Origin of the sequence: Streptomyces sp. DH37 (genome assembly GCF_029813835.1) — a bacterium.
GTDB lineage: Bacteria > Actinomycetota > Actinomycetes > Streptomycetales > Streptomycetaceae > Streptomyces.
The window spans coordinates 1-55,531 of the sequence record NZ_JARVKV010000026.1; the positions used below are offsets into that span (position 1 = coordinate 1).

The following is a 55,531-nucleotide window of genomic DNA, read 5'->3' on the forward strand; positions in this document are numbered from 1 at the left end:
GTCCTCCCGGGGGCCGGGAGGACCGGCACGGCGCGCTGTCCCTCGTCGTTCCTCGTCGCCCCCCGTCCCGCCGCTCAGGCCTCCCGCGCCAGGCGGTCCCCGAAGCACTCCAGCGCGCGGGACCAGTTGCCCGCGTACTCGGTGACCAGGGCCACGAACTCGGCCGCCTCCGCCTCGCCGTCGACCAGGCTCGTCATACCGGTCTCGTCGTCGCTGACCTGCTGCGCGTGGACCGTCTCCGCCTTGATGTGGGCGTCGATCCAGGCGAACTGGTCCTTCTCGGTGAAGACCGGCTCGCCGCCGGCCAGCACCTTGGCGTACATCCGCCGGAAGCCCACCGCGATGTCCAGGGCGATGGTCTCCACGACCCGCAGCTGCACCGCCGCGCCCAGCGGCGAGGCCGCCAGCCGGTCCATGTTCTCCAGCAGCGCCCGTACGGGGGCGGGGAGTTCGGCGGCCGCCCGCCGGTCCTCCTCGGACACGTGCGGCAGCAGCGGGGCGATGACGGTGTCCTCCCACCACACGTAGTGGATGCCCGCGGGCCCGCGCGGCGCCACCGAACGGAACTCCGGGGCCGCGTTGTCCAGGTCGTCGCCGATGACCTGGTACACCGTCTGGAAGGCGCCCAGGACCTCGCGGGAGGGGGAGTGGTCGCCCGCGAACGAGCGGGCCATCACCCCCAGCCCGGCCAGGGTGGTGAACATGAAGCCCTTGGTCATCGCCCGCCACCACTCGGCGACGGCGAGCCCGGCCTGCGGGCTGACGGTCTCCACGCTCCGCGCGGTGCCGAAGAAGCTGTTGTCGGCACGCCGCAGGCGCGCCTTGTCGATCTCCTCCTCGACCCGCTCGTCGAGCGCGTTCCGGTCGGCGAGCGAGAACTCCGGGGCAACGGTCACGATCACTCCAGGGGTGTCCGGCGGGTGTACGGGAAGGTGGTGCCCGGAACGTGCGGCGGGGGCCGCACCGGGACGGGAACGGGGTCGGGGGAAGCGGGGGCGGGCCTAGACGCCCAGCCGCTCCTTCACCTCGGCGAAGAACGGCACGTACCGGTAGTCCCGGGCCACCGGGTCGTAGTCGGTGTACCGGTTGGTGAACTCCAGCAGCCGCCTGCGGACGGCCTCGACCGGCTCCCGGTGGATCCGGGCCTCGATGCGCTGGATCTCGCCGAGGAACTCGGCCAGGACGGTGGAGACGGCCGGACCGAGCTCGATGACGCCGTCCCTGACGCGGATGCCGCCGTGCCCGTTCAGGTAGCCGAAGAGCAGTTGGGAGGCCACCGCGTCGTAGTTGGGACGCGGGATGCCCTCCACGGCGTAGCGCAGCAGTCTCTCCGCCAGGATGTACTCGTAGGCGGTGTGCGCCTCCTCGCGCGGCAGCGCGCGGTCGTTCAGCAGGGCGAGCATGGCGGAGACGTCCACGCGCAGCTCCTCCAGCCCCGCCAGCGGCTTGTACTTCTTGGCCGGGAGGAACTCGGGGATCGGCATGTCGCCCTGCCGGTGGTGGTACTCGTGCAGCCGCACCCACCAGGACGAGGCCTGCCGTATCCGCTCGTCCGGCGCGTCCTGGATGCGCGGGAAGCTGTCCTCGGCCATCACCGCGCCGATCATCCTCCGCGTGATGCGGTTGTGCCGTTCGACGAACTTGTCGATGAAGTAGAAGATCAGGTCGTCCGGCCGCTGGAGGCCGTCGATGTGGTTCTCCGGGAAGAGCGCCACCACCACGCGCGAGGTGAACCCCTGCGACCGTCCGGTGATGACGACCGGGGCCGTCGGACTGGCGTAGCGTTCGGCCAGGTGCGGATCGGCGGGCAGCTCCTCGTAGGTGAGGTAGTCCAGCGACAGCTTCGGGAAGTACGACGCGTCGAAGAGCGAGAAGACGTGGTTGTCGCGACGGCTGTTGATGTGGCCCTTGACGGCGTCCAGCCGGTCGCCGGGGGCGAAGGAGCCGATGTCCTCCAGGAAGGCCCGCACCGCGGGCCTGCGGGACAGTTCGGGGGACGTCTCGATCCGTTCGGCCAGGATCTTCAGGGTGTCCCTCTCGCGGAACGAGGAGCGGTCCGTCAGGCCCCGGCGTATCTCGTCCACTTCCGAGAACACCGCCTCCATCCCGTCGTCCGCGGTGTCCTCGCCGCTCCTGTCGTGCCTGCTGTTCCTGTCGTGCCTGTCGTGCCTGTCGTGCCTGCTGTTCCTGTCGTGCCTGTCGTGCCTGTCGTTCTTGCCGTTCCTGCCGTTGTCCTGCCTCACACAGCCTCCCGGGCGCCGACGGTCGGGCCGGCACGAGTCGCTGATCGAACTTCCGCGGCGGACCGGTGCGCTCCGGCCGCGGGCATGGTCGGGCCGGCCGGACGGTCGGGTGACGACGCCGGTCGACGCGCGGTGAACCACGGGCGCGGGTGCCCGCCGGTTCCTCTTCTCGCAGGTGTTCAGATGTTCCTGTCGCGTGCTCGGTGCGGTACCCGAGCAGGGCGGGCCCACGGCGGTCACGGGGGGGAGCCCGTGACCCCGCAGGAGCGTAACCACGATCAACGCGGCCTGGCCAGACGTTCGATCACGCGAGTATCGGCGTTCTCCCGCAGGAGGAGCGGCCACGGCGGGCATCCGTGACATCGCCTCAGGATCTCTGCCGGACAGGGCGGAACGGGGCACCACCGGCGCCGGATGAACCGGCCGCGCGGTGGGAAGCAACACACGGTGACCGTCTCAGGGGGAGGGAGAGGACCGATGGGAAAGGTGCCGGTGCCGGCCGTGTCGCTCGCCGTGGCGGGCCCGGCGGTGGCCGTCGCGGGAGCCGTCCGCGCCGGAGGCCGCGAGACGCGCGCCGGTCGGGCCCGGCTCGCCGAACGGGAGCGCTTGCGGGCGGGCCGGTCCACGGACGCGGGCCCGGCGGTGGACGGCCGCGCGTTCCGGGAGCACGTCGCCGGGCCGTGCCGCCGGGCCGGCGGCACCCGGCCGGCCTCGTTCCCCGCCCCGGACATCGCCCGGTCGGGCACCCCGCGCGGACTTCCCCGGAAGAGGTGAGAGGGCATGGACGTCCCGTCGCGGACCGCCCGTGAGCTGTGGACCCTGCTCGAGCCGGTCCACGCGGTGACCTACTTCGCGCCCGAGGCCCGGGCCGCCTTCGAGGACGCGGGGCTGCGCGGCTTCTGGCGCGGCTACTTCGCCGGACGCGCCGCGCCGCTGGGAGAGACCGGGCCGGAGCCGGTCACGGCCGCGTTCTTCGGCTTCGCCCCGGCCATGGTCGCCCGGGCGCTGCCCGGCGTCTGGACGGTGGCGGCGCCCGGACGCGCCCTGGAGGCACGGCGGGCCGGCGCCGGCGCGGCGCTGCGGCGCCTGCTGTCCGGGCGCGAGCACGAGGTGGAGGAGGCCGCCGGTCTCCTGCTGCCCGTGGTCCGGGAGCTGGACTGCGCCGGACGGGTGCTGGCCGCCGCCAACCGGGCGCTCGCCGTCCCGTCGCACCCCGTCGACCGCCTGTGGCACGCGGCGACCGTGCTGCGCGAGCACCGCGGTGACGGCCATGTCGCGGCCCTGGTCGCCGCCGGGTTCGACGGCTGCGAGATCCTCGTCCTGCGGTCGGGCATCGACCTGCCCCGCGCCGAGCTCCAGCCCCACCGGGGCTGGAGCGACGACGCGTGGCGGGCCGCCCGGCGCCGGCTGGCCGACCGCGGTCTGCTGGGTCCCGACGGCAGGGCGACCCCGGAGGGGCGGCGGGTCCACCGCGCCGTCGAGGAGGCGACCGACCGCGCCGCCGCGCGCCCCTGGCAGGGGCTGGACGCCGCCACCGTGGAACGGCTGCGGCGGCTGCTCGCCCCGTCGGCCCGCGCGAGCGCGGCGGCGCTGCGGTTCCCCAACCCGATGGGGCTCCCGGCTCCGGCGGGGGAGGCCTGACGGGCGCCGCCGGAACCGGCGCCGCGGCGAAGCGGTGTACCGAAACGGTGCGCCGAAGCGGTCAGAAGGCGTAGCGCACGCGCAGCCAGGGCGCGTGCGCGGCGATCAGCTCGCGCAGGCGCTCCACGGCCGCCCCCTTGGCGCCGGCCCGGTAGCGGACGTTCCGGCCGCCGTTCTCCGAGTGCTTGGCCTCCTGGAGCTCCGGCCGCCACAGCGCCTCCTCGGCGCGCGGGTGCCAGCCCAGGTTCACCTCGTGCAGGTCCCGGTTGTGGGTGAGCATGATCACCTCGGCCGCGGCCTGCGCCTTCACCGCCGGGGGCAGGACGTCGTCGAGCTCCCGCAGCAGCCCGGTCCACGCCGCCTCCCAGCCCGGGCGTACGACGACCGGCGAGAGGTTGAAGTGCACCTCGTACCCCGCTTCCAGGAAGTCGCCCGCGGCGGCGATCCGCTCGGCGACCGGGCTGGTGCGGATGTCCAGCAGCCGCGAGTCGCCGGTCGGCATCAGGGAGAAGCGGATCCTGGTGCGGCCGCGCGGGTCGTACGCGAGCAGGTCGGGGTTGACGAACTTGGTCGCGAAGGAGGCCTTCGCCGTCGGCCACCGCCGGAAGGCGGCGACCAGGTCGGCGGTGCTGTCGCAGATCAGCGCGTCCACCGAGCAGTCGCCGTTCTCACCGATGTCGTACACCCATGCGTCGGGGTCGCACTGGTTGGGGGCGGGCTTGGGGCCCTGGGCCGCGAGGTGCCGGCCGAGACGGTCGATGATCCGGTCGGTGTTGGTGAAGACCGTGATCGGGTTGGCGTAACCCTTGCGGCGGGGCACGTAGCAGTAGGCGCAGGCCATGGCGCAGCCGTTGGAGGGGCCCGGAGCGATCCAGTCGGCCGAGCGGCCGTTGGGTCGGACGGTGAAGGTCTTGCGCACCCCCAGAACCAGGGTCTCGGTCTTCACCCGCACCCAGCGGGCCGCGTTGCCCTCGTCGCCGTGCAGCCCGGGGATCCGCCAGTGCGAGGGCACCTCGACGACACGGGCGCGGGGGAAGCGCGCGATGATCTCCCGCCCGCGGGCCGACGCGGCGGCCTCCGGCTCGGCGTGGATCTCCCGCACGTCGAGCATGCGGACGGCCGCGGGGGAGCCCCGGAACGCGGCGGCGGGCGCCGGGGCTCCCCCGCGGCCGTCCGCTCGCGGCGGCAGCAGGTCGTCCAGGGGGAACAGTCCGTCCGGCTGGTCGGGGTGGTGCTGCACGGGAGGGCTCCGGACGGTTCGTGGGGACGGATGGCGCACTACCGATCCTAGGAGGGGGCACTGACAACGGGCCGCCGTCGCGTAACCGCGGCGTCACCCGGAGTGCCGGTGCGGGCGGACTCGCTCCCCGGCGGTGCCGTCCACGGCCCGCGGGGGGTGCGGTACGCCGGGGCCGCTGGAGCTGCCGGGGCCGTCGGGGTCGGCAGGGCCGCCGGACGCGCCCGTCCGGCGGGCGGACGGGACCGGAACCAGGGCCGGAACCAGGGCCGGGACCGGGAGGCGCCGGCGCCGGCCGTCCGTGCCGCCTCCCCTCCGAAGAGGCCCGCGCCGAGCGGCTCGCCCCCACCCCGCCCCGGGCGCCGGCGAACCACCGCGGAGGCACGAACTCCCGTACCGCGCAGCGCACTTGAGGCGAGTGACCACCCCGGATCCGAGATCGTTAAACACCGGACGATCAAGAACATCCGATGGGATGAGAAGCGCCGGGCGGCCGTGGTCTCCGCCCCGGACTCCGCCTAGCGTGCTGATCGATCGCGGAGGACGCCGCAGGCCCCGACGCCCGGGAGCCGGGTCCTCGTCCCGCGCCGCACCGTCGCGCACACCACCCGAAGGAGACACGGCCGATGTCGGTAGAAGCAGCCAGCGAAGCGCGGCAGGACCAGCGCCTCAGCCTCGGCACCGCCGCCGCGCGGAACCTCGCCACCACCACCAAGTCCGTCCCCCAGATGCAGGGGATCAGCTCCCGCTGGCTCCTCAAGGTGCTCCCCTGGGTCCAGACCGAGGGCGGTGTCTACCGTGTCAACCGCCGTCTGACCTACACCGTCGGCGACGGCCGCGTCGAGTTCGTGAAGACCGGTTCGCGGGTCCAGGTGATCCCGCGCGAGCTGGGCGAACTCGCGGTGCTGCGCGGCTTCGAGGACGTGGGCGTGCTGACGGCCCTGGCCAACCGCTTCGTCCAGCGCGACTTCGAGGCCGGCGAGGTGCTCGCCGAGGAGGGCGGTCCGGCCGACCACATCTACCTGATCGCGCACGGCAAGGTGCAGAAGACCGGCAGCGGCCCGTACGGCGAGCCCACCCGCCTGGGCGTGCTCGGCGACGGCGACCGGTTCGGCGAGCAGAGCCTGCTCGACGGCGAGGCGACCTGGGAGTACACCGCCAAGGCCGTCACCGCCGGCACCCTCCTCGCCCTCCAGCGGCGGGAGTTCACCTCCGTCATGGAGAGCTCGCCCGCCCTGCGGTCCCACGTCGCGGAGTTCGCCGCCCTTCCCCGGCAGCGGCAGAACGAGCGGGGCGAGGCCGAGATCGCCGTGTCGTCCGGCCACACCGGTGAGCCCGAACTGCCCGGCACGTTCGTGGACTACGAACTCCGTCCGCGCGAGTACGAACTCAGCGTCGCCCAGACCGTGCTGCGGGTCCACACCCGTGTGGCGGACCTCTACAACAAGCCGATGAACCAGACCGAGCAGCAGTTGCGGCTCACCGTCGAGGCGCTGCGGGAGCGGCAGGAGCACGAGCTGATCAACAACCGCGAGTTCGGCCTCCTGCACAACGCCGAGTACAGCCAGCGGATCCAGACCCACTCCGGACCGCCGACCCCGGACGACCTGGACGAGCTGCTCAGCCGCCGCCGCGGCTCGAAGTTCCTCCTGGCCCACCCGCGCACCATCGCCGCCATCGGCCGCGAGATGAACGCCCGCGGCCTCTACCCCGACCACGTGGACCTGATGGGCACCCACGTCCCGGCCTGGCGCGGCGTGCCCATCCTGCCGTGCAACAAGATCCCCGTCACCAGGGAGCGCACCAGCTCCGTCATCGTCATGCGCACGGGGGAGGACGACCAGGGCGTCATCGGCCTGCACCAGGCGGGGATCCCCGACGAGTACGAGCCCGGCCTGTCGGTGAGGTTCATGGGCATCGACGAGAAGGCGATCATCTCCTACCTCGTCACGACCTACTACTCGGCCGCGGTCCTGGTGCCCGACGCGCTCGGCGTCCTGGAGAACGTCGAGATCGCCCGCGAAGGGGAGTGACGGCGGATCCCGGGACGACACGAGGAGAGGTGAGGCGCGCATGTCGCGACCCTTCGAACTGCCGGACTTCTACGAGCCGTACCCGGCGCGGCTGAACCCCCGTCTGGAGTCGGCCCGGGCCCACTCCAAGGAGTGGGCCCGGCGGATGGGGATGATCGAGGGTTCGGGGATCTGGGACGAGGACGACTACGACTCCCACGACTACGCCCTGCTGTGCGCCTACACCCACCCGGACGCGTCCGCCGGACGGCTGGCCACGGTGACCGACTGGTACGTCTGGGTGTTCTTCTTCGACGACCACTTCCTGGAGAGCTTCAAGCGCGGCCGGGACACCGCGGGCGCCGGTGAGTACCTGGAGCGGCTGCGCGCCTTCATGCCGGTGGGCCCGGCCGGCGCGGCCCGGGACGCGGACGCCCCCGCGGTACCGGAGAACGCGGTGGAGCGGGGGCTGGCCGACCTGTGGGCCCGTACGGTGCCGGCCATGTCGGACGGCTGGTGCCGCCGGTTCGCCGAGGCCACCCGGCACCTGCTCGAGGAGAGCATGTGGGAGCTGGCCAACATCAGCGAGGGCCGGATCGCCAACCCCCTGGAGTACATCGAGATGCGGCGCAAGGTCGGCGGCGCCCCCTGGTCGGCGGGTCTGGTGGAGTTCGCCGCGGGCGCCGAGGTCCCCGGGGCGATCGCGTCGAGCCGTCCGATGCGGGTGCTGAGGGACGCCTTCTCCGACGCCGTGCACCTGCGCAACGACCTCTTCTCCTACCAGCGGGAGGTCGAGGACGAGGGCGAACTCTCCAACGGGGTCCTGGTCTTCGAGACGTTCCTCGGCTGCGGCACCCAGCAGGCCGCCGACGCCGTCAACGACCTGATCACCTCCCGGCTCCACCAGTTCGAGCACACCGCCCTCACCGAACTGCCGCCGCTGTTCGCCGAACACGGCCTGGACCCGAAGTCCTGCGCGGACGTGCTCGCGTACGTCAAGGGCCTCCAGGACTGGCAGTCGGGCGGCCACGAGTGGCACCTGCGCTCCAGCCGCTACATGAACGACGGTCCGGCCGGTGGGTCCGGCGCCCCGCTGCCGGGCGGGGCGGGCCTCCCGGACGGACCCACCGGCCTGGGCACCTCCGCGGCACGCATCGCCGCCTCGCTGGCGGCCACCCTGCCGGCCCGGCTCGGAAGACACGCCCACCCCCCGCACGAGAGGGTCGGGCCGGTGCGGCTCCCGGAGCTGCGCATGCCGTACTCCACCCGGCTCAGCCCCCATCTGGACGCCTCCCGCGAGAACATCGTGGAGTGGGCGCACCGGATGGGGATGCTGGACGCCGTGCCCGGCGTCCCCTGCTCCGGCATCTGGGACGAGCACAAGCTGAGGGCCTTCGACCTCGCCCTCTGCTCGGCCGGCATCCACCCCGACGCCTCACCCGCGCAACTGGACCTGACCACGGGCTGGCTCACCTGGGGCACGTACGGGGACGACTACTACCCGGTCGTCTTCGGACGCACCGGCGACCTGGCGGGCGCCAGGGCGTGCACCGCGCGTCTGTCGGCCTTCATGCCGGTGGACCGCGGTGCCGCACCGCCACCGCTGAACGCGCTGGAGCGGGGGCTGGCCGACCTGTGGGCCCGTACGACGGGCCCGATGGCCGTGGACGCGCGGCGTGCCTTCCGCGGCACCATCGAGGAGATGACCGGCAGTTGGCTGTGGGAGCTCGCCAACCAGGCGGCACGCCGCGTCCCCGACCCGGTCGACTACGTGGAGATGCGCCGGAAGACCTTCGGGGCGGAGTTCACGATGAGCCTCTCCCGGCTGTCCCACGGCAGGACGGTGCCGCCCGAGGTCTACCGGGCCCGCCCGGTCCGGGCGATGGAGCACGCGGCGGGGGACTACGCGGGCCTGCTCAACGACCTGTTCTCGTACCGGAAGGAGATCAAGTTCGAGGGCGAGATCCACAACTGCGTGCTCGTCGTGCGGAACTTCTTCGGCTGCGGCACTCCGGAGGCCCTGGAGATCGTCGGGGACCTGGCCGACTCCCGGATGCGCGAGTTCGAACGCGTCGTCTCCACCGAGCTCCCCCGGATGTTCGAGGACTTCGCCCTCGACGCGGAGGCCCGCGCCACGCTCACCGGCTACGCACGGGAACTCCAGCACTGGATGGCCGGAATCCTCATCTGGCACCAGGGGTGCCGCCGCTACACGGAGGCCGAGCTGCGCCGCCCCGTGGGCGTGTCGTCGCGCGTCCCCCACGGCCCCACCGGTCCGGGCACCGCCGCCGCCCGCGTCGCGGCGCTGCTCGGGGGGTCGCACCGGACGGAGTTCCCGCCGGTGCGGTGGGACGGCCAGGCATGGAATCGGGCCGGTGAAGCATCCGTGTGACATGGAGTGCGTGATCTACCGGGAAAAGGCCGGAACAGCCCGCCGGGTCGGCTGCGGGCAGCCCGACGAGGCGGGGCGGACGGTGCTCAAGCACCTGCGCGAACTGGGGGAGGGGGAGTTCGGCTGGATACGTCTGGACTCCCCCTCCGAGCGCGACGTGGCCGAGCTGACGGGCGAGCTGGGGGTGCACCCGCTGGCGGTGGAGGACGCGGCCCACGCCCACCAGCGTCCCAAGCGGGAGTGGTACGGCGACGTGCTGGCGGTCGCGCTGAGGACGCTGTGGTACGTCGAGGGGGAGTCGGAGGTGGAGACGGGGCAGATGATGGTCTTCCTCGGCCCCCGCTTCGTGATGACCGTCCGGCACGGAGCGGCCGATCCCGCAGCCGAGGCCGCCCGCCGGCTCGCCGCGGATCCCACGACACTGCGCTTCGGCCCCGTCTCGGTCCTGCACGCCGTCCTGGACGTGGTGGTGGACGCCTACACCGACGCCGCGGACAAGGTGCGCACCGACCTCATCGAGCTGGAGCGGTGCGTCTTCTCCTCCTCCCGCGACGACCTCACCGAGGAGATCTACTCGCTCAAGCGGGAGGTCCTGGAGTTCCGCGACGCCGTCCAGCCCCTGGTCCCGGTGGTGCAGGAGTTCGTCTCCGGACCGCGGGAGCGGTGGCCGCGGGAAGCACTGCCGTACTTCCGCGACGTGGCCGACCACCTGCACCACACCGACACCGAGGTCCGTTCCCTGGACGAGCTGCTCAACTCCGCGCTCGACGCCCACCTGGCCCGGGTGGGCACCTGGCAGAACGACGACATGCGCCGCATCTCCGCGTGGGCCGCGATCCTCGCCATCCCCACCATGGTCGCCGGTCTGTACGGCATGAACTTCGAGCACATGCCCGAACTGCGCTGGGCCTACGGCTATCCGCTGGCCGTGGGCGCGATGGGCGTCGCCGCGGGGCTTCTGTACCGGGCCTTCCGCCGCAACGGATGGCTGTGACGGCGGATGACGGACGGCGGACGGCGTATCGCCCGAATACCCCGGGGAGGGCTTCGAAGGGTTTCCGCCCGCTGTGGGAGGCAACGCGGAGCAGAGACAAGCCCTTCCCTTTCAAAGGAGCCCCCGTGGCTGTCACCGCCTTCGTCATCCCTCCCCTGCTGCTGTGCATCATGCTCGCCCTCGGGCGGTACGAGGAACGCATGCTGGGCGAGGCCGGCCCGGAGTCCGGAGCCGGGACCGAGCCGTCCGGCCGCACGTCGGGCGGGCGCCATCTGCGGGCCGTGCCGGACCTTCCGCCGCACGCGCCGTCGGAGTCCACCGCGCCGCACGACGCCGAGCGCGCCGCGTGAGATCCCGGTGCCGCGACACCGGGACCCCACCGGGCCCCGCCGCCCGTCCCGGTACGAGACGGCCGGCGCACCCGCCAGGCGATCCGTGCCGGAACAAGGCCGCCGCTTCACCCGAAGCGGCGGCCTTGTTCCGTTCCGCGGCCCGCTCGGCGGTTCCGTACCGCATCCGCCGCCCTCGCTCCGGAGACGATCCGCCCCCCGGGATCCCCGTTTCCCCCGCGGGGAGGCGGTTATCCGCTGGTCATGGCACGGACAACAAAAACGGCACACCCGGAGCACCGGGAAGAAACAGACCGCCGCACCGGCGCGGGACCGGGCCCGGAGGTGGACCGCAGGGCTCCGGACGAGCCGACGGACATGCCGAGGAAAGCCTGGTGGGCCGTGCTGAAGCGCACGGCAGGGGAGTTCAGGGACGACGAACTCGCCGACCGGGCCGCGGCCCTGACCTACTACGGGGTCCTCTCGCTGTTCCCGGGACTGCTGGTGCTGGTCTCGCTGCTGGGCGTCGCGGGGGAGTCGGCGACCCGGCAGGTGATGGACAACCTCCAGAACCTCGCCCCCGGCCCCGCGCGCGAGATCATCACCAACGCCGTGCGGCAGTTGGAGGGCAACGGAGGCACCGGTTCGGTGCTGGCGGTCGTCGGTCTGCTGGCGGCCGTGTGGTCGGCGTCCGGCTACGTGGCGGCCTTCATCCGCACCTCCAACGCCGTCTACGACATGCCCGAGGGACGGCCGGTGTGGAAGGTCATGCCGCTGCGGCTGGGCCTGACGGTGGTGCTGATGGTCATGGCCTGCGCGAGTGCGCTGATCGTGGTGTTCACCGGCGGGATCGCCCGGCACGCCGGCGCGGCCCTGGGCATCGGGGACGCCGCGCTGACGGTGTGGTCGATCGCCAAGTGGCCGGTGCTCGTCCTGCTGGTCACGCTCATGATCGCGCTCCTGTACTGGGCCGCGCCGAACGCGCGCGGCCGGGGCTTCCGCTGGGTGACCCCGGGCAGCTTCCTGGCCCTGGTCCTGTGGATGCTGGCCTCCGCGGGCTTCGCGCTGTACGTGGCCAACTTCGGTTCCTACAACAAGACCTACGGCACCCTCGCCGGCGTGATCGTCTTCCTGGTGTGGCTGTGGATCTCCAACCTGGCGATCCTGCTGGGCCTCGAGTTCGACGCCGAGATGACCCGCGAACGCGCCATCGTCGGCGGCCACCCGGAGGACGACGAGCCGTACGTCGAGCCCCGCGACACCCGCAAGTGGACCGACGAGGAGCGCCGGGAGGCCGACCTGCCGGTCGGCAACGCCCGTGAGGACGCCCGTGACGACACCTGATCCGCGCCGTCCGGCCCGCCACCGGACTCGATGGCATGAGCACCGTGACGCCGGGTAGTCGGGCCGCTGGACAAGAGGACCGAACCGACGACGCCGGGGCCGACGCGGCCCCGGGCGAGGGGAAGACGGAGCGATGAGCAGCGAGTCCCAGCACAACGGCCGGACCCTCAGCCCCGACGAGCTCCGCGAGCGGGTCGAGGGCACCCGCGAGCAGCTCGGCCAGAGCGTGGAGGAACTGGCGGGCAGGGTGGACGCGAAGGCCAGGATGAGGGAGAGGACCACCGCGATCACCGCCCGTACGCGGGAGAAGGCGGCCCGGGTGGCGCGGTTGGCCCAGGACAGGACGCCCGAGCCGGTGCGGAGGAAGGCGGTCTCGGCCGGCACCCGGATCGGGCAGGGCGCCGCCGCCGTCGCGGGCACGGTCCGGAGCAGGACACCGGCGCCGGTGAGCGAGAAGGCCGGGCAGGCGGCCCGGGCCGCCCGCAGCCGCCCCGGTCTGCTCGCGGTCGTGGCGGCCCTGCTCGTCGTCTGGGCCGGGACGCGCCGGAGCGGGAAGCGCCGGTGAGACACGCGGGGTTCTGAGCCCGGGGAGGCGGCGTCCGGTCCGGGTACGGGGCCACGAGCCCGTACCCGGACCGGACGGACGCGGCACCCCGCACGGGACCGCGAGGCGGAAGGGCAGAGGGAGAAGAGGAAGAGGAGGAGCGGAAGGTGAAGGGCCTTCAGGGGTTCCGCAGTTTCATCCTGCGCGGCAACGTCGTGGACCTGGCCGTCGGCATCGTGATCGGTGCGGCCTTCACCGCCGTCGTCAACGGCTTCGTGAAGGCCTTCCTGACCCCCGTGGTGGGCCTGGCGACCGGTGCGGCGGGCGACTTCAGCCGCAGGACCTTCACCGTGGGGGAGACGGTCTTCCCCTACGGAGGCTTCGTCAACGCCGCGATCAGCTTCCTGCTGGTCGCCTCCGCGCTGTACTTCCTGGTCGTCCTCCCCGTCAACAAGCTCCATGAACGCTTCGCCCCCCACCACGACGTCCAGGCGGACAAGCGCGACTGCCCCGAGTGCCTCAGTCCCGTACCGGCCAAGGCCCGCCGCTGCGCCCACTGCGCCAGCGAGCTGACGCCGATGCCCGGTCCGTCCGGTGCCGAGCGGACCGCTCCCGAGCCGCGGAAGCCGGCCTGACGACCGGCTGTGCGCCGTCCGCGCGCCGCCGCCGGGAAAGACGGGGAAGGCGGGGAAGGAAAGCGGACATGTGCGGGCGCATAGGGTGATTCGTCCCGGGCACGCGATGTGTCATGGGAACGCTGAACCGATGGGAACGCAAGGTCGAGCGCTGGGAGCGCTCGCTGCTGGCGCGGGTCTTCCGCAAGGAGCCGGTCGAACTCCTCGACGCCCTGCGGCGCGAGTGCGACGACCACGCCGTGGTGTGCAGCCACAGCCGTGTGGTGGTCCCCAACGCCTACGAGGTCGAGCTCCCCGGCGCGGTCCACGGCAAACTGACGCGGCGCTGCGGCCAGATAGGCCAGGTGCTGGCGGACAGTCTGGCGCGGCACGGCGAGAACGAGGGGTACGAGTGGGCCGGTCCCCTCACCGTCCGCGTCACCGTCTCCGACGACGTGCCCAACGGCCGCTACCGCGTGACCAGCAGCCCCACGCCCAACGTCCGCGCCGACGCGTTCGCCGGCCACGGGGACCCGATCTCCGCCCCGGTGCGCTGACCGCGCGCCCGGCGCGCCGGAAAGATGTGGGGCCTTCCGGGTGCGCGAGGGGATGAGCCCCCGACCGCACCGTATGCGGTATCCCCGTCCGTGGTGGCCGCCACGGGACGAGGCGGCCGTCCCCGAGGCGGTGCCCGAACCCGCCCACCGCCGGACCGTACGCCTTGCGCGGGCCGGCGCCCGCTTCGCCGGCGTTCCGCGCCGCGCCGCCGCGGTCGGCGCCCGCGCCGACTTGCGGACCGGCGCTCCCTCCTGACGCGCGCTCCACCCGGCGGGGGCGGCGAGCGGTACGGCGACCGCCCGGCCCCCTCCTGCCGCTCCCCTCCGCGCCGAAGCACCCCGGCCCCGCCGTCCCGTCCTCCCGTTCCCGCGGAGCCCGTCGCGCCCCGGCCGTCGCGCTTCCCCCGCCGGGACCCCGCACCCGCCCGGCCGCCCCCTCCCCCGGCGGCGCGGACGGAGGAGAGGGCGGCCCGCCCCCGGACGCGTCCCGGGAGACGCGGGCCGCGGAATTAAAATCCGCACCCTTATCCGACCCGTCCGGAATTTCGCCCGATGTGATATCGCCCGTCAATAGCGGAAGCCGAGCGGATGGCGCCCGCTGACCATTTCCCGGCACATGAAACATCTGATCTTGCGGGAGTGACATACATCACACCGGCTTGCCAGGGGTGGAAATGAGCGCGAGCCGTACACCAAACTCTTTTCCCGGGACGAGGTAATGACCACAGGGCACGTGCTCGTCTCCCGACGGGGTTTCTCTTTGCGAAGCGTTTACAGGGTGTAAATTCCGCTTGAATGTCGGATGTGGCTCGAACCCCTGACCAGGGTTCGGAGGTCATGCGCCTTCCAGTTTCAGTGAGCGCCTTTGTGGCGTTTTCATGTGACGCGCGTAGCGTCCGGGGGTGCCGATCTTTCCTGAGTCGACATCCGGCCATTCAGGGATCCGGGCACCCTCCGGCAATCCCATGTGCCGGCTCTCCTGGCGGGGTTCGGCCAGGTGAGGCCTGATCCTTGTCTCGTTCCGGAACGCGTCATCCCAGGAAATACGAGAAGAGAAGGAAGAAGGGCCCATGGAACAGAAGATCGCCGAATTCATGGACGAGCAGGACTTCGGCTCGCTGGAGCAGGGCTACCAGGACGACGCCCCGCTGCAGGTCCTGGCCACCCCCGCGGCCGTCGCCACCTGCTGGTACGTCGGCGGTGCCGTGGCGGGCGCCGGAGCCGTGGTGGGCGCGTACGTCACCGGCCGCGTCGTCGGCTGACCTCTCGAACCAGGTCGATACCAGAAGGAGAAAAGCAATGAGCAGGATTGTCGACAGCGTCGCCGCGATCACGCCCGAGAAGCTGACGGACGAGACCGACGGCGAGTTCGGCGCGATGATGCCGGTCCAGGCCACTCCGGGCCTGGTCGCCTTCGGCGTGAGCTTCGCCGGCGGTGCCGCCGCCGCGTGGGTCACCGTCCAGGCGTACGAGGCCGGCCGTACCGCCGGCTGACCCGCCCTGCTGACCAGGCGTCAGTGGTCGAGAAGCCCTGAGGGCTTCTGAGAGAGCCTTCCGGGAGCCCCTCCGGAGGGCGTCGGAGAGCTGTCGGGCCGCGGCGCAATCGCGGCCCGGCAGCCCTTCCAACCCTACCCCTCAGCCGGGTCGATACGGAGAAGAACCTCGGTATGAAGCTGGTCAAGAAGCTTTCCTCTTCGCTATTCTCCCCCATTCCCGTTTCGCGGGACCGCGCGATAGGAATATCCGAGCGTCTCGCCGCTCTTTCCAGTATTTCCTCCTCCCTGGAGTACCTCCACCAGCACCGGAACCTGGGTCCGGGTGGTCTCAACGACTGGGAGATCATGAGGCAGACCCCGGAGAGCAGGATCCCCGCCGTCCAGAAGCTCACCGACGCCGTCAGCGGCAGACGGACCACGCTGGCCCTGCACGCCACGCGCGTCGCCTGCGGCCTGGGGATGCTGCTGCCGGGCAACAGCAGATGGCGGGCCGCCGGAAGCCTCTACCTCGGCGCCACCACCACACTCCTGCAGGCCCGCCACCGCTACGGCAGCGACGGCTCGGACCAGGTCGCCACGCAGGTGCAGGCGGTCACCGGCCTCGCCCGGCTGTCGAACAGCCCGCAGGTCAAGGACGCCCTGATGTGGTACCTGGCCATCCAGGCGAACATGTCCTACGCGGCGTCCGGCTGGGTCAAGATGGCGGGGACGAAGTGGCGCGACGGCTCGGCCCTGCCCGGCGTGATGCGGACCCGGACCTACGGATTCGAGCACGCCTACCGGCTGACGCAGCGCTACCCCCGCGCCAGCAGGGCCGCGCAGCACGCGGTGCTGGCGATGGAGTGCCTCTTCCCCGTCGTCTACCTGGCCGGCGGGCGCCTCACCCGGCCGATGCTCGGCGCCGCCGGCGGCTTCCACGTCGTCAACGCCTTCGTCATGGGCCTGGGCCGCTTCATGACCGCCTTCCCCGCGATGCACCCCATGGTCGCCTACACGGCCGCGCCGCGCACCCTCCCCGCGGTCGCGGGACGGGACGACCGGATGGTCAGGACCGCGCTGGCGCTGCTGGCCGGCGGTGTCACCGGCGCGGCCGTGCTGGCGACGCAGCGGCGCGCGCGGGTCATGGCCGGATGGCCGATGTCCCGCACCGTCACCACGCGGTGCGGCAACGTGCTGGAGTACGACGTCGGCGGCAAGGACCTCGCCGACCGCCCGGTCCTCGTCTTCAACCACGGCCTCGCCTCGACGTCCGAGCACTTCGCGTGGATCGTCGAGCGGCTGGCGTTCGACCTGGGCCAGCCCGTGGTGACCTACGCACGGGCCGGATACGGGCCCAGCAGGCGGGTGAGGAACGCCCCGTACACCCTGCGGGAGTCCGTGGACGACCTGGAGGACCTGATCCGCCAGGCCCTGCCCGACGGCCGCAGGGTGGTGCTCGTGGGGCACTCGCTGGGGGCGGAGCTGAACCGGCGGACGGTGGAGCGGCTGGGCGACCGGGTGGCGGGCGTCGTCTACCTCGACCCCACGCACCCCGGGCAGCTCGTACGGTCCAGCAGGCAGCGGAAGGGCAGCGAGCTGTTCACCGAGTCCCTCAAGGACATGGCGCGCTGGACGAGGCTGGGCACGGGCGCGCTGATGTCGCGGCCGCGGTGGGTGCAGGACCTGCCCTACCCCTACCGGGAGAAGGTGTTCGCCCTCTACACCGACTCGCGGCTGTGGACGGCGGCGGCGCGGGAGTGGGAGGCGGTCCACGGGGAGTTCCGCGACTTCGACGCCGACCTGGAGCCGGTGCCCGCGCCCGGCCTGGTCGTCGCCGCGCAGGTGACCGTGGACATCGACCCCGACCAGTTGCTGATGTACCACGACATCGCCCGGGCCCACCGGGAGGCCGGCCGGCACGGCGAGGTCACCGTCGTGGAGCGTGCGGGACACGACACGATCCTGAGCGACGCGCGCCACGCGCGCACCGCCGCGGACCTGATCGCCGCCTTCGTGGAGCGGCACTGCGCGCCGCGGACCGGGCCGGCCGCCGCGGTGCCGGCCGCAGACCCTCTGGAGAAGGGGAGTGAGGAGAAGTGAACGCCACCGCCTTCCTCAGGGACGCGTTCACCGGTCCCGGGGCCCTGACGCGCCTCGCGGGCGCGGCCCTGCTGGTGACGACGCTGGCCGCGCAGCACCCGAATCCGGCGTTCGAGCGCGCGCGGGAGAAGGACCTGTTCTCCTTCGTGCCGAACTGGAAGTTCTTCGCGCCCAATCCCGCGACGCACGACTACCACTACCTCTACCGCACCCTCGACGAAAAGCGCGAGACGTCCTCCTGGATCGAGCTCGACCTGATCCAGAAGCGCAGGATGACCCAGGCGTTCTGGTTCTCGTCCCGCCGGACGGAAAAGGCCGTGTTCGACATCTGCAGCGCCATCATAAAGAGCATCGCCAAAGGCGAGGACCCGACCGGTTCGCCGCCCTACCGGGTTCTCTCCGAATTCATCAGGCGGCAGATCAGGGACACCCGGAACGTCTCCGACGTACGCGGATTCCAGTTCGCCGTGGTCCGTGCCACCGGCCATGACGAAAGCGAGGATCCGGAGGTCCTCTACGTCTCCACCTACCAGCCGATGAGACCCGCGTCCCCGGCCTTTCTCCGGGCCGCCTGAGACCGACAGCTCCCGCAGCGGGACTCCATCCACAGAGGAACGGACAACGATGACGATCGCGGATATCGGCTACGGCAGGCAGTTCGACGGCTGGTACGACCGTATCTTCCAGAACGACGCCGCCACCCAGGACACCGTCGAGGCGCTCACCGGCTTCCACCCGGATCCGTCCCGGGGCACGCTGGAGTTCGGCGTCGGGACCGGCCGGATCGCGTTGCCGCTGTCGCGCCGCGTCGGTCCGGTCACCGGTGTGGACTCCTCCCCGGAGATGCTCGCCGCCCTGGAGAAGAAGGCCGACCAGGGCGAGGTGACCGCCGAACAGGGGGACATCCGGACCTATCGGAGCGACCGGCGGTACGGCCTGGTCTACTGCGTCTGCTCCACGCTCGCGCTGGTCCTCGACCCCGGGGAGCAGCGCGAGGTCGTCGCCCGCGCGGCCGAACACCTGCTGCCCGGGGGCCGTCTGCTGATCGAGACGCACAACCGCCCGGGCATCGTCGCCCAGCACGAGGGACTGAGGCGCACCACGGTGTTCGCGCCCTATCCGGAACCGAACACCGGTGTGCAGATGCACGCCCAGCTCCTGGCGGACGACCGGATCTGGCACGTGTCGACCGTGTGGTTCGAGGCGGACGGGACCCACCGCATCGGTACGGAGACCGTGCGCCTGCTCACGCCCGAGGAGGTGGACGGCTACGCGCGGGAGGCCGGACTGGTCCCCGAGGGCCACTACGCCGACTGGCGGCGGAGCGACTACGTTCCGGCCGCGGGCCTGTTCGTCGCGTCCTACACCAAGCCCGCATGAGCCTCCGGGAGATAGCACGCCGCCACCGGGCCCTGCTGGCCGCCGGCATCGCCATGGGCCTGGTCGGCGCGGCGGCCACGCTCGCCCAGCCCTGGATGCTGGGCCGTCTGATCGAGGCCGTGTCCCAGGACCGGTCGATCCTCTGGCCCGTCACGCTGACCGCGCTGTTCTTCGTCGCGGACGCGGCCCTGAGCGCCGGACACGCCTACGCCATCGGCCGGGCCGGCGAGAACATCGTGTTCGACGCCCGGCGCGTCCTGGGCGGCCGCCTGCTCCGGAGCCGGATCCCGCACTTCTCGCGCCTGGAGCACGGGGACGTCTTCGCGCGCACCGTGTCCGACACGTCCATCGCCTGCCTGGTCATCGCACAGGCGCTGGCGCAGGTGGTCACCTCCGTCTTCATGGTCCTCGGCGGCGTCGTGCTGATGGCCGGGCTCGACTGGAAGCTGCTGCTCACCACGGTCGGCTGCCTCGGCCTGTCCAGTTGCTGCGCCCTGCTGCTGGCCCGCCGGGTGCGCGTCGCCGCCCTGCAGAACCGCGAGGACGTCGGCGCGTTCGGCTCCGGTCTGCAACGGGTGCTCGGCGCCATCACCACGGTCAAGGCGTCGCGGGCCGAGGAGCGGGAGGCCGAGGAGCTGGCGCGGCTGGCCGGCCGCGCCAGGGCCAGCGGGATCCGGGTCACCGGTTTCGGCTCCCTGCTCACCCCGGTGATGAACGTCGGCACCCAGCTCTCGCTGGCCGTCGTGATCTCCTGGGGCATGGCCCGGGTCGCCACCGGTACGCTGTCACCCGCCGACCTGACGTCGTTCGTGATGTACCTCTTCTACCTGGTTGCGCCGCTGGTGATGCTCTTCATGTCGATCGGTCAGATCCAGCAGGGCCGTGCCGCCGTCCAGCGGGTGACGGAGCTGGGGGAGATCCCCCAGGAGGGCGGGGAGGAACCGGAGCCCGGGCAGCCGCGGGAGCGCGGGGCCGTCGGGGAGTCGGCGCCCGCGGTCAGCTTCGAGGGCGTCAGCTTCTCCTACCACGAGGCCTCCCCGGTGCTGCGGGACGTCTCGTTCACCCTGCCGCGCCGCGGCCTGACGGCGATCGTCGGCTCGTCCGGCGCCGGCAAGACGACGGCGTTCCAGCTCATCGAGCGCTTCTACCGGCCGGATTCCGGCACGATCCGGGTCGCGGGCCACGACGTCGCCACCCTGGGACTCGACGAACTGCGGTCGCTGGTCGGCTACGTCGAGCAGGACGCACCGCTGTTGCGCGGCACCATCCGGGAGAACCTGACGTACGCCAACCCCGGGGCCGACACCGCCGAGATCGCCCGTGCGCTGCGGCTCGCCAGCCTGGAGGACTTCGTCGCGGAGCTGCCCGACGGCCTCGACACGCGGCTCGGCGAGCGGGGCGCCGGCCTGTCGGGCGGCCAGCGGCAGCGGCTCGCCATCGCCCGCACGCTGCTGCAGCGGCCGGAGGTGATCCTGCTGGACGAGGTCACCGCGCACCTGGACAGCGACACCGAGGCCGCGCTCCGCGACGCGATCACGGAGGCCGCGCGCGAGTGCGCCGTGCTGGCCATCGCGCACCGGCTGTCCACCATCGTGCAGGCCGACCGCATCCTCGTGATGGAGCAGGGACGCGTACGGGCGGTCGGCACGCACCGGGAGCTCCTGCGGTCCGACGAGGTGTACCGCAGGCTCGCCGACCAGCAGTTCGCCACCGAGGGCACGCCGGTATGACGGGTGTCGACGTCGCCGTCGTCGGCAGCGGTCCCAACGGTCTGGCCGCCGCCGTCACCATGGCGCGCGCCGGGCTGACCGTCCACGTCCACGAGCAGGCCGCCGCCGTCGGCGGCGGCCTGCGCGGGGAGGCGCTGTTCGACTCCCGGGTGTGGCACGACGTCTGCGCCGCCGTGCACCCGATGGCCGCCGCCTCCGCGTTCTTCCGCGAGTTCGACCTCGCGGCCCGCGGTGTCCGGCTGCTGCAGCCGGCGATCGCCTACGCGCACCCGCTGGACGGCGGCGAGACCGCGCTCGCCTTCCGCGACCTGGCGGAGACCTGCGACCGGCTCGGCCCGGACGGGCGGCGCTGGCGCGGCCTGATGGAGCCGCTGGTCCGGCACAGCACGGGCGTGACCGACTTCCTGCTGTCCGGCCAGCGGTCGCTGCCGCGCGACCTCGCCGTCCCGCCGCTGCTCGGCCCGCGGGTGCTCGGGCACGTCCTGCGGGGCAACGGGCTGCGCACCCGAGCCGCCCGCGCGCTGCTCACCGGCGTCGCGGCACACGCGGTGGGCAGGCTGCCCAGCCTGCCCGCCGCCGCCATCGCCCTGCTGCTGGGGCACCTGGCGCACGCGTCCGGCTGGCCGCTGCCCCAGGGGGGCAGCGGCCGCCTGGCCGAGGCGATGGCCGACGACCTGCGGGCGCACGGCGGGACCGTGCACACCGGCCACCGGGTCACCGACCTCGCGGAGCTGGACGCCCGGGTGATCATGCTGGACACCACACCGCGCGGCCTGCTCGAGCTGGCCGGCGACCGGCTCCCGGCGCGCTACCGCCGGGCGCTGGAGCGCTTCCGCTACGGCCCCGGCGCGGCGAAGGCCGACTTCCTGGTCAGCGGGCCCATCCCCTGGGCCAACCCCGAGACGGGGCTGGCCGGTACCGTGCACCTGGGCGGCACCCGCGCCGAGACGCTCGCGGCGGAGAACGCGGCCGCCCGGGGCGAGGCCACCGACGAGCCGTTCGTGCTGCTGGTCGACCCGGCCGTGACCGACCCCGGCCGGGAGGTGGGCGGACGCCGCCCGGTGTGGGCCTACGCCCACGTGCCGAACGGCGACACCCGGGACCCGGTGCCGCTGATCACCCGCCGCGTCGAACGCTACGCGCCCGGTTTCGCCGACACGGTCGTCGCGGCGCGCGGCGTTTCGGCGGCCGACTACGAGACGTACAACCCGAACTACCCCGGCGGGGACATCGGCGCGGGGGCCATCACGCTCGCACAGTCCGTGTTCCGGCCGGTGCCCGCCTGGAACCCGTACCGCACGCCCCTGCCCGGGGTGTACCTGTGCTCGGCGTCGACGCCGCCCGGCCCCAGCGTGCACGGCATGTGCGGGCACCTCGCCGCCCGTGCCGCCCTCCGCCGCGAGTTCCACATCACCACCGCGCCGTCCCTGGGCCCCGGGGACGGCGTCACCCCCACCGAGAAAGCCGGGAGAGCGCCATGAGCATCGCACACCGCCCCGTTCCCGCCGAGGACTTCGCCGGTTACCTCCGCGCCTACCACGCCGACGCCTTCGACGGGACCGAGCCGGTCGACGAGGTCTGGGACCACTACCACCTGCCGGACGGCACCCACCGGGTCAACGGCCGGACCTGGAGCCGGGAGAAGACCCTGGGCAGCCTCCGCTCCCGGCGCTCCCTCGGCGCGCCGCACGAGCTGCACATCCACGAGGTGATCGTGGACGGCCGCTGGGCGGCCGCCCGGTACACGGTCAGCACGCCCATGCTCGGGAAGATCGAGAGCGCCACGGAGGCGGCGGTCCTCGCGGAGCTGGCCGAGGACGGGCGCGTGGCCGGCACCATCGCCTTCTCGGCCACCCGGCCCGGCTGGTCGAGTTCGGACGCGCTGCTCGACGGTGCGGCCCGCCCCGCCCCGGACACCAGCCCCGCCCCGCCGCCCGCCCCCGGGGCCGAGCCGACGCCGGCCCAGGACCCCGCGCACTACCTGCGGGCCTACTACGCCGCCGGATACGACCCGGCGGTACCGGCGGCCGAGGCGCACGACCGCTTCCACACCCCCGACGCGCTGCACCAGGTCGGGAGGAAGGTGATGCAGCGCTCCGGTGTCCTGAAGGCCCTGGAGGACGGCCGCAGGCGGGGCCACACCTACCCGGTGGAGGTGCACCGGGTGCTGCGGGAGGGCAATCGCTTCGCGGCCCACTACACCACCAGCCGGGAGGGGAACCCGGCACGGCGGCAGGACGTCCTCGCGTTCGGCGAGTTCGCCCCCGACGGCCGCGTCCGGTCCGTCCGGTTCGCGCTCGAACCCGGCTACGGCTCGGCCTAGGGGGCCGGGGCCGTCCGGTCGGTCGCCGCGGTCCTGACGGGCAGGAAGCAGGTGTTGTCCGCGGGCACGCCCTCGTGCTCCCCGCCGTCGTCGTCCCGGTACCGCCAGGTGAAGGGCAGGCCGCGGGCGGACGTGACGTCGGGGCCGTCCATGAGCTGGAAGTGCAGGTGGGGCTCCGAGGAGTTCCCGGAGTTGCCGCACTCGGCCAGCGGCTGACCGGCCGCCACCCGGTCGCCCACGGCCACCTTCAGCGAGCGGCGCCGCAGGTGCGCGAAGACCGCGTACACCCCGTCGCCCAGGTCCAGGACGAGGTGGTTGCCCAGCAGGTGGCGGGGGAGGCCGAGGGAGCGCACGAACCCCTCGGCGAGGACGTAGAACAGGCCGGCCAGCGACGAACGCGTCAGATGGTCCCGCTGCCCGTCCGCGGCGGCCACCACGCGGCCGTCCGCCGGGGCGAGCAGCGGCTCGCCGAAGGACGGGTAGGCCTCGGGACGCCGCGCCGGCGGCCAGAGCCACACCGGCTCCGGCGCCGGGCGGCGGGCCAGGTCGATGGCGTAGGTCTGCGCGAGGTTGTGGGTGTGGCTGGGCACCTTGGCGGCGGGTCCGTTGCGCGCCATCCAGCGGCCCTCGACGGGGACTTCGAGCGCGAACGGCGGCGCCTCCTCGCGCGGACGCTGGGCACGGGTCATCGCCCACCGCATCAGCAGGCCGGCCGCCAGCAGGGCGATTCCCGACAGCCACAGCGGGCCGATGCCCTGGCCGTTGGCGAGGACGCACACGACGCCCGCTGCCGTCACCGGGCCGTGGAACTTCCAGAGCGTCCGCAGCATGAGGAGCCTTCCGTGTGGGGGGACCGGACGGGTGAGGCCCAGCATTCCAAATCCGGGCCGGTCCTAAACAATGGATTACGTACTTACGTACCTATGTATCAGGCGGTAGCGTTCCGGTGTCGGAACCCCGGACGGGCGGGAGCGCGCATGAGCGCCGAAAGCACGTTCCGCACCGCGGCCCCGGTCGCGGTCACCGCAGCCGGCCGGCACCTGCCGGACCGCACGCGCACCGTCGCCAAACTTCCCGAACTCCCCGAACCGGCCGGCCTGTCAGCGGCGGACCCGGCGGAGCGCGCGGCCCGCGCCGCGCGCCGTGGCGCTGTGCGCGCTGTGCTCGGAAGGGAGAGACGCCGACGTACGAGGAGCTGGTGGCGGGGGCCGGCCGACCCACCGCCCGCCTGGCCGCCGCCGACGTCGGCTCGGGGGCCCTCGTCGTCGCCGAGGCGGACGCGTCGGTGCCGGTCGTCGGTCCGGGCCGGCAGCCGGGGGAGTGGCCCACCGGCGTCCGGGCGGTGCCGGTCGTCCGCGCCGTCCCGGCCGCGGCCGACCGCGTGCTCGCCGAGGGCCGTGCCCCGGACCCGCCCCTCCGCCGGTCCCGTTCCCGGCCCGGCCCGCACCCCGGCCGAGCAGGGCGCCTCCGGCGCGTCGCGCCGAACCGCCGCTGTGGACCGGTTTCCTGACCGAGCGCGAGCCGACCGTGACCCCGTCGCCGGGCCGGACCCGGCCGCTGCTCACCGAGGTCACCGCGGCGCCGAACCGGTGCTGCCCCCCGACCTGCCGCAGGACCCGGAGTCCCACGGCCGGCCCGACCTGCCACCCGCCCTGCTGGACCCGCACCTCCGGGCCCGACGGCCGTACCGCCTGCCCGGCCCGCATCGAGGCCGCGTGGACGGACATGCGCCCGAGAGCCCTCGTCGAGGCGATGGGCGGATGACCCCGCAACAGACCCCGCAGCCGACCCCGCGGCAGGCCCCGGCCGGGCACGCCCGGCCGGGCGTCCGCGCGCGCCGGCAGCGCTCGCGGACCGGACACCTAGCGACGGGCCGCGGTCACCACGACCAGCAGGGGGATGAGCCGGGTCGGCGGTACCCGGTAGCGTCCGCGGCCCGTCGTCTCCAGCCAGCCGGCGGAGACGAGCTGCCGCAGGTGGTGGTAGATCTGTCCGGTCGTGCCGAGCCCGTCCAGTTCCAGGAGTTCGGCGACCGCGGTCCGCCCCTCCAGCAGCGCCTGGACCAGCCGCAGCCGGACCGGCTGCCCCAGCGCGCCCAGCGTGTCGGCCAGTTCCGACCAGTCGGAGCTCAGCACCGAGTCCGTGGTGGCGGAGCGCTCCCACTCCGCGCGTTCCCCACCGGAGCCGGCCACGGATCCGGCGAAGAGGATCCCGCCGTGCGCCACCTCCTGCAGGCGCTCCCGGAGTTGCGGCAGCACCCAGTACGCGTCGGCCGGCTCGTTCTCGCCCTCCGGGCCCCCCGCTCCGCTTCCCAGCCGCTCCTCGAGTTCGGAAACGCGCCGCGCCAGCTCGGCGACCTGCCCGGCCAGCGCGTTCCACGACGGTGCACCTTCGCTCATCCCGCAAGCGTAGGGTTCGCCGGCCGCTCCGCGCGGGCGAGGCCCCGCGGGGGTACGGGCCGGCCGCGGGGACGGCCGTACGGCACGCTCCTCCGCGGGCCCGGGGGAACGCGCTCCCGCCTCACGGCGTGCCGGGTGTGACCAGCAGGAACGGGACCCGGCGCGCGCCCCAGTACAGCAGCGCCTCCCAGCCCCGCCCGGCCAGGTGCCCCGCGCACGCCCTCAGTTCCCGCTCGGCCCGGTCGCGGCCCGCGGAGGCGGCGGGACCGCGCCACTCCACCCGGACCGCGCCCGGCTCGTCGGCGGCGAGGACGCGGTACCCCGCCCGCGTACGGCGCCCGCCCGCGTCCACCGCCGACGGCGGTACGCCCGCGGCCTCCAGCGCCAGGGCGACCGCCCAGACCATCCGCGTCCGCTCCCACGGCGCCGGCACGCCCGAACCGGGCCCGGCGGAACCGCCCGTGACGCGGCGTATCTCCAGTACGCCGGCCCAGGCCCGGGCCACGGCGGCGGCGCGCAGCCCGGGGTCGTCCTCCGGCTCCGGCCCGTCCCCGGTCGCCGCGGCGAACCCCCCGGAGGGACCACCGGACGAACCCGACGGACCGGATGAACCGGAGGCCCCGGACGGACCGGTCCGTCCGGTCGGAGGCGCGGGCGCGTCCGGGGCGGGCCGTTCCCGCAGCTCCTCGCGGAGCGCCAGCCCCGCTCCGGTCAGGTAGTGCCTGCCGGCCCGGCCGTACGCCACGGCCAGGCCCCTGGCCCGCAACGCGGCACCCGTGGCCGGGCTCCCCGTCAGCTCCCCCGTCACCGGATCGGACGCCAGGACCGCCCGCCGCTGCGCGGGGGTGAGCGACTCCGCCGTCCGCCGCTGCGACACCGCACCACCTCCCGACCGCTGCTCCCCGCCCCGGTCCGGGGGAGCCCGTACGACCAGTATCCGGCCGGGGCGGACACCACCGGCGCGGGCCGCGGCCGGACGGGCTCCGCCCGGCGACCCCGGCGCCGTCCCCGCACGTCCGGCACGGCGTCGGGGAGTCGGGCCGTCCCCGTCCCCGGCCCGGTCGCGGCCGGCAGCTCCCGGTTCCGCCGGGTGTGCCCTGATTCGGACGGCCCGGACGGGGCAACCGGACCAGCACGGAGCGGCGCGTGCCGCTCCGTGCCGGTGGAAGCCGGTGGAAGCCGGTGGAAGCGTTGGAGAGGGAGGCACATGCGGTTCGACGACGACGCCGGTCTCGACACCTCGCAGGTGGACGACCGGCGGGGGATGAGCGGCGGCCGGGTGGCCGTCGGCGGCGGGGCGGTGGGCCTCGTCGGTCTGCTGCTGGCCCTGTTCCTCGGTGTCGGGCCGGACCAACTCGGCGCGGGCGGCGGTTCGCCGGACACCGGGGCCGCCACCGGAGCGGACCGGGTCGAGCGGGAGTGCCGGACGGGGCAGGACGCCAACACGCGGCAGGACTGCCGGATCGTCGGCGTCGTCAACAGCCTGCAGGACTTCTGGGAGGCCGAACTGGCCGGACGCGGCGGCGACTACTCCGCCGCCCGGACGGTGCTCTTCAGCGACCGGGTGTCCACCGCCTGCGGCGCGGCGACCTCCCGGGTGGGCCCCTTCTACTGCCCCGCGGACCGGCAGGTGTACCTGGACCTGGACTTCTTCGACGACCTGCGGACGGAGTTCGGCGCCTCCGGCGGACCGTTCGCCCAGGCGTACGTCACGGCCCACGAGTACGGGCACCACGTGCAGAACCTGCTGGGCACCATGGACCGGGTCGGCGACGACCGGCAGGGCCCCGACAGCGGCTCGGTACGGCTGGAGCTGCAGGCCGACTGCTACGCGGGCGTGTGGGCCCACCACGCCACCACCAACCCGCAGGACTCCACCGGCGAACCCCTGCTGACCGAGCTGACCCGGGCGGACATCGAGGACGGGCTGGACGCCGCGGCGGCCGTGGGCGACGACCGGATCCAGTCCGAGTTCCAGGGCGAGGTGAACCCGGACACCTGGACGCACGGTTCCTCGGCCCAGCGCAAGCAGTGGTTCACCACCGGCTACACCTCCGGCGACCCGGCCCGCTGCGACACCTTCCGCTGACGGAGGGCCCCGCGGGAGCCGGAACGGGCCGGCAGGCTGGCGGACCGACGGTCCGTACGCGGTCCGCCGTCCGGCGTGATCACACCGGACGGCGGACCGCGGCCTCAGCAGCAGCGGCTCTGCGGGTGCTCCTCCCGGTGCCGGGCGCGCTGCCGCTCGTAGTCGCGCCGGGAGGGCACGGGCTCGCCCGGGTGCTCGCTCAGGTGCTTCCGGCGGAAGCGCTCGTAGTCCGCCTCGCCGGAGATCTCCCGCAGGTACCAGCGGACGCCCCGCAGCAGTCGCGCCGCCCCGTCGAGCAGTGCGGCCGTCATCGGTCCACCGCCCCCGCCGGCTCCTTCTCCCTCCCCGCCGACCACGAGGCCGGGACCTCGATCCGCGACTCGACGTAGGGCACCTCGGTGGTCGGCAGCGGCTCGGCCGACCGCACGGCGCGCACGCACACCACGGCGGCGTTGACGATCACGGCGGCGACGAGCACCAGGAACAGGGCCATGATCACGCCGTCGACGGTCTGGTTGAGCACCACGGTGTGCATCTCGTCCATGGTCCTGGCCGGAGCCAGGACCTCGCCCGCCTCGATGGCGTCCGCGAAGCGCTCGCGGTTGGCGAAGAAACCGATCTTGGGGTCGTCGGAGAAGATCTTCTGCCAGCCGGCGGTGAAGGTGACCGCCACGTCCCAGACCAGCGGGATGCCGGTGACCCACGCCCAGCGCAGTTTCCCGGCCTTGATCAGCAGGGTGGTGGCGACGGTGAGGGCGATCGCGGCGAGCAGCTGGTTGGCGATCCCGAACAGCGGGAAGAGCTGGTTGATGCCGCCGAGCGGGTCGGTGACGCCGGCGTGGAGGAAGTAGCCCCAGGCGCCCACGACGAGGGCGCTGGTGATCCAGATGCCCGGCTTCCAGGTGACCCGGCCGATGGGCTTCCAGACGTTGCCCAGCATGTCCTGGAGCATGAAGCGGCCGACCCGGGTGCCCGCGTCCACCGTGGTGAGGATGAACAGCGCCTCGAACATGATCGCGAAGTGGTACCAGAAGGCCTTCATCCCGGCGCCGCCGAACACCTGGGAGAAGATCTCCGCCATGCCGACGGCGAGGGTGGGCGCGCCACCGGTGCGCGCGATCAGGGTCTCCTCCTCGACGGCCTTGGCCGCCGCGGCCAGCTGATCGGGGCTGATGGTGAACCCCAGGTTCGCCACCGCCTGCGAGGCGCTCTCCACGGTGGAGCCCAGCAGGCCCGCCGGGGCGTTCATCGCGTAGTACAGACCCGGGTCGATGACGCACGCGGCGACCAGCGCCATGACGGCGACGAAGGACTCCATCAGCATGGAGCCGTAGCCGATCATGCGGACCTGGGACTCCTTCTGGATCAGCTTCGGCGTGGTGCCGGAGGACACCAGCGCGTGGAAGCCGGACAGCGCGCCGCAGGCGATGGTGATGAACAGGAACGGGAACAGCGCCCCGGCGAAGACCGGCCCGTCGCCCGAGGAGGCGAAGGGGGTCACCGCGTCGGCCTTCAGCGTCGGCGCGGCGACCACCACGCCGACGGCCAGCAGCACGATCGTCCCCACCTTCATGAAGGTGGACAGGTAGTCGCGGGGGGCCAGGAGCATCCACACCGGGAGCACGGAGGCGACGAAGCCGTAGCCGATCAGGCAGAAGACCAGGGTCGTGGGGCTCCAGACGAAGGCGTCGGCCAGCGACGAGTCCTGGATCCAGCCTCCGCCGACGATCGCGAGCAGCAGCAGGGCCACGCCGATGACACTGGTCTCCAGGACCCGGCCCGGCCGCAGGTAGCGCAGGTAGAAGCCCATGAAGAAGGCGATGGGGATGGTCATGGCGACCGAGAAGGTGCCCCAGGGGGAGTGCGCCAGCGCGTTGACGACGACCAGCGCGAGCACCGCCAGCAGGATGATCATGATGGCGAAGACGCCGATGAGCGCCGCGGCCCCGCCCACCCGGCCGATCTCGTCACGGGCCATCTGGCCCAGGCTCTTGCCGTCCCGGCGCATGGAGAAGAACAGGATCACCATGTCCTGGACCGCCCCGGCGAAGATCACGCCGACGACGATCCAGATGGTGCCCGGCAGGTAGCCCATCTGGGCCGCCAGCACCGGACCGACCAGCGGGCCGGCTCCCGCGATGGCGGCGAAGTGGTGGCCGAACAGCACCCGGCGGTCGGTGGGCTGGTAGTCGACGCCGTCCTCCAGCCGCTCGGCCGGGGTGGCGCGGGTGTCGTCGGGCTGCAGGACGCGCCGGGCGATGAAGCGCGAGTAGAAGCGGTAGGCGATGGCGTACGAGCCCAGGGCGGCGACCACCAACCAGATCGCGGATATCTCCTCGCCCCGCACGAGGGCCACCATGCCCCAGCCCACCGCTCCGAGCAGGGCGACGGCGGTCCACAGCAGGATCGATCTGGGTCTGGTCGACGCGCCGGAGGCGGCGGGTGCGGGCATGACGGCTCCTCGTCTCGGTGGTTGCCTCGGTGACGGACGGTGCGGACCACGGGCCGCGGAGGCCGCGGCCGGTGTGGTCTGTGCAAGAGTTGCCGCTCACCGCGATCGGGTTGACAACGGATTTCCGGCGGATTTCCCTGGTTCCCCTGCCGACGACGAGCAGGGGCCGGGCAACCGGCGAGCGGGGGAATCGCACTCCAAGGACGGTGAACGATGGCCGACGGCGCCATGGTCGCGGCGTTCCTCGCCGTCATCGGCGGAGCATCGCTCCTGGCCGTCACCGCCCGCCGCCTCCACGCCCGCGACCGCCTGCCGTCGCTGGAGGGCTGGGCGCTCGCCGACCGGAGCCTGGGCACCGCCTGGACCTGGCTGCTGCTCGGCGGCACGGTCTTCACCGCCTACACCTTCACGGCCGTGCCCGGGCTGGCCTACGGCAGCGGGGCCACCGCCTTCTTCGCGCTCCCCTACACCGTGATCGTCTGCCCGCTGGCGTTCGTCCTGCTGCCCCGGCTGTGGTCCGTGGCCCGCCGCCACGGCTACGTCACCGTGGCCGACTTCGTCCGCGGACGCTACGGGTCGCCGCCGCTGGCGCTGGTGGTCGCCCTCACCGGCATCCTCGCGACCATGCCGTACCTCGCCCTCCAATTGCTGGGGATCCGCGCGGTGCTCACCGCGGGCGGCCTGTACCCGAGCGGGGCCGCCGGGGACCTGGCGATGGCCGCGCTGTTCGCGGGACTGGCGGTGGCCACCTACCGGCACGGTCTGCGGGCGCCCACCGTCATCTCCGCCCTCAAGGGCGTGGCCGTCTTCGGTTCGGTCCTGCTCACCGTCTGGCTGGTCCTGGAGCACCTGGGCGGGCCCGGCGCGGTCTTCGACGCGGCCGGGCGCACGCTCGCCGAGCGGGGGGCGGAGGGCGCCCCGCTCGTCCTCGCCCCGCACCAGCAGTCGGCCTTCGGCACCCTCGCGCTGGGCTCGGCGCTGGCCCTGCTGATGTACCCGCACGTGCTCACCGCCGGTTTCGCGGCCTCCGGCACCGGGGTGCTGCGCCGGGTCTCCATCGCCCTGCCCGCCTGGACGGCGGTGCTCGCCCTGTTCGGGCTGCTCGGCATCGCCGCCCTCGCCGCCGGGGTGCGCACCCCGCGCGGCGGTGCGGAGGCCGCGGTCCCCATGCTGGTCGACCGGCTGATGCCGGGACCGCTGGCCGGGCTGGTCCTCGGGGCGCTCGTGGTGGGCGCGCTGGTCCCGGCCGCCGTGATGTCGATCGCGGCCGCCACCTCCTTCGTGCGGAACGTGTACGTCGAGTACGTCCACCCCACCGCGACCCCCAAGCGCCAGGTCAGGATCGCCAAGGCGGTCTCGCTCACCGCCAAGGCGGGGGCGGTCGCCTTCGTGTTCGGCCTGCGCGACCAGGCCGCCGTCAACCTCCAGCTGCTGGGCGGCGTGTGGATCCTGCAGATCCTCCCGGCGGTGGCGGTCGGACTCTTCACCCGCCGCCTGCACCACCGCGCGCTGCTCGCCGGCTGGGCCACCGGGATGGCGGCCGGCACCGTCATGGTCGTACGCGAGGGCTTCTCCCCGGTGGTGCCCTTCGGCCCGGCCGGCCTGGAGGTCTACGCCGGGCTCGCCGCCCTGCTGCTGAACCTGGCCGTCGCGGTGGCCGCCACCCCCCTCCTCGACCGCGCCGGGATCCCCCGGGGCCCGGACGCCACCACCCTTCCGCCCCGCATGGCCGTCAGACACCGCCCCGAGACGGGAGCGAACACTCCGTGAGACCCATCCGCACCCGGTCCGGGCGCACCGCCCGCGCCGCCGTCCTGCCGTCCGCCCGTCCGGCCCGCCCCGTCCGGCCCGCCCCGCCGGAGCCGCCGGAGCAGGAGCCCCCGGCTCCCGCTCCGGCGTCCGCGCCGGCGGTGCCGCCGCGGACGGACGCCGAGGAACTGGAGCCGGAACGCGAGGCGGCGGTGGCCCGGCTCTTCAGCCTCCACTACACGCCGATGCTGCGCCTGGCCACACTGCTGGGCGCCGACGACCCCGAGAACATCGTGGCCGAGGCGTACTACCAGATCTACCGGAAGTGGAGGAGGCTGCGCGAGCCCGGTTCCGCGGAGGCCTACCTGCGGTCGGTCGTCTGCAACCTGACCCGGATGCGCATACGCCATCTCCAGGTGGCCCGCAGGCACATGGAGCCCCCGCCGTCCGAACCGGTCGCCTCCGCCGAGAACTCCGCGCTCCTCCGGGACGACCAGCGGGTGCTGATCGACGCACTCCAGCAGCTTCCCGCCCGGCAGCGCGAGGCCCTCGTCCTGCGCCACTGGCTGGGACTGAAGGAGAGCGAGATCGCCGCCGCCATGGGGATCTCGGCCGGTTCGGTCAAGACGCACACCTCGCGCGGCATCGCGGCCCTGACCCAGGCGATGGAGGCCCGGCGATGAGCGTTCCCCGGATCCCCCGCACCCCCCGGACCCCCGGCGGTCCCGGTACGGAGGAGAGGCTGCGCGAGGCGCTGGAGGCCCTGGCGGGCGGCGTCCACGCGGCCCCCGACGCCTACCGCACCGCCCGCGGCGGCTGGCTCCGCCGGGAGCGCCGGCGCAGGCTGGTGCTGGCCGTCCTGGTCACCGTCGTCTTCCTGCTGGCCACGCTGACCGGCCTGTGGGTGCTCAACCAGGCCCCCTCCCGCCAGGGGCCGATCTTCAACGGCACCCCCGGCACCGCCGACACCGCCGGCACCGCCGCCGTGCCGGACGGACCGCACCGCGGCGCCGCCGGGCCCGGTGGGGCGCCGTGACGGGAACGCAGGGCGGCCACGGCGCCGGTGACGCGGGCCGGGACGGGCGGTCCGGGAGACGTACGGACGGGCCGCGTGCCCGCGTCCTCGCGGCGCCGGGCAGGATGGTCCCGTGAACGCCGACCTCTCCGCCATCCGCGACGACTTCCCCGCCCTCGCCGAGGGCGTGGCCCACTTCGACGGGCCGGGCGGCACCCAGGTGCCCCGCCAGGTCGCCGAGGCGGTGGCCGCGGCCATGTGCTCGGGCATCTCCAACCGCGGCACGGTGACCGCGGCGGAGCGCCGCGCCGAGCGGGTGGTCGCCGAGGCGCGCCGGGCGGTCGCGGACCTGCTGGGCTGCGACGCGCGCGGGGTGGTCTTCGCGCGGTCGGCGACGCAGGCCACGTACGACGTCGCGCGGGCCCTGGCCAAGGGGTGGAGGGCCGGCGACGAGGTCGTCGTCACGCGGCTCGACCACGACTCCAACATCCGCCCCTGGATCCAGGCGGCCGAGTCCGCCGGGGCGGTGGTCCGGTGGGCCGACTTCGACCCGTCGACGGGGGAGCTGACCGCCGACGACATCCGGGCCCGGATCACCGGCCGCACCAGACTGGTCGCGGTCACCGGGGCCTCGAACGTCCTGGGGACGCGCCCCGACGTCCCGGCGATCGCCGACGCGGTCCACGCGGCGGGGGCGCTGCTGTACGTCGACGGCGTGCACCTGACCCCGCACACGCCGGTCGACGTCGCCGCGCTGGGGGCCGACTTCTACACCTGCTCGCCCTACAAGTTCTTCGGCCCCCACCACGGGGTGGTCGTCGCCGCGCCCGCGCTGCTGGCCGGACTGCGCCCGGACAAGCTGCTGCCCTCCACCGACGACGTCCCCGAGCGCTTCGAGCTGGGCACCCTGCCGTACGAACTCCTCGCGGGCACCACGGCCGCCGTGGACTACATCGCCTCCATCGCCCCCTCCGCCTCCCCGGCACGGGACCGGCGCGATCGCGTCCTGGAGTCGATGCGGGCCGTCGAGGCCCATGAGGAGCGGCTGTTCGCCCGGCTGCTCGACGGACTGTCGCGGATCGGGCGCGTACGCCTGCACGGCGCGCCGGAACGCCGCACGCCGACGGTGTTCCTCTCCGTGGACGGCGTCGCAGGCCGGGAGGTCCACGAGCGTCTGGCCCGGCTCGGCGTGAACGCGCCCGCGAGCCACTTCTACGCGCTGGAGGCGTCGCGCCGGCTGGGGCTCGGCGACGCCGGGGCGGTACGGGCCGGGCTGGCGCCGTACACGAATGCGGAGGACGTCGACCGGCTGCTCGCGGGGCTGGAGGAGATCGCCGGCTGAGACCGGCGCGCCCGCGCCGCTCGTCGGCTTCTCCAGGACGGCGGTCGACGGGGCCGACGCGGTCAGCCTCGCCGTCTCCGCCGCGGTGCTCCCGGTACGTGAGCCCACCGGCGTGCTGCCGCCCCTGCTGCCGGTGGGGGACGCGGTCGCCGTGGTCGCCTACCGCCGGCACGCGCACGGGCCGACGCCGCTGCGCCCGTTCCCCGCGGTGGCCGTCGGCGTCGTGGCCGGGACGGCGTTCACGGCGTGGGCCGGCGACACGGTGATCCGGCGCTCGATCGGCGCGATCCCGCTCCTCATGGCCGCCGTGGCGCTGTGGCGGCGCCGCGTGGCCGCCGACGGCGACGGGCCGGGGGAGGCGCCCGGGCGCTCCGCGGCCGGCTCGTACGGGGTGCTGGGCGGCGCGTTCGCCGGCCGCGCGGTCGTCGCCCGGATCGACCAGAAGCCCTTCGACCGGCTGGTGACCGCGGCGACGACCGCAGGGGGACCGCACCTGCTGCTGCTCTGAGGCCGGGACGCCCGCTCCCGTCCCGGCCCCCACGCCCCTCGCCGGGGCCGGGCGGTCAACTCCCCTTGGACTCCACGATCTTGCGGACGTTCTCGACGCTTCCGCAGCCGGCGTCCAGGTGCTCGGCGCGCGCCTCGGCGAAGGCCTTCCCGAGTGCGGCGCGCCGGCTGTCGGCGACGTTCTCGCGGGCGTCGTTGAGCAGGGTGCGCTCCTCCTCGTCCGCGTGGTGGTTGACGGCCGTGACGAGTTCCTCCAGCTTCTCGTCCCACTCGTCGGAGGAGGTGTCCTCCACCTCCAGCAGGGCGAGCAGCGCCTCGTTGGCCTCGCTGTGCTCGTGCACGCTGTGCTCGACGTCCTCGTCGTCGACGTTCTTGTAGCGCCGCAGGGCGGGGTAGACCTTCTCCTCCTCGGCCAGGGAGTGGGCGACCAGCAGAGCGGCGAACTCGCCCAGCGCCCCGGCCCGGTCGGCCTCGGCGTTGCGCATCGTGCGGAACAGGTCCTCCATCCTGCGGTGGTCGCGCAGGATCAGCTCGACGACGTCGGACGTGGCGGGAGGCATGTGGACTCCTCGGCAGAGACGGAACGGACGAAGTGGTCGACCGCTCCGCCGGATACCCCGTTTCCCCGGGCGGACACACCTTGATCGACATCCGCGGACCGGCCGCCCGGCGCCCGCTCGCGGCACGGCCGGCTCACGCCGTGCCCGTCCGCGACACCCGCCTGCCCCGTCCCGGCCCTGCCCCCGTCCCGGTCCGCCGCGCGCCGGGCCCGCCCGCCGGCGCGGCCTCCCGGCGTACAGTGGCAGGCATGGCGGTCGGCACACCGGCGGTCCCCGGTCTCGACACGGTGCGGCGCCGGCTGGGTGCGGAGCTGTTCGCCCGGGTCGCCGGACCGCGGGGAGCGGCCACCCGGTCGCGCATCCACGACACGCCCGGACCCCGGTGGTTCGGGCCCGACCGGCCGATCCGCGAGGTGCACGGTGACGCGTCCATGTTCGTGGGCGGTCTACGCGCCCTGCTCCTCCAGTCCCTGCACCCCCTGGCCATGGCCGCGGTCGCGGCCCACTCGGGCTACCGGGGCGACCCCTGGGGCCGGTTGCAGCGCACCAGCACCTTCCTGGCGGTGACGACGTTCGGCACCGCCGAGGACGCGGAGCGGGCGGTCGGCCGGGTGAGGGCGGTGCACCGGCGGGTGCGCGGCACCACCCCGGAGGGTGAGGAGTACGCCGCCTCCGATCCGCACCTGCTGGGCTGGGTGCACGTCGCCGAGGTCGACAGCTTCCTGCGCGCCCACCGGCGCTACGGCGCCCGGCCGCTGGACGACGCCGGATACGACGGGTACGTCGCGGACGCCGCCCGGGTGGCCGCGGCGCTCGGTGTGCGCGACCCGCCCACCGACCAGGCCGCACTCGCCGCCCGGCTCGACGGCTACCGGGCCGAGCTGCGGGCCACCCCGCAGGCCCGGGAGGCCGCCCGGTTCCTCCTCCGCCACCCTCCGCTGCCCTGGGCCGCCCGTCCGCCGTACGGCGTGCTCGCCGCCAGCGCCGTGGCCCTGCTGCCGCGCTGGGCCCGCGATCCGCTGCGGCTGCCGTACCTCCCGGTGGTCGAGGGGACCGCCGTACGGCTCGCCGGGCACGGGCTCACCAGGACGATCCGCTGGGTGATGGCCCCTCCGCCGCCCCCGCCCCCGGACCGCTGACGGGCCGCCCCCCCCGCGGCGCGTGGCCGGGACGTCACCGTGCGGCGGGGGCCGGCCCGTTCGCCGGCCCCCGCCGCCGCGCACGTCATCGCACCGGGCCGGCGCCCGTCCGCCCGTCCCGCGGGACGGTGCACTCGAAGGCGTGCAGGTACGGGTTCACCGGGCGGACGGAGCCGATGACCAGACCGGCCTCGGTCAGCCGCTGCGCCATGCTGCGCTCGGTGTGCTTGGCGCCGCCCACGTTGAGCAGGAGCAGCAGGTCCATCGCGGTGGTGAACCGCATCGACGGGGTGTCGTCGACGAGGTTCTCGATGACGACGACCCGGGCTCCGGGCCGTGCCGCCCCGACGATGTTCCGCAGCGTCCTGCGGGTGCTGTCGTCGTCCCACTCCAGGATGTTCTTGACGATGTACACATCGGCGCGGACGGGAACGGCGGTGCGGCAGTCGCCGGGCACGATCCGCACCCGGTCGGCGAGCGCCCCGCCCTCCCGCAGCCGCGGGTCGGCGTTGGCCACCACCGGCGGCAGGTCGAGCAGGGCGCCCCGCATCCGCGGGTACCGCTCCAGCAGGCACGCCACCACGTGCCCCTGGCCGCCCCCGACGTCGGCGACGGACTCCGCGTCCGACAGGTCGAGGAACGCCGCGACGTCCCGCGCGGACTGCTCGCTGGAACGCGTCATCGCGCGGTTGAAGACGTGGGCCGACTCGGGCGCGTCCTGGTGGAGGTAGGTGAAGAACTCCTTGCCGTACAGGCCCGGGACGACGCTGCGGTCCGAGCGCACGGCCTCGTCGAGCAGCGGCCACGCGTCCCAGGTCCACGGCTCGGTGCACCACAGCACGACGTCCCGCAGGCTGTGGGGGTCGTCCTCGCGCAGCAGCCGCGACACCTCGGTGTGCGCGAACCTCCCGTCACCGTCCTCGGCGAAGACGCCGTGGCAGGACAGGGCGCGCAGCAGCCGCCGCAGCGGCCGCGGCTCCGCCTTCACCTCGGCCGCCAGTTCCTCGGCGCTCATGGGGTCGTCCCCCAGCGCGTCGGCCACGCCCAGCCGGGCGGCCGCGCGCACGGCGGCGGCGCACGCCGCCCCGAATGCGAGCTCCCGCAGCCGCATGGGCGGCGGGGGAGCGGTTCCAACGGTTGTCATGCACGGCCTCGATTCTTGTGGTCGGGCAGGGCCGTCAGCCCTGCGGCAGGGGCGCGCCGTCGCGCTCCCACCGGTAGAAGCACCGCGCCATCGCGTCCCTGGGGCCGCGCCAGGTCTCCGGGTCGTACGGCCTGACGTACGCCGACAGCCGTTCGCTGACGGCGCGGAACTCCGGGTGGTCCACCGCCGCGGCGATGGCCGGCCCGGGGTCCCGCTCGCTCTCGATGAGGTGCATGTACACATCGCCGAACTGGAAGAGGCCGCGCCGGGCGACGCCCACCAGGTGCGGCAGCTCGCCGCGGTCGGAGTCGGCGAACACCCTCGCGATGTCCGGTGCCGCCCCCGGTTCCATCCGGGCGACGATCAGAGTGTGGTGCACGGGGTTCCCTTCCTCAGTCGGCCATCGCCGCGGGGGTGTGGGCCTCCCGCGCGCGCTGCTCGATCCGGTCCCGGATGAGGGCCATCTGGACGCGGGAGTTGCGGTTGATGTTCTGCGTCATCCACGCGTCGTCGACCGGCGCGTCCGGCTTCATCGCGAAGTCCTGCGTCCAGCGCATCCGCACGCCGTCCGGGGTCTGCGCGTACTCCCAGCGGATGTCCATGTACCGGAAGGGGCCGGTCTCGACGCGGCGCGCCCGCACGGTGAGGCCGTCGCGGTCGGCGGTCCGCTCGGAGACCCAGCTCCACACCGTGCCGTTCTCGTCCGGGTGCATGGTCAGGCGGAACGTCGTGCTGTCGCCGTCGCGGGAGAGGATTTCGACGGACGCGTACTCGCTGAACAGCCGCGGCCAGTTCTCGATGTCGTTGGTCATGTCCCAGACGAGGTCCAGGGGGGCGGCGATGACGATCTCGTTCTCGGTGTGCCCGGCCATGTCACGCCTCCGCCGTCAGGACGCCGTTGACGAAGCCGAGGAACTCGCGGGGCGTCCTGCACTGCTCCGCCCGCTCCGGCATGTCCCGGCCGTAGCGCTTCTCCAGTTCGCCCACGATGCCGAGCAGCCCGAGCGAGTCGAGGCCGAAGGCGTCGAACCCGGAGTCTGCCCGGTGCCGCAGGTCCTGGGGGTCGACGGTGACGCCCGCGGTCTGCTTCATCAGCGCGGCCAGTTCCTCGACGGTCACCTGGCCCGTCATCTGATCGGTCATGCGGATGCACTCCTTCGGTGGGTGGGTTGTCCGGTTTCGCGCCGCAGCACGAGCGCCGCGTTCGAGCCCATGAGGCCCCGGCTGAGGACCAGGGCCGTGCGCAGCTCGGCGGAGCGCGCCCGGGAGGTCACCAGGTCCAGGTCATGGCAGATGTCGGAGACGTTGGGGGTGGGCGGGACCAGGCCGTGCTCCATGGCGAGCACGGCCGCCGCGGCGTCCAGCACGGGCGCCCCGCAGTAGGCCCGGCCGGTGCCCGTCTTCGGTGCGGTGACGGGCACGCGCCGCCCGTGCGCGCCCAGGGCGTCGGCGATCGCCAGGGCCTCGGCCCGGTCCGCCTCGGCCGTTCCGAGGGCGTCGGCGAACACGACGTCGACCTCCTCCGGGGCGCAGCCGGCCTCCGCCAGCGCGGTGCGGATCGCCCGGGCCAGTCCCTCGCGGGACCGGTCCCACCGGGACGCCCCGGTGAACGTGGCGGCGTGGCCGGCCACCGTGGCCCGGGGCTCGGCCCCGCGGCGGAGGGCCGCGTCCTCCTCCTCCACCACGAGCATGGCGCCGCCCTCGGCGGGCACGAAGCCGCGGGCGGCGGCGGTGAAGGGGCGGTAGGCGCGCTCCGGGTCGTCCTCGGTGCTGAGCTCGGGGTACCCCAGCTGGCAGACCATCGAGTACGGGGCCAGCGGCGCCTCGGCCGCGCCCACGACGACACCGTCGGTGCCGCGCCCCACGGCGCGGGCGGCGTGCGCCAGGGCGTCCAGGCCGCCGGCCTCGTCGGCGGCCACGACGCCGCAGGGGCCCTTGAAGCCGCCCCGGATGGAGATCTGGCCGGTGCTGGCCGCGTAGAACCAGGCGATGGACTGGTACGGGCCCACGTGGCGGGAGCCCCGCCCCCACAGCTTCTGCAGTTCGCGCTGCCCGAACTCGCCGCCGCCGGAGCCGGCGGCGGTGACCACGCCCACCGAGTAGGGCGAGCCGATGTCGGCGCGGCCGAGCCGGGCGTCCTCCAGCGCCATCGCGGTCGCGGCCATCGCGAAGTGGGTGAACCGGTCGGTCTGGACGAGGTAGTTGCCCTCGACGGCCTCGGCCGGGTCGAAGCCGCGGACCTCGCCCGCGACCCGCAGCGGCAGGTGCCCGCAGCCCTCGCGGGTGATGCGGTCCAGGGCGCCGACGCCCTCCACGGCCGACTTCCAGAAGGCCTCCGTGCCGACCCCGCCCGGCGCCACGACGCCGATGCCGGTGACGACCGCGCGCCGGATGCGTCGCGGGTTCATCGTGTCCTCCCGCCCGGCCCGGTCAGCACCACCGCGGACTGGAAGCCGCCGAAGCCGCTGCCCACCGACAGCACGCCGCGCAGCCTCCGCTCACGCGCCGTGCGCGGCACGTAGTCCAGGTCGCACTCGGGATCCGGTGTCTCGTAGTTCGCCGTGGGCGGCACCACCTGGTGGGCCAGGGCCAGCACGCAGGCGGCGACCTCGATGGAGCCGATGGCGCCGAGCGAGTGGCCCACCATGGACTTGATCGAGCTCATCGGCGTGTCGTACGCGTGGGCGCCCAGGGACCGCTTGACCGCCGCGGTCTCGTGGCGGTCGTTCTGCCGGGTGCCCGAACCGTGCGCGTTGACGTAGTCGATGTCCGAGCCGTCGAGGCGGGCGTGGTCGAGCGCGGTGTCGATCGCCCGCGCCATCTCCAGGCCCTCGCCGGTCAGACCGGTCATGTGGTACGCGTTGCCGTAGGTGGCGTAGCCCGCGATCTCGCAGTACACGCGCGCCCCGCGGGCACGGGCGTGCTCCAGCTCCTCCAGGACCAGCACCGCGCCGCCCTCCCCCATCACGAAGCCGTCGCGGTCGGCGTCGAACGGCCGGGACGCGTGCTCGGGGTCGTCGTTGTTCGGCGAGGTCGCCTTGATGGCGTCGAAGCAGGCCATGGTGATCGGCGAGATCGGCGAGTCCGCCGCGCCGGCGACGCAGACGTCCGTCCGGCCCTCCTCGATGGCGTGGAAGGCGTACCCGACGGCGTCCAGCCCCGAGGTGCAGCCGGTGGAGACGGTCTGCACCGGGCCGCGGACGCTGAACTCCTCGGCGACCGTCGAGGCGAGCGTGCTGGGCGAGAAGGCGCGGTGCAGGTGCGGGCCGGCCCGCCGGTGGTCGACGTCCCAGCGGGACCCGCGCTCGCTGACCAGGACGTAGTCGTGCTCCAGACGGGTGGTGCCGCCGACCGCGGTGCCCAGGCTGACGCCCAGGCGCCAGGGGTCCTCGCGCCGCGGGTCCAGGCCCGCGTCGCGGACCGCCTCCGCGGCGGCGACCAGCGCGAACTGCACGTACCGGTCGCAGCGCTCGGTCTGCTCCACCGTCAGTCCGTGCGCGAGCGGCTCGAAGTCGCACTCCGCCGCGATCCGCGAGCGCAGGCCCGCGGGGTCGAAGAGGGTGATGCCCCGGGTCGCGGTGCGGCCGTTCGCCAGGAGGTCCCAGAACGCCGGGACGCCGATGCCGCCCGGCGCCACCACGCCCAGACCGGTGACGGCCACGCGTCGGGTCACGACACCGCCCCGGTGGGCTGCGCAGCCCGGTCGCCGGCGGCCTGGCCGGGGGTGGTCTCCTCGGTGTCGACGTGGCCGAGCTCGGGCCGGGGGGCCAGGGGCCCCAGGTGGAAGACGAGGCGGGCCTCGGTGTCGCCGACGTTGCGGAACCGGTGCCGCATGTGCGCGGGGATCATCAGCCCCTGGTCGGGGGAGAGGGGGTGGGGCTCCCCGTCCAGGTCCACCTCGAGGGAGCCGCTGACGACGTACACGAACTCCTCGGAGTACGGGTGGTAGTGCTCGCCGATGCGGTCTCCGGGCTGCACGATGGCCAGGCCCATGAAACCGCTGGTCGAGCCCACGGTGGCGGGCGTGAGCATGGCGCGCAGATCGCCTCCGCGCCTGCGGTTGGGCTCGATCTCGCCGAGGTCGACGATGCGTGGGAACTGCTTGGTCATGGTCGGTCACTCCGTGGGGAAGGGCGGTGTTGCGCGGATGTACCGGCCGGCGGAGCGGCCGACGGGCGTCAGGAGCCCGGTGCGGTGCGGTCGGTGACGAGCCGCATGCCGGCGTGCGACAGCAGGCGCATGGCCTCGCGTTCGCCGGTCGGGGGGCCGTCGATCCCGAGGGCCTCGACGTCGAGCAGGCGTGCGATCTCGGCGGCGCTCCCGGGCTCCCCGAGGCCGAGGACCCGGGCGGGTGCGGAGTCGGGCTCGCCCTCCACCTCGACCAGCCGTACGACGATGTCGTCGCGCTGGAAGACGGTGCTGGCGCGGACCGGGCTGTGCGGGTCGTCCGCGGCGAGCTCGTCCTGCCGGGAGAGCAGCCGCGCCAGGTCCATGCCGCGGCCCTCCCTGGCCGGGTAGTACAGCGCGTGCCGCCGCACCCGCGGCGACGGCGGCACGCAGGACGTCACGTGGTGCACGGCCGGCAGCGCGGCCCGGGTGAAGAACGCCCGCGCGGATTGCGGGTCGTCGAGGTCCCGGTCCTGCTCCAGGTGGGGGTTGATGGCCTCCTCGACCGCGCGCACCTCGGGCTGCCGGGCGACGTGGCGCAGCGCGGCGAGCAGGTCGCCGCGCACCTCGACGGCCCGCACGACCCGGTTGCCGTGCATGAACAGCGAGGTGCGGCACAGCCGGGTGGTGTCGTCCACCCGCGGCTCGGGCGGGGCGTAGTCGGAGAGGATCTCGGCGACCTTGGACTCACTGCCGGGTTTGACGGTGAAGGTCAGGGCGTGGCGCACCACGCCGTCGCCCGGCCGCGGGGAGGCCTGCAGCCCGCTCCTGGCCGGGGCGTCCGCGGCGCTGCCGCCGAAGGTCTCGCGCAGGACGCTGAAGCGCAGCGATCGGGTGTCGCGGACGCAGCCGTGCAGCGGCCTGACCGTCTCCAGGTGCTCCTCGCTGTTCACCCAGGCGAGGAAGGGCGGCGCGCTCTCCCACTCGCTGGTGATGAGCCACTGGGAGGGGTTCTCGATGGACTGGCAGAGCTGGTCGCTGATGTGGCCGGGCACGGACGCCACCTGGTTGCGCATGTGCTCGTACGCGTCGAGGAACTCCTGCTGGGCCCCGTCGTGGATGTCGAGCAGCAGGATGACCCGGAGCCTGGAGCCGTCGAAGGCCGACTGGGAGACGCGCCCGGAGGCCTGGGTTGTGTGGTCCGAGACCGTCATCCGACATACCTCTTCTTCGGCATACCTCTCCTCGGGGAGTCCTCGGGGGAAACGGGGCGGAACCGTGCGCCGTGAACCGGCGTCAGCCGCCATGCCCACTGATCATGTGACGAACCGTCTGCTACCGCAAGCAATGGTGATCAACCGGGTGAAGCATGGGCGTTTCCCCTCATGGCGGGGCATTGATCTCCAGCCCGGCCGCACCCGCGCGTGCCGGGAAACGCGACGCGCTGGAGGAGAGTGATGAGCCAAGAAGCCGACCTCACGGTCCCGGTCCTCATCGTCGGCGGTTCCCTGACGGGCCTGTCCACCTCGCTGTTCCTGGGCCGCCTCGGGGTGCGGCACATCCTGGTGGAACGGCACGCCGGCACCTCGATCCACCCGCGCGGCCGCGGCAACAACGTGCGGACGATGGAACTGTTCCGGGTGGCCGGAGCCGAGCCGGCGATCAGGGAGGCGGCGTCGGTCCTGGCCGGCAACCACGGCATCCTCCAGACGCCGGCCCTGGTCGGCGAGGAGGGCGAGTGGCTGTTCCGGGAGATCGACCCGGGCAGCGGGCTGGCCCGCTTCAGCCCCAGCTCCTGGTGTCTGTGCAGCCAGAACGACCTGGAGCCGGTCCTGCTGGACCACGCCCGGGAACTCGGCGGCGACCTGCGGTTCTCCACCGAGCTGATGTCGTTCGACCCCGGTCCGGACGGTGTCACGGCGGTGGTCAAGAGCCGGGAGACCGGGGAGCACACCACGATCCGCGCGGACTACCTCGTGGCGGCGGACGGCCCGCGCAGCCCGGTGCGCGAGAGCCTCGGCATCGGCCACAGCGGGCCCGGCGACCTGTTCCACAACGTGAGCATCACCTTCCGCTCCCGCCGCCTCGCCGATGTGGTGGGCGACCGCCGCTTCATCGTCTGCTACCTGACCGGCCCGGACGGCGACGGAGCGCTGCTGCCGGTCGACAACCGGGAGCGGTGGGTCTTCCACGCGCCCTGGCACCCCGAACGCGGCGAGACGCTGGAGGAGTTCACCGACGAGCGGTGCGCGGAGCACATCCGCCGAGCGGTCGGCCTCGCGGAGCTCGACGTGGAGATCACCGGCAGGGCCCCGTGGCACGCGGCGGAGCGGGTCGCGGAGCGGTACGCGGCCGGCCGGGTCCTCCTGGCCGGCGACTCGGCCCACGAGATGCCCCCCACCGGCGCGTTCGGCTCCAACACCGGTATCCAGGACGCCCACAACCTGGCGTGGAAACTGGCCGCCGTGCTCGGCGGCTGGGCTGGCCCGGGCCTGCTGGACACCTACGACACCGAGCGCCGCCCCGTCGCGCGGGCGACCAGCGAGCGCGCCTCGGCGCGCTCCGTGGAGCACAGCCACCCCGGCTACGTCCCCGCCCCCGGCGCGGGCGGCGGCCGCAGGGGCGGCATCCTCGACGTGGTCCTGGGCTACCGCTATCCGCGCGGCGCCGTCGTGGGCACCGACCCCGAGGCGCCGCCCGTCCCCCAGGGGCTGCGGCTGACGGGCGAGCCGGGCAGCCGGGCGCCCCACATGTGGCTGCGCCGGGCCGGGGAGCGGATCTCCACCCTGGACCTGTACGAGCGGTCGCCGGTCCTCCTCGTCGGCGCCGGCGAGGCGGGCGGGTGGCACGCCGCGGCCGGCCGCGTCGCCGGGGAGCTGTCCGTGCCGCTCGTGACGTACCGGATCGGCGCCGGAGCGGACGCCGACCTCACCCCCGAGGACGGCGCCGACTGGGCGCGGACCCACGGCACGGGGCCCGGCGGCGCGGTGCTGGTGCGCCCCGACGGGTTCGTGGCGTGGCGCTCGGCCGAACCGGTCCCGGACCCGGAGGCGACGCTGCGCCGGGTCCTCTCGTCGGTGCTGGCGCTGGCCTGACGGCCCGCGCCCGGGGCTCCCCCCGGGCGCGGCGCGGGCCGCCGTACGCCGTGGGCGGGACCGGCCGCGGGGCGCGGGGCCGGGTCGATGGGCGCCCGGCCCCGCCGCCCGGCCGCCCGGCCGCCGGTACGCGTCACCTCGCGCGGCCCACCGGGCACCCCGCCGGCGCGGAACCCGCGGACGGGGTGCGCCGTGGCGCCCGCGCGGCGAACGGCGGCACCCGCGACGCCGCCCCGGCGGAGTGCGGTGGTTTGCGACAGGTTGCAGACGTTTACAGCGGTTTGCAGCGTTTTGCGGAGGGTCGTGACAGGTTGCGACGCGGGCGGCGCGGCTGTCTCATGGGAGGGATGCCGCTGTCGCGCTGTTCGCAGCCGTGGGAGGCGTATGACCGGTCGTGGTGGCCAGCTCGGAGCCGGATCGGCGGCCTGGGGACAGCCCGCCGAGCTGGTGCTGGACGCCGCCCGCACGGTGGTGGCCTGCACACGGCCCGCGCTGGAACTCCTGGGCGGCTCGGCCGGGGGGCTGCGCGGACGCGACCTGGGCGGCCTCTTCGAGGACCCGGAGGTGTGGGAGAGGCTGGTCCGGGAGGCGGAACGCGGCCGGCACGGCAGCGGACGCGCGCTGCTGCGCCGCCCCGGCGGCGGCAGGGTCGACACGGACGTGATCGTCTCCTCGCTCCTGGAGGGGGACGGGGCGCGCTTCCTGGTGTCGCTGGTGCCCGTGGAGGGCGCCGAGTTCGAGGACGAGCTGGGGCTGCGGGTGGTCCTGTCCGGCGGCGGGCTGCTGGTGTCCAGCCCGCGCGCGCAGCAGCGGCTGGACCTGCTGCGGGCGGCGGCCGAGCGCATCGGCGGCTCGCTGGAGGTGGTCAGCAACGCCGAGGAGCTGGTCGGCCTGCTGGTACCGGCCTTCGCCGACCTGGGGGCGGTCGACCTCACCGACGCGGTGCTGGCCGGGGAGGAGCCGGGGGAGTTCACCACCGACACGCCGCTGCGCCGCGTCGCGCTGGCCACCGCGCGCGGCGCCTGGCCCGAGGAGGTCTACGGCCTCGGGGAGACGTTCTCGGTCGGAGAGGTCGAACAGGAGCACCTGTGCCGGGGAGCGGCCGGGATCATGCCGGACCTGAACGGCCTGCGGGCGGCGTCGGCCGGGGATCCGCGGCTGTCCCGGCTGATCCTGCCGGACGCCGCCACCTCGCTCCTGGTCCTCCCGCTGCGGGCGCGCGGAGCCGTGCTGGGGGCCGTACCGCTGTGGCGGACCGGGGAGCGGGCCCCGTTCGACCGGTCCGACGCGGCCCTGGCCGAGGAGATCGGCTCCCGGCTGGCCCTGGGCCTGGACAACGCCCGCCGGTACACCCGGGAGCGGCGCACGGCCGAGGCCCTGCAGCGCAGCCTGCTGCCGCCCCCGGTGGTGCGCCTGACCGCGGCGGAGACCTCGGGGATGTACGCGCCGGCCAGCACCGCCGCCGGAACCGGCGGCAGCTGGTACGACGTGATCCGGCTGTCCGGCGTCCGGGTGGCCTTCGTGGTGGGCAGGGTCGCCGGGCACGGGATCAACGCCGCAGGCGCCATGGGGCGCCTGCGGTCGGCGGTGCAGACCCTGGCCGACCTGGACCCGCCGCCCGACGAGCTGCTGAGCCATCTGGACGACCTGGTGCTCCGGCTGGGCGAGACCGAGAGGAACCAGGGGTCGGCGGCCTTCTCCCTGCACGGGGCCACCTGTCTGTACGCCGTCTACGACCCGGTCGCCGGCCGGTGCCTGATGGCCAGCGCGGGCCACCCGGCCCCCGTGCTGGCCGGACGGCGGGACCGTACCGCGGAGGAGGTGAAGCTCCGGCCCGGGCCGCCGCTGGGAACCGGGGCGGAGCCCTTCGAAGCGGTGGAGCTCGACCTGCGGCCGGGGGACGTGCTCGCGTTCCACAGCGGCGCCCTCGCCGAGCGGCCGGAGGAGGCGGGACGGGACCTGGAGCGGGTGTGCGAGAGCGTCCGGGCCGCCGCGGGCGACGACCGGCCGCTGTCCGGGGCCGGGGAGCGCCTCATGGCCGGCCTCCGGGGCGCGGCGCGGAGTGAGGACCTCGCGCTGCTCCTGGCCCGCGTGGGCCGGGTGCGGCCCCAGGACACGGCCTTCTGGCAGCTGCCCGCCGATCCCGGCGTCGTCGCGCACACCCGCGCCCTGGTCTCCGGGCAGCTGGCGGAGTGGGGGCTGGAGGAGCTGGGCTTCGGCACCGAACTCGTGGTCAGCGAGCTGGTCACCAACGCCATCCGCCACGCGGGCGGCCCCATCGGGCTGAGGCTGACCAGGGACCGGCGCCTGGTGTGCGAGGTCACCGACCCCAGCCAGTCACAGCCCTACATGCGGCGTGCCCGGCTCTCCGACGAGGGAGGCCGCGGCCTGTTCCTGGTGGCGCAGCTCACCCACCGCTGGGGCAGCCGCTACACCCCCGGCGGCAAGACCATCTGGACCGAGCAGCTCCTCGAGGCGCCCTGACGGCACCGCCCGGACCGCGTCGCCCGGACCGCGGGGCCGGCCCCCGGGGAAGCGCGGGGCTCAGGCGGAGGGCCGGCCGGGCGGGCGGAAGCAGGCGGTGACGGTCTTCCCGTCCGTGCAGGGGCGGGCCTCCCACTCGTCGGCCAGGGCGTCCACCAGGAACATGCCGCGACCGGAGGTGCGCTCGGTGCTGGGGGAGCGGGGCGCGGGCAGGTCGCCGGAGGAGTCGTGCACGCTCACGTGCAGACACCGGTTGTCCCACACCAGCACCAGCTGCGCGGTGCTGCGCGCGTGCACGTGCGCGTTGGTCACCAGCTCCGAGACGGTCAGCAGCACCGCGTCCACCGTCTCGGGGGCCGATTCCGTCCAGCCCAGCGACTCCAGGTGCCCGCGCGCCCACTCCCGTGCCGTCTTCACCCCGCTGGCCACCGGCAGCGACCGCGCCCACCCCACAGCACGTACCGACGACTCGCACACGACGGTTCACCTCTCCCTGTCCGTTGTCCGCCGTCTACCCCCGGTGGGCCGAAGCAATGACCGCGACGCCCCGGAAGCGGCGCCGTCCAGGAGGCGGGCGTCCGCACGGGGACGGCTCCCGCCCCGTCGTGCCGCTCGGCCCGCCCCGCCCCGCCCCTCCGTCCGGAGCGCTCGCGTTCCTCGGGCGCCGCGCGGCATGCCGGTGACCGGCGCCGGCCGGCCCGTCTCCCCCCGACAAGAAAAGAGTTCTGGACAAAAAAAGTTTTCGGTGGGAGGGTGGGGCCATGTTGGACGTGACCGTGATCGAGGACGCGGCGGCGGCGGCGGTTTCGCTGGACCCGACGCGCGCCGGACTGCTGGCGGAACTGGTGGGCGAGCCCGCGTCGGCCGCGATGCTGGCCGAACGGGTCGGCCTGCCCCGCCAGAAGGTCAACTACCACCTCAAGGCCCTGGAGCGGCACGGCCTGGTCGAGCTGGTGGGCGAGCGCCGCAAGGGCAACGTCACCGAGCGGCTGATGCGCGCCACCGCCGCCTCGTACGTCATCTCGCCGCTCGCCCTGGCCTCCGTGGAGCCCGACCCGGGCCGGTTCCGCGACCAGCTGTCGGCGCGCTGGCTGCTGGCGCTGGCCGCCCGTCTGGTGCGCGACGTCGGCACCCTCATCACCGGCGCCGCCCGGGCGCGCAAGCGGCTGGCCACCTACGCGCTGGACGGGGAGGTGCGGTTCGCCGACGCCGCGGCCAGGGCCGCGTTCGTCGAGGAGCTGACGCGCGGCGTCAGCGCGCTGATCGCCAAGTACCACGACGCCGACGCCGAGGGCGGCCGGGACCACCGGATCGTCGTCGCGCTCCACCCGGCCGTCAAGGCGGACTCCGGACCCGCAACCCGCACCGCCCCGGAGCCGGGGGCCGTCGGGGAGCGGTCCTGAGGAGGCCCGCCGGCGGGTCCCCGGCCGGCCCGGGAGCCGGCCGCGCCCACCCCGTGCGCACCACGCACCACACACCACGCACCGAGAACCGCTGAACGAGGAACGAGGAACGAGGAACCGATCATGGGCAAGGAATTCGAGGTCGTCCGGGAGTTCGAGACCGACGCGAGCCCCGAGGAGGTCTGGGCCGCGATCACCACCGGCACCTCCGGCTGGCTGTGGCCGACGGAGTACGAGCCGGGGGAGGGCGGCCCCGTCACCGTGTGGGACCCGCCCCGCCGGCTGACCAGCCGCGAGGAGTTCCCCGAGGGCGCCGGCCCGCAGCTGCTCAACCGGCTCGACCAGCGGATCGAGCCGCGCGCGGGCGGCGGTTCGTGGGTGCGGTACGTCCACAGCGGCGTCTTCGTCGACGACTGGGACGACCAGTACGACGGCATCGGCAAGCACACCGACTTCTACCTCCACACCCTCCGGCAGTACCTGGAGCACTTCACCGGCCGGCAGGCGGCCTTCACCTCCCTCGACGCGCCGGCCGCGTCCGCCGCGCCCGGCGCGCTGGAGACGGTCACCCGCGCCCTGGGAGTCCCCGACGGGGCCGCCGAGGGCGACACGGTGCGGATCGAGGTGCCGGGGACCGGTCCGGCGGACGCGGTCGTGGACTTCCGCAACGCCTACTTCCTCGGGCTGCGCACCGGCGACGCGATGTACCGGATCTTCGGCAGGAACCACTTCGGCGCGCCGGTCGGCGTCAGCGTCCACGACTTCGCGCCCGGCGCGGACCCCGAGCGGACCGAGGGCGCCTGGCAGGACCGGCTGGCCGGCCTCTTCGCCTGACCCGGCGCCCGGCACCCGGCAGGCCCGGGACCGCGCGGCGAGCGCTCCGGTCCCGGGCCTGCCGGGTGCCGCCGGCGGGGCGGGTCAGCCGAGGTTCTTCCGCATCACGTCCCACTCGGTGTCGCACAGCCCGCAGTCGGGGCCGGTGAACTGCGCCCCGCTCGCCGGGTCGTCCTTGAGCCGCCACTTCAGCCAGTGCGCGCCGACCCGGCCGAACTCGCCGCCGTTCGGCTCGGAGAAGGTGCCGAAGTGCCCGACGTCCAGGTTGCCCATGAACGCGGGCAGGCCGGCCGGCAGCTTCCTCCAGTCGTCCATCGCGTTCCCGTGGGCGATGTCGCCGGGGCCGCCGATGAAGTAGGCGATCGGGGCGTGCAGGCGCCGCAGCAGATGGTCGTTCGCGTCGCCGAGCAGACCGCTGTTCCACAGGACCGTGGTGGTGATCCGCGGGTCGTCGGCCACCTCGTAGGTCTCGATGCCGCCGCAGGACTGGCCCATCACGGCGATCCTGGACGTGTCGATCCTGCCGCGGTACTTGCTGCCGAGGCGGGAGTTCTCCGCGACGGCCCAGTCGATGGACTCGGTGAGCATGGCGGAAGTGGTCGAACCGGAACCGCCCGGCCGGCCGTTCGCGATGACCAGGAAGCCGTGCGAGGCCCACTCGGTCAGGACGTTCTCGAACCAGGTGCCGTCCGCGCGGCAGGCCCCGTTGCCCCACGCGACGATGGGCAGCCTGACGCCCGGGGGGAGGGAGTCGGGCCGGTAGACGGTGTGGTTCCGCAACCGCAGGGTGGTCTCGTGACCGGCGGGGTAGGGGCCGGAGCCGCCCTGGGCGGACGGCCGGGAAGCGGATCCGGGCCCGGCCGCCGCGCCGACCGTGCCGGCGGCCGTCGTGGTCAGCGTCCCGGCCAGTACGAGGGCGAGGACACCGAGCATCGCACTGCGCAGTCGCATGGGCTTCTCCATGGTTCCGAAGGCGGGGTGGTGCGCCGTGGACCGGAACCCTGTCGCACGGAGCCCTCCCGCTGCCAGGGGTGTCGCGCGGAACAGGCGGAATCGCCGATGGCGGGCGGGACCGGGGCCGGTGGTTCCCCCGACGGGCGCGCGGCCCCGCGCGGTGACGCCACCGGTGGTGCGCCCGGACCGGCGCGGAGCCGGAACCGGGGGCGCGTCCGGTGGCGGTGCGGGTGGCCGATAGGGAGCGGGGCGTGCGGGCCGGTGGCATGACGTGCGGCGGTAAGGGGCACGAGCCACGCATGCGGCTGGCGGTTGTGGATGTGGGATCCAAGACGGTGAGACTCGTGGTGGCCGACTGCGGCGGCGACATACCGCTGCCGGTGCACACGGCCAAGCGGCGGCTCCGGCTGGCCGAACTCGTCGAGCCGGACGGACGGCTTGGCGAGCGGGCGGTGGACGACGTGGTGGCCGCGGTCGCCGAGGTGAGGGACGAGTCGGCTCGCTGGGGAGTGGAGCGGCCCTTCGCCTTCGCCACCGCGATCATCCGGGAGGCTCCCAACCGCCACCAGGTCCTGGAGGCCGTCCACGGCGGCACCGGAGTGCCCCTGTACGTCATGTCGGGCGTGACGGAGGGCGAGTTGACGTTCCTGGCGGCCCGTCAGTGGATGGGCTGGCGGGCCGGTCCGATGGTGCTGCTGGACATCGGCGGCGGCTCGCTGGAGGTCGCCTTCGGCCGGGACAGGACACCCGGCTTCACGGCCTCGCTCCCGCTGGGCGCGGGACGGATGACGCGCGAGTACTTCGCGGAGGCGGACCCTCCGCCGGCCGCCGCGATCAGGGAACTGCGGCGCCGGGTACGCCACGAGCTGCGGGACGTGGCGGTCCGGATCCACTGGGAGCGTCCCCGTACCGCCGTGGCGACCTCGCGCACGTTCCAGCAGCTGGCCCGCCTGTGCGGGGCCCCTCCCGGGAAGCGGGGGCCCTTCGTCACGCGCCGCATCGAGCGCAGGGACCTCAAGGCGGCGGTGGAGAGGCTCGCCTCCCTGCCCGCGGCCGCCCGTGCGGAGCTGCCCGGGATCTCCGCCGCCCGCGCCCGGCAGTCCCTGGCGGGCGCCGTGATCGCGCACACGGCCATGAAGTGCATGGAGATCGAGACCGTCACGCTCTCACCGTGGGCGCTGCGCGAGGGCGTCATGCTCAAGCAGCTCCAGGAGCAGATGCCGTTGTGGTGCGAGACCTCGGCGGGGACGTACCGGGCGGATCCGCCGTCCGTGGTACCGGCGTCGTGACGGCCCCGTCCGCCGCCCCGCCGCCCCGCCCCGCGTGTCCGCCCCCGTCCGGCGGGAACTGACGCCGCGTCGGCCGGGGGAGCGGCCCGGAGCGGAACGGAAGTAGGGGATAGTTGTCCCATGACACGTCACGATGCTGTGCGGGAGGGCCGACCGGCGCCGGTGGTCGCGGCGTCGGAGGAGCGCGGCCCGCTGTGGTGCATCGTGCTGCGCGGCCGCATCGACGCCGACACCGTCGGGCCCTTCCGTTCGGCGGTCCAGGAGGCGCTGCGGTCGCATCCGGGGCCGGTGGCCGTGGACACCGCCGCCGTGGAGTTCTGCGACTCCCAGACCCTCAGCCTGCTGCTGCGACTGGCCTCCGAGCGCCCGCTGGCGATCGTGGCGCCCTCCCCCCACCTCGCCCGGATGATCGAGATCACCGGTACCGGCGAGATCCTGCCGGTCTTCCCCACCCATGAGGAGGCCCGCTCCCACCTGGCCGCCGCGGGCTGATCCTCCCGCCCCGTGTACGGCCGGACGGCCCGTCGGCCCGGCCGTCCGCTCCTGCCGGCCGGGCCGCGGCCGGCCCACCGGGCGGCCGGTGCCGCGGAGTTCGGCGTGCGGGAGCCGGGCGGGATGGTGTCCGGGCGGGCGTACGGGGCAGACGGTTCGCACCGTACGAGGAAAGGGAGAGCCCATGCTCGGCATAGCGGCGGCAGTGCTGTTCTTCATCGCGTTCCTGATCAACGCCGCGGAACTGGCGGTGAACGACGTCTTCTCGTCGACCAACCTCATGCTCCTCGGGCTGGGGCTGCTGGCCCTGCACGTGGCGGGCGTCGGCAGCGGCTGGGCCGCCCGGGGCCGCAGAGGCTGACGGATCGCACGGGGGTCCGGCCCTCCCCGGGGCGGCCTCCACGGCCGTCTCGGAGCGCGGCGGCGGTGGCGGCCCGGTCGGTGCCGGCGGCGTCGGTCACCGTCTTGGTCCCGCCGGCCGGGTCGGCGGCGGAGATGCCGTCGCGGAGGCCGGAGATGCCGTCTCGCGGAGGCCGGAGAAGCCCTTCGCCTCGGCCGTGTTCATCGGCGTTCATCGGCGTTCATCGGCGCGCTGCCGGCCCGGAGCCGATGACGGCCACGTCGCGGACGCCGGCGCCTGCCGCGGTGCTCACGCCTGCGCCCGGGCGGCCTCGGCGTCGATCTCGGCGACCAGGGCCTCGATCCGCCTGCGGATCTCGTCGCGGATGGGGCGGACGGCCGCCAGGCCCTGTCCGGCCGGGTCCTCCAGCTCCCAGTCGAGGTAGCGCTTGCCGGGGAAGACCGGGCAGGTGTCGCCGCAGCCCATGGTGATCACCACGTCGGAGGCCTGGACGGCCTCGACGGTCAGCACCTTGGGCACCTCGGCCGACATGTCGACGCCGGCCTCCCGCATCGCCTCGACGGCGGCGGGGTTGACCCGGTCGGCCGGGGCGGAGCCGGCGGAGCGGACCTCGATCCGGTCGCCGGCGAGGTGGGTCAGCCATGCGGCGGCCATCTGGGAGCGGCCGGCGTTGTGGACGCAGACGAACAGCACGGACGGCTTCTCGGGCATGAGGGCTCTCTCTCGTCTCATGGCGGGGCCGGGGTGGCATCACCTCCGGCTGATGTGACAGTATCAGCCCATGCTGATGTCAGTCGATACTGACCTGATCCGGGTGCTCGCCGATCCGCTCAGGATGCGCATCGTGACCCTGCTGGCCACCGAGACCCTCTGCACCACCCACCTGGTGGCCGAGACCGGGGCGAAGCAGACCAACCTCTCCAACCACCTGCGCGTCCTGCGCGAGGCCGGGGTCGTGGAGACCGAGCCGTGCGGCCGGTACACCTACTACCGGCTGCGCCCGGACGTCATCGAGTGTCTCGGCCGCTCCTTCACCGAGCTGGCCCGCACCGCCCGCACCACCCGAGCCGCCGAGACGAAGAGGGCCTGCCCGTGACCACCGCCGAAGAGACCACCAGACCAGCGGGTCCCTCCGAGGGCGGCGGCATCGTCGCCGGGCTCTCGACCCTCGACCGCTTCCTGGCGGTGTGGATCCTGCTCGCCATGGCCGCCGGCCTGGGCCTGGGACGGATGATCCCCGGCCTGAACGGCGTCCTGAGCAGGATCGAGGTCGGCGGCATCTCCCTGCCCATCGCGCTGGGTCTGCTGGTCATGATGTACCCGGTGCTCGCCAAGGTCCGCTACGACCGCCTCGACGCCGTCACCGGCGACCGCAGGCTCCTGGTCTCCTCCCTGGTGATCAACTGGCTGGTCGGGCCCGCGGTGATGTTCGCCCTGGCCTGGATCTTCCTGCCCGACCTGCCCGAGTACCGCACCGGACTGATCATCGTCGGGCTGGCCCGCTGCATTGCCATGGTCATCATCTGGAACGACCTGGCCTGCGGCGACCGCGAGGCCGCCGCCGTCCTGGTCGCCCTCAACTCGGTCTTCCAGGTCCTCGCCTTCGGCCTGCTCGGCTGGTTCTACCTCGACCTGCTGCCCGGCTGGCTCGGCCTGGGCGACGGCGCGGCCCTGGACATCTCCATGTGGGAGATCGCCGTCAACGTCGTCATCTTCCTCGGCATCCCGCTGCTGGCCGGCTTCCTCACCCGCCGCATCGGCGAGCGGAGGATGGGCCGCGAGGACTACGAGGAGCGCTTCCTGCCGAGGATCGGCCCCTGGGCGCTGTACGGGCTGCTGTTCACCATCGTCGTCCTCTTCGCCCTCCAGGGCAGGACGATCACCTCCCAGCCGTGGGACGTCGCCCGCATCGCCCTGCCGCTGCTGGTCTACTTCGCGGTCATGTTCTTCGGCGCCTTCGCCCTGGGCAAGGCCATCGGCCTGGCCTACGAGCGCACCACCACCCTGGCCTTCACGGCCGCGGGCAACAACTTCGAACTGGCCATCGCCGTCGCCATCGCCACCTTCGGCGTCACCTCCGGCCAGGCGCTCTCCGGCGTCGTCGGCCCGCTCATCGAGGTCCCCGTCCTCATCGCGCTGGTCTACGTCGCCCTCGCCTGGCGCGGGAAGTTCACGGCGGCACAGCCGGGGTCGTGACGCAGCGCACGGACGTGGTGGTGATCGGCGGCGGCCAGGCCGGGCTCGCCGCCGGCCACCACCTGCGCCGCCGGAATCCGGACTTCGTGGTCCTCGACGCCCAGGAGCACCCCGGCGGCGCCCGGCGCCACATGTGGGACTCCCCGCGCCCGTTCTCCCCGGCCGCCCACTCCTCGCTGCCGGGACGGCCCATCCCGGCCGTCCCGGCGAGGAGCACCCCGGCGCACACGACGTGGTGGAGTACCCGGCCGCCTACGAGCGACGCTACGACCCGCCCGTGCAGCGCCCCGTCCGCGTCCGCGCCGTGCACCGCGACGGGGAGCGGCTGCGCGTGGAGACCGGCTCCGGCACCCGGCGGGCGAAGGCCGTGATCAGCGCCACCGGCACCTGGTGGCGGCCCTTCCTCCCGGCCGTCCCCGGACGGGAGGCGTTCCGGGGCGAGCAGTCGCACGCCACCGGCTACCGTAGTCCCGAACGGTTCGCCGGCCGGCGCGTCATCGTGGTCGGCGGCGGCGACTCCGGGGCCCGGAGCGCCGCCGACCTCGCCCTCCACGGCGGCGTCGACCTCACCTGGGCGACCCGGCGCCCGCCGCGCCTCCTGCCCGACCACATCGACGGCCGCGCGCTCTTCGACGTCGCCACCGCCCGCCGCCGGGCCCTGGAGGCCGGTCCCACCGACACCGGCGGTGCGGCCTCCCTCGGCGACATCGTCGCCGTGCCGCCCGTCCGCGGAGCCAGGGACGCCGGGCTGCTCAAGGCGTCACCGATGTTCGCCCGCCTCACCGCCGACGGTGCCGCCCGGGCCGACGGCACGACGGCCGGTGCGGACGCCGTCACCCGGTGCACCGGCTTCCGGCCCGCGCTCGGCCACCTCGCGCCCCTGCGGCTGCGCACCTCTCGCGGCCGCATCCGCACCGAGGGCACGCGGGCCCTGGACGAGCCGCGCCCGCACCTGCTCGGCCACGGCGACCGGACCGGACCGGACCGACCTCGGCCACCCCCGTC

The 55,531-nt window shown here is 74.1% G+C and carries 53 protein-coding genes and 1 pseudogene (1 of these 54 cut by a window edge); 34 read left to right on the top strand and 20 right to left on the bottom strand.

Annotated elements, in window-relative coordinates:
• Nucleotides 1–74: 74 nt before the first annotated feature.
• Both QC029_RS15015 and QC029_RS15020 read right to left on the bottom strand, forming a co-directional pair.
• Entirely contained in the window at nucleotides 75–896 is an 822-nt protein-coding gene (locus QC029_RS15015; RefSeq protein ID WP_279556150.1) for a DUF6202 family protein, read from the bottom strand.
• 105 nt (nucleotides 897–1,001) lie between these two features.
• Nucleotides 1,002–2,243 (bottom strand): DUF6421 family protein, encoded by a 1,242-nt coding sequence (locus tag QC029_RS15020; protein WP_279556151.1) that lies wholly within the window; start codon nucleotides 2,241–2,243, stop codon nucleotides 1,002–1,004.
• Nucleotides 2,244–3,023: 780 nt separating this feature from the next.
• Between QC029_RS15020 and QC029_RS15025 the strand changes: the two genes are divergently transcribed.
• Entirely contained in the window at nucleotides 3,024–3,884 is an 861-nt protein-coding gene (locus QC029_RS15025; RefSeq protein WP_279556152.1) for a hypothetical protein, read from the top strand.
• Nucleotides 3,885–3,945: 61 nt separating this feature from the next.
• Here QC029_RS15025 and QC029_RS15030 read toward each other — a convergent pair whose 3' ends face one another.
• Complete coding sequence (locus tag QC029_RS15030; RefSeq protein WP_279556216.1) at nucleotides 3,946–5,073, bottom strand: spore photoproduct lyase family protein; 1,128 nt, start codon at nucleotides 5,071–5,073, stop codon at nucleotides 3,946–3,948.
• A 674-nt stretch (nucleotides 5,074–5,747) separates the two neighbouring features.
• Between QC029_RS15030 and QC029_RS15035 the strand changes: the two genes are divergently transcribed.
• The 16 genes from QC029_RS15035 to QC029_RS15110 all read left to right on the top strand — a co-directional run bounded on the left by QC029_RS15035 (nucleotide 5,748) and on the right by QC029_RS15110 (nucleotide 22,915).
• The gene (locus QC029_RS15035) at nucleotides 5,748–7,154 is read left to right on the top strand and encodes a family 2B encapsulin nanocompartment shell protein (RefSeq protein ID WP_279556153.1); all 1,407 of its coding nucleotides are present in this window, start codon (nucleotides 5,748–5,750) and stop codon (nucleotides 7,152–7,154) included.
• A 40-nt stretch (nucleotides 7,155–7,194) separates the two neighbouring features.
• Nucleotides 7,195–9,525, top strand: a complete 2,331-nt coding sequence (locus tag QC029_RS15040; protein ID WP_279556154.1) for a family 2 encapsulin nanocompartment cargo protein terpene cyclase — start codon at nucleotides 7,195–7,197, stop codon at nucleotides 9,523–9,525.
• A 1-nt stretch (nucleotide 9,526) separates the two neighbouring features.
• Nucleotides 9,527–10,519 carry a magnesium and cobalt transport protein CorA gene (locus QC029_RS15045; protein WP_279556217.1) on the top strand — a complete coding sequence of 331 codons (993 nt, stop codon included), beginning with the start codon at nucleotides 9,527–9,529 and terminating at the stop codon, nucleotides 10,517–10,519.
• A gap of 125 nt (nucleotides 10,520–10,644) precedes the next feature.
• Entirely contained in the window at nucleotides 10,645–10,869 is a 225-nt protein-coding gene (locus QC029_RS15050; RefSeq protein WP_279556155.1) for a hypothetical protein, read from the top strand.
• A 243-nt stretch (nucleotides 10,870–11,112) separates the two neighbouring features.
• Complete coding sequence (locus QC029_RS15055) at nucleotides 11,113–12,192, top strand: YihY/virulence factor BrkB family protein (RefSeq protein ID WP_279556156.1); 1,080 nt, start codon at nucleotides 11,113–11,115, stop codon at nucleotides 12,190–12,192.
• Nucleotides 12,193–12,325: 133 nt separating this feature from the next.
• The gene (locus tag QC029_RS15060) at nucleotides 12,326–12,757 is read left to right on the top strand and encodes a DUF3618 domain-containing protein (RefSeq protein WP_279556157.1); all 432 of its coding nucleotides are present in this window, start codon (nucleotides 12,326–12,328) and stop codon (nucleotides 12,755–12,757) included.
• A 146-nt stretch (nucleotides 12,758–12,903) separates the two neighbouring features.
• Entirely contained in the window at nucleotides 12,904–13,371 is a 468-nt protein-coding gene (mscL, locus tag QC029_RS15065; RefSeq protein ID WP_279556158.1) for a large conductance mechanosensitive channel protein MscL, read from the top strand.
• Between the two features lie 113 nt (nucleotides 13,372–13,484).
• Nucleotides 13,485–13,907: a DUF3662 domain-containing protein gene (locus tag QC029_RS15070; RefSeq protein WP_279556159.1), complete on the top strand. Its 423-nt coding sequence runs from the start codon at nucleotides 13,485–13,487 to the stop codon at nucleotides 13,905–13,907.
• Nucleotides 13,908–14,977: 1,070 nt separating this feature from the next.
• Nucleotides 14,978–15,169 carry a hypothetical protein gene (locus QC029_RS15075; protein WP_279556160.1) on the top strand — a complete coding sequence of 64 codons (192 nt, stop codon included), beginning with the start codon at nucleotides 14,978–14,980 and terminating at the stop codon, nucleotides 15,167–15,169.
• A 37-nt stretch (nucleotides 15,170–15,206) separates the two neighbouring features.
• Nucleotides 15,207–15,401, top strand: a complete 195-nt coding sequence (locus tag QC029_RS15080; RefSeq protein ID WP_279556161.1) for a hypothetical protein — start codon at nucleotides 15,207–15,209, stop codon at nucleotides 15,399–15,401.
• 347 nt (nucleotides 15,402–15,748) lie between these two features.
• Nucleotides 15,749–17,482, top strand: a complete 1,734-nt coding sequence (locus tag QC029_RS15085; protein ID WP_279556162.1) for an alpha/beta fold hydrolase — start codon at nucleotides 15,749–15,751, stop codon at nucleotides 17,480–17,482.
• Entirely contained in the window at nucleotides 17,479–18,057 is a 579-nt protein-coding gene (locus QC029_RS15090; protein ID WP_279556163.1) for a hypothetical protein, read from the top strand. The genes QC029_RS15085 and QC029_RS15090 overlap by 4 nt, the downstream gene beginning before the upstream one ends.
• A gap of 49 nt (nucleotides 18,058–18,106) precedes the next feature.
• Nucleotides 18,107–18,862, top strand: a complete 756-nt coding sequence (locus QC029_RS15095) for a trans-aconitate 2-methyltransferase (protein WP_279556164.1) — start codon at nucleotides 18,107–18,109, stop codon at nucleotides 18,860–18,862.
• Nucleotides 18,859–20,592: an ABC transporter ATP-binding protein gene (locus tag QC029_RS15100; protein WP_279556165.1), complete on the top strand. Its 1,734-nt coding sequence runs from the start codon at nucleotides 18,859–18,861 to the stop codon at nucleotides 20,590–20,592. Before QC029_RS15095 ends, QC029_RS15100 begins: the two co-directional genes overlap by 4 nt.
• A complete protein-coding gene (locus QC029_RS15105) occupies nucleotides 20,589–22,073 on the top strand; it encodes an NAD(P)/FAD-dependent oxidoreductase (RefSeq protein ID WP_279556166.1) in 1,485 nt (494 codons plus the stop codon). The genes QC029_RS15100 and QC029_RS15105 overlap by 4 nt, the downstream gene beginning before the upstream one ends.
• Complete coding sequence (locus QC029_RS15110) at nucleotides 22,070–22,915, top strand: nuclear transport factor 2 family protein (RefSeq protein WP_279556167.1); 846 nt, start codon at nucleotides 22,070–22,072, stop codon at nucleotides 22,913–22,915. Before QC029_RS15105 ends, QC029_RS15110 begins: the two co-directional genes overlap by 4 nt.
• Here the strand turns inward: QC029_RS15110 and QC029_RS15115 are convergent.
• The 3 genes from QC029_RS15115 to QC029_RS15125 form a co-directional block, all read right to left on the bottom strand.
• Entirely contained in the window at nucleotides 22,912–23,745 is an 834-nt protein-coding gene (locus QC029_RS15115; RefSeq protein WP_279556168.1) for a M23 family metallopeptidase, read from the bottom strand. The genes QC029_RS15110 and QC029_RS15115 overlap by 4 nt on opposite strands.
• Nucleotides 23,746–24,777: 1,032 nt before the next feature.
• The gene (locus tag QC029_RS15120) at nucleotides 24,778–25,314 is read right to left on the bottom strand and encodes a helix-turn-helix transcriptional regulator (protein ID WP_279556169.1); all 537 of its coding nucleotides are present in this window, start codon (nucleotides 25,312–25,314) and stop codon (nucleotides 24,778–24,780) included.
• A 121-nt stretch (nucleotides 25,315–25,435) separates the two neighbouring features.
• Nucleotides 25,436–26,191 carry a hypothetical protein gene (locus tag QC029_RS15125; protein ID WP_279556170.1) on the bottom strand — a complete coding sequence of 252 codons (756 nt, stop codon included), beginning with the start codon at nucleotides 26,189–26,191 and terminating at the stop codon, nucleotides 25,436–25,438.
• A gap of 330 nt (nucleotides 26,192–26,521) precedes the next feature.
• Here QC029_RS15125 and QC029_RS15130 point away from each other — a divergent pair, with 330 nt between their 5' ends.
• Nucleotides 26,522–27,403 carry a neutral zinc metallopeptidase gene (locus QC029_RS15130; protein ID WP_279556171.1) on the top strand — a complete coding sequence of 294 codons (882 nt, stop codon included), beginning with the start codon at nucleotides 26,522–26,524 and terminating at the stop codon, nucleotides 27,401–27,403.
• Nucleotides 27,404–27,507: 104 nt separating this feature from the next.
• Here the strand turns inward: QC029_RS15130 and QC029_RS15135 are convergent, their stop codons facing one another.
• Entirely contained in the window at nucleotides 27,508–27,714 is a 207-nt protein-coding gene (locus tag QC029_RS15135; protein ID WP_279556172.1) for a YbdD/YjiX family protein, read from the bottom strand.
• Complete coding sequence (locus tag QC029_RS15140) at nucleotides 27,711–29,855, bottom strand: carbon starvation CstA family protein (protein WP_279556173.1); 2,145 nt, start codon at nucleotides 29,853–29,855, stop codon at nucleotides 27,711–27,713. Before QC029_RS15140 ends, QC029_RS15135 begins: the two co-directional genes overlap by 4 nt.
• A gap of 213 nt (nucleotides 29,856–30,068) precedes the next feature.
• Here QC029_RS15140 and QC029_RS15145 point away from each other — a divergent pair, with 213 nt between their 5' ends.
• From QC029_RS15145 to QC029_RS15165, 5 genes are all read left to right on the top strand, one after another.
• The gene (locus QC029_RS15145; protein ID WP_279556174.1) at nucleotides 30,069–31,625 is read left to right on the top strand and encodes a sodium:solute symporter; all 1,557 of its coding nucleotides are present in this window, start codon (nucleotides 30,069–30,071) and stop codon (nucleotides 31,623–31,625) included.
• A 140-nt stretch (nucleotides 31,626–31,765) separates the two neighbouring features.
• Nucleotides 31,766–32,287, top strand: a complete 522-nt coding sequence (locus QC029_RS15150; RefSeq protein ID WP_279556218.1) for a SigE family RNA polymerase sigma factor — start codon at nucleotides 31,766–31,768, stop codon at nucleotides 32,285–32,287.
• On the top strand, nucleotides 32,284–32,640 hold the full coding sequence (locus QC029_RS15155; RefSeq protein ID WP_279556175.1) for a hypothetical protein: 357 nt from the start codon (nucleotides 32,284–32,286) through the stop codon (nucleotides 32,638–32,640). The genes QC029_RS15150 and QC029_RS15155 overlap by 4 nt, the downstream gene beginning before the upstream one ends.
• 112 nt (nucleotides 32,641–32,752) lie before the next feature.
• Complete coding sequence (locus QC029_RS15160; RefSeq protein WP_279556176.1) at nucleotides 32,753–33,961, top strand: cysteine desulfurase-like protein; 1,209 nt, start codon at nucleotides 32,753–32,755, stop codon at nucleotides 33,959–33,961.
• Complete coding sequence (locus QC029_RS15165; protein ID WP_279556177.1) at nucleotides 33,909–34,469, top strand: hypothetical protein; 561 nt, start codon at nucleotides 33,909–33,911, stop codon at nucleotides 34,467–34,469. The genes QC029_RS15160 and QC029_RS15165 overlap by 53 nt, the downstream gene beginning before the upstream one ends.
• A gap of 55 nt (nucleotides 34,470–34,524) precedes the next feature.
• Here the strand turns inward: QC029_RS15165 and QC029_RS15170 are convergent, their stop codons facing one another.
• Nucleotides 34,525–35,028, bottom strand: coding sequence for a hemerythrin domain-containing protein (locus QC029_RS15170; protein WP_279556178.1), 504 nt, complete (start codon nucleotides 35,026–35,028; stop codon nucleotides 34,525–34,527).
• Between the two features lie 248 nt (nucleotides 35,029–35,276).
• Between QC029_RS15170 and QC029_RS15175 the strand changes: the two genes are divergently transcribed.
• Nucleotides 35,277–36,167: an oxygenase MpaB family protein gene (locus tag QC029_RS15175; RefSeq protein WP_279556179.1), complete on the top strand. Its 891-nt coding sequence runs from the start codon at nucleotides 35,277–35,279 to the stop codon at nucleotides 36,165–36,167.
• An 85-nt stretch (nucleotides 36,168–36,252) separates the two neighbouring features.
• Here QC029_RS15175 and QC029_RS15180 read toward each other — a convergent pair whose 3' ends face one another.
• The 8 genes from QC029_RS15180 to QC029_RS15215 all read right to left on the bottom strand — a co-directional run bounded on the left by QC029_RS15180 (nucleotide 36,253) and on the right by QC029_RS15215 (nucleotide 42,632).
• On the bottom strand, nucleotides 36,253–37,311 hold the full coding sequence (locus QC029_RS15180) for a methyltransferase (RefSeq protein WP_279556180.1): 1,059 nt from the start codon (nucleotides 37,309–37,311) through the stop codon (nucleotides 36,253–36,255).
• Nucleotides 37,312–37,345: 34 nt separating this feature from the next.
• Nucleotides 37,346–37,690, bottom strand: a complete 345-nt coding sequence (locus QC029_RS15185) for a TcmI family type II polyketide cyclase (protein ID WP_279556181.1) — start codon at nucleotides 37,688–37,690, stop codon at nucleotides 37,346–37,348.
• Between the two features lie 13 nt (nucleotides 37,691–37,703).
• The gene (locus QC029_RS15190) at nucleotides 37,704–38,183 is read right to left on the bottom strand and encodes an SRPBCC family protein (RefSeq protein WP_279556182.1); all 480 of its coding nucleotides are present in this window, start codon (nucleotides 38,181–38,183) and stop codon (nucleotides 37,704–37,706) included.
• 1 nt (nucleotide 38,184) lies between these two features.
• Nucleotides 38,185–38,454 carry an acyl carrier protein gene (locus QC029_RS15195; RefSeq protein WP_279556183.1) on the bottom strand — a complete coding sequence of 90 codons (270 nt, stop codon included), beginning with the start codon at nucleotides 38,452–38,454 and terminating at the stop codon, nucleotides 38,185–38,187.
• Nucleotides 38,451–39,719, bottom strand: coding sequence for a ketosynthase chain-length factor (locus tag QC029_RS15200; RefSeq protein ID WP_279556184.1), 1,269 nt, complete (start codon nucleotides 39,717–39,719; stop codon nucleotides 38,451–38,453). Before QC029_RS15200 ends, QC029_RS15195 begins: the two co-directional genes overlap by 4 nt.
• Nucleotides 39,716–40,984 carry a beta-ketoacyl synthase gene (locus QC029_RS15205; protein WP_279556185.1) on the bottom strand — a complete coding sequence of 423 codons (1,269 nt, stop codon included), beginning with the start codon at nucleotides 40,982–40,984 and terminating at the stop codon, nucleotides 39,716–39,718. Before QC029_RS15205 ends, QC029_RS15200 begins: the two co-directional genes overlap by 4 nt.
• Nucleotides 40,981–41,421, bottom strand: coding sequence for a cupin domain-containing protein (locus QC029_RS15210; protein WP_279556186.1), 441 nt, complete (start codon nucleotides 41,419–41,421; stop codon nucleotides 40,981–40,983). The genes QC029_RS15205 and QC029_RS15210 overlap by 4 nt, the downstream gene beginning before the upstream one ends.
• A 68-nt stretch (nucleotides 41,422–41,489) precedes the next feature.
• Nucleotides 41,490–42,632 carry a SchA/CurD-like domain-containing protein gene (locus QC029_RS15215; RefSeq protein WP_279556187.1) on the bottom strand — a complete coding sequence of 381 codons (1,143 nt, stop codon included), beginning with the start codon at nucleotides 42,630–42,632 and terminating at the stop codon, nucleotides 41,490–41,492.
• Between the two features lie 243 nt (nucleotides 42,633–42,875).
• Between QC029_RS15215 and QC029_RS15220 the strand changes: the two genes are divergently transcribed.
• Together QC029_RS15220 and QC029_RS15225 are read left to right on the top strand one after the other, a co-directional pair.
• Nucleotides 42,876–44,513, top strand: coding sequence for an FAD-dependent monooxygenase (locus QC029_RS15220; RefSeq protein ID WP_279556188.1), 1,638 nt, complete (start codon nucleotides 42,876–42,878; stop codon nucleotides 44,511–44,513).
• A gap of 384 nt (nucleotides 44,514–44,897) precedes the next feature.
• On the top strand, nucleotides 44,898–46,997 hold the full coding sequence (locus QC029_RS15225) for a SpoIIE family protein phosphatase (RefSeq protein WP_279556189.1): 2,100 nt from the start codon (nucleotides 44,898–44,900) through the stop codon (nucleotides 46,995–46,997).
• Between the two features lie 60 nt (nucleotides 46,998–47,057).
• On the opposite strand, the gene QC029_RS15230 is transcribed toward QC029_RS15225, so the two are convergent.
• Nucleotides 47,058–47,474: an anti-sigma regulatory factor gene (locus tag QC029_RS15230; RefSeq protein ID WP_279556190.1), complete on the bottom strand. Its 417-nt coding sequence runs from the start codon at nucleotides 47,472–47,474 to the stop codon at nucleotides 47,058–47,060.
• A 284-nt stretch (nucleotides 47,475–47,758) separates the two neighbouring features.
• Here QC029_RS15230 and QC029_RS15235 point away from each other — a divergent pair, with 284 nt between their 5' ends.
• Together QC029_RS15235 and QC029_RS15240 are read left to right on the top strand one after the other, a co-directional pair.
• A complete protein-coding gene (locus QC029_RS15235) occupies nucleotides 47,759–48,400 on the top strand; it encodes a helix-turn-helix domain-containing protein (protein ID WP_279556191.1) in 642 nt (213 codons plus the stop codon).
• Between the two features lie 123 nt (nucleotides 48,401–48,523).
• Nucleotides 48,524–49,234, top strand: a complete 711-nt coding sequence (locus QC029_RS15240; RefSeq protein WP_279556192.1) for an SRPBCC domain-containing protein — start codon at nucleotides 48,524–48,526, stop codon at nucleotides 49,232–49,234.
• Between the two features lie 84 nt (nucleotides 49,235–49,318).
• Here QC029_RS15240 and QC029_RS15245 read toward each other — a convergent pair whose 3' ends face one another.
• Nucleotides 49,319–50,185: a hypothetical protein gene (locus QC029_RS15245; RefSeq protein WP_279556193.1), complete on the bottom strand. Its 867-nt coding sequence runs from the start codon at nucleotides 50,183–50,185 to the stop codon at nucleotides 49,319–49,321.
• Nucleotides 50,186–50,487: 302 nt separating this feature from the next.
• On the opposite strand from QC029_RS15245, the gene QC029_RS15250 reads away from it, so the two are divergent.
• From QC029_RS15250 to QC029_RS15260, 3 genes are all read left to right on the top strand, one after another.
• Complete coding sequence (locus QC029_RS15250; protein WP_279556194.1) at nucleotides 50,488–51,477, top strand: Ppx/GppA family phosphatase; 990 nt, start codon at nucleotides 50,488–50,490, stop codon at nucleotides 51,475–51,477.
• 120 nt (nucleotides 51,478–51,597) lie between these two features.
• Nucleotides 51,598–51,969: an STAS domain-containing protein gene (locus QC029_RS15255; RefSeq protein ID WP_279556195.1), complete on the top strand. Its 372-nt coding sequence runs from the start codon at nucleotides 51,598–51,600 to the stop codon at nucleotides 51,967–51,969.
• 184 nt (nucleotides 51,970–52,153) lie between these two features.
• On the top strand, nucleotides 52,154–52,330 hold the full coding sequence (locus QC029_RS15260; RefSeq protein WP_279556196.1) for a hypothetical protein: 177 nt from the start codon (nucleotides 52,154–52,156) through the stop codon (nucleotides 52,328–52,330).
• 288 nt (nucleotides 52,331–52,618) lie between these two features.
• Here the strand turns inward: QC029_RS15260 and QC029_RS15265 are convergent, their stop codons facing one another.
• The gene (locus tag QC029_RS15265) at nucleotides 52,619–53,041 is read right to left on the bottom strand and encodes an arsenate reductase ArsC (RefSeq protein WP_279556197.1); all 423 of its coding nucleotides are present in this window, start codon (nucleotides 53,039–53,041) and stop codon (nucleotides 52,619–52,621) included.
• 70 nt (nucleotides 53,042–53,111) lie between these two features.
• On the opposite strand from QC029_RS15265, the gene QC029_RS15270 reads away from it, so the two are divergent.
• From QC029_RS15270 to QC029_RS15280, 3 genes and pseudogenes are all read left to right on the top strand, one after another.
• A complete protein-coding gene (locus QC029_RS15270) occupies nucleotides 53,112–53,426 on the top strand; it encodes a helix-turn-helix transcriptional regulator (protein ID WP_279556198.1) in 315 nt (104 codons plus the stop codon).
• A complete protein-coding gene (gene arsB, locus QC029_RS15275; protein ID WP_279556199.1) occupies nucleotides 53,423–54,526 on the top strand; it encodes an ACR3 family arsenite efflux transporter in 1,104 nt (367 codons plus the stop codon). Before QC029_RS15270 ends, arsB begins: the two co-directional genes overlap by 4 nt.
• Nucleotides 54,523–55,531 (top strand): annotated as a pseudogene (locus tag QC029_RS15280) (ArsO family NAD(P)H-dependent flavin-containing monooxygenase); it runs 57 nt beyond the window's last position. The gene arsB and the pseudogene QC029_RS15280 overlap by 4 nt, the downstream one beginning before the upstream one ends.

Excerpts from the sequence above, each read along its gene's own strand:
- QC029_RS15140 (WP_279556173.1), bottom strand. The coding sequence starts at position 29,855 with ATGCCCGCACCCGCCGCCTCCGGCGCGTCGACCAGACCCAGATCGATC.
- QC029_RS15070 (WP_279556159.1), top strand. The coding sequence starts at position 13,485 with ATGGGAACGCTGAACCGATGGGAACGCAAGGTCGAGCGCTGGGAGCGC.
- QC029_RS15100 (WP_279556165.1), top strand. The coding sequence starts at position 18,859 with ATGAGCCTCCGGGAGATAGCACGCCGCCACCGGGCCCTGCTGGCCGCC.
- QC029_RS15135 (WP_279556172.1), bottom strand. The coding sequence starts at position 27,714 with ATGACGGCCGCACTGCTCGACGGGGCGGCGCGACTGCTGCGGGGCGTC.
- QC029_RS15040 (WP_279556154.1), top strand. The coding sequence starts at position 7,195 with ATGTCGCGACCCTTCGAACTGCCGGACTTCTACGAGCCGTACCCGGCG.
- QC029_RS15075 (WP_279556160.1), top strand. The coding sequence starts at position 14,978 with ATGGAACAGAAGATCGCCGAATTCATGGACGAGCAGGACTTCGGCTCG.
- QC029_RS15190 (WP_279556182.1), bottom strand. The coding sequence starts at position 38,183 with ATGGCCGGGCACACCGAGAACGAGATCGTCATCGCCGCCCCCCTGGAC.
- QC029_RS15235 (WP_279556191.1), top strand. The coding sequence starts at position 47,759 with ATGTTGGACGTGACCGTGATCGAGGACGCGGCGGCGGCGGCGGTTTCG.
- QC029_RS15095 (WP_279556164.1), top strand. The coding sequence starts at position 18,107 with ATGACGATCGCGGATATCGGCTACGGCAGGCAGTTCGACGGCTGGTAC.
- QC029_RS15170 (WP_279556178.1), bottom strand. The coding sequence starts at position 35,028 with ATGCCTCCCGCCACGTCCGACGTCGTCGAGCTGATCCTGCGCGACCAC.
- QC029_RS15115 (WP_279556168.1), bottom strand. The coding sequence starts at position 23,745 with ATGCTGCGGACGCTCTGGAAGTTCCACGGCCCGGTGACGGCAGCGGGC.
- QC029_RS15035 (WP_279556153.1), top strand. The coding sequence starts at position 5,748 with ATGTCGGTAGAAGCAGCCAGCGAAGCGCGGCAGGACCAGCGCCTCAGC.
- QC029_RS15195 (WP_279556183.1), bottom strand. The coding sequence starts at position 38,454 with ATGACCGATCAGATGACGGGCCAGGTGACCGTCGAGGAACTGGCCGCG.
- QC029_RS15145 (WP_279556174.1), top strand. The coding sequence starts at position 30,069 with ATGGCCGACGGCGCCATGGTCGCGGCGTTCCTCGCCGTCATCGGCGGA.
- QC029_RS15210 (WP_279556186.1), bottom strand. The coding sequence starts at position 41,421 with ATGACCAAGCAGTTCCCACGCATCGTCGACCTCGGCGAGATCGAGCCC.
- QC029_RS15105 (WP_279556166.1), top strand. The coding sequence starts at position 20,589 with ATGACGGGTGTCGACGTCGCCGTCGTCGGCAGCGGTCCCAACGGTCTG.
- QC029_RS15080 (WP_279556161.1), top strand. The coding sequence starts at position 15,207 with ATGAGCAGGATTGTCGACAGCGTCGCCGCGATCACGCCCGAGAAGCTG.
- QC029_RS15045 (WP_279556217.1), top strand. The coding sequence starts at position 9,527 with ATGGAGTGCGTGATCTACCGGGAAAAGGCCGGAACAGCCCGCCGGGTC.
- QC029_RS15155 (WP_279556175.1), top strand. The coding sequence starts at position 32,284 with ATGAGCGTTCCCCGGATCCCCCGCACCCCCCGGACCCCCGGCGGTCCC.
- QC029_RS15025 (WP_279556152.1), top strand. The coding sequence starts at position 3,024 with ATGGACGTCCCGTCGCGGACCGCCCGTGAGCTGTGGACCCTGCTCGAG.
- QC029_RS15215 (WP_279556187.1), bottom strand. The coding sequence starts at position 42,632 with ATGACGGTCTCGGACCACACAACCCAGGCCTCCGGGCGCGTCTCCCAG.
- QC029_RS15240 (WP_279556192.1), top strand. The coding sequence starts at position 48,524 with ATGGGCAAGGAATTCGAGGTCGTCCGGGAGTTCGAGACCGACGCGAGC.
- QC029_RS15260 (WP_279556196.1), top strand. The coding sequence starts at position 52,154 with ATGCTCGGCATAGCGGCGGCAGTGCTGTTCTTCATCGCGTTCCTGATC.
- QC029_RS15055 (WP_279556156.1), top strand. The coding sequence starts at position 11,113 with ATGGCACGGACAACAAAAACGGCACACCCGGAGCACCGGGAAGAAACA.
- QC029_RS15200 (WP_279556184.1), bottom strand. The coding sequence starts at position 39,719 with ATGAACCCGCGACGCATCCGGCGCGCGGTCGTCACCGGCATCGGCGTC.
- QC029_RS15220 (WP_279556188.1), top strand. The coding sequence starts at position 42,876 with ATGAGCCAAGAAGCCGACCTCACGGTCCCGGTCCTCATCGTCGGCGGT.
- QC029_RS15175 (WP_279556179.1), top strand. The coding sequence starts at position 35,277 with ATGGCGGTCGGCACACCGGCGGTCCCCGGTCTCGACACGGTGCGGCGC.
- QC029_RS15250 (WP_279556194.1), top strand. The coding sequence starts at position 50,488 with ATGCGGCTGGCGGTTGTGGATGTGGGATCCAAGACGGTGAGACTCGTG.
- QC029_RS15245 (WP_279556193.1), bottom strand. The coding sequence starts at position 50,185 with ATGCGACTGCGCAGTGCGATGCTCGGTGTCCTCGCCCTCGTACTGGCC.
- QC029_RS15085 (WP_279556162.1), top strand. The coding sequence starts at position 15,749 with ATGAGGCAGACCCCGGAGAGCAGGATCCCCGCCGTCCAGAAGCTCACC.
- QC029_RS15110 (WP_279556167.1), top strand. The coding sequence starts at position 22,070 with ATGAGCATCGCACACCGCCCCGTTCCCGCCGAGGACTTCGCCGGTTAC.
- QC029_RS15180 (WP_279556180.1), bottom strand. The coding sequence starts at position 37,311 with ATGACAACCGTTGGAACCGCTCCCCCGCCGCCCATGCGGCTGCGGGAG.
- QC029_RS15255 (WP_279556195.1), top strand. The coding sequence starts at position 51,598 with ATGACACGTCACGATGCTGTGCGGGAGGGCCGACCGGCGCCGGTGGTC.
- QC029_RS15225 (WP_279556189.1), top strand. The coding sequence starts at position 44,898 with ATGACCGGTCGTGGTGGCCAGCTCGGAGCCGGATCGGCGGCCTGGGGA.
- QC029_RS15165 (WP_279556177.1), top strand. The coding sequence starts at position 33,909 with ATGCGGAGGACGTCGACCGGCTGCTCGCGGGGCTGGAGGAGATCGCCG.
- QC029_RS15120 (WP_279556169.1), bottom strand. The coding sequence starts at position 25,314 with ATGAGCGAAGGTGCACCGTCGTGGAACGCGCTGGCCGGGCAGGTCGCC.
- QC029_RS15270 (WP_279556198.1), top strand. The coding sequence starts at position 53,112 with ATGCTGATGTCAGTCGATACTGACCTGATCCGGGTGCTCGCCGATCCG.
- QC029_RS15060 (WP_279556157.1), top strand. The coding sequence starts at position 12,326 with ATGAGCAGCGAGTCCCAGCACAACGGCCGGACCCTCAGCCCCGACGAG.
- QC029_RS15265 (WP_279556197.1), bottom strand. The coding sequence starts at position 53,041 with ATGCCCGAGAAGCCGTCCGTGCTGTTCGTCTGCGTCCACAACGCCGGC.
- QC029_RS15130 (WP_279556171.1), top strand. The coding sequence starts at position 26,522 with ATGCGGTTCGACGACGACGCCGGTCTCGACACCTCGCAGGTGGACGAC.